Origin of the sequence: Pseudoalteromonas sp. SG44-1, from assembly GCF_014164315.1 — a bacterium.
Taxonomy (GTDB): Bacteria; Pseudomonadota; Gammaproteobacteria; order Enterobacterales; family Alteromonadaceae; genus Pseudoalteromonas; species Pseudoalteromonas rhizosphaerae.
Genome location: NZ_JACJEW010000036.1, coordinates 1 through 50,156, shown reverse-complemented (window position 1 = coordinate 50,156; position 50,156 = coordinate 1). Strand labels below are relative to the sequence as shown.

General features: G+C 40.9%; 40 protein-coding genes and 1 riboswitch. Of the genes, 20 read left to right on the top strand and 20 right to left on the bottom strand.

Annotated elements, in window-relative coordinates; genetic code table 11:
- Positions 1–42 precede the first annotated feature (42 nt).
- A complete protein-coding gene (locus H5187_RS16180; RefSeq protein WP_182798038.1) occupies positions 43–1,671 on the bottom strand; it encodes an endonuclease in 1,629 nt (542 codons plus the stop codon).
- Positions 1,672–2,078: 407 nt separating this feature from the next.
- Here H5187_RS16180 and H5187_RS16175 point away from each other — a divergent pair, with 407 nt between their 5' ends.
- From H5187_RS16175 to H5187_RS16155, 5 genes are all read left to right on the top strand, one after another.
- The gene (locus tag H5187_RS16175) at positions 2,079–3,887 is read left to right on the top strand and encodes an assimilatory sulfite reductase (NADPH) flavoprotein subunit (RefSeq protein WP_182798037.1); all 1,809 of its coding nucleotides are present in this window, start codon (positions 2,079–2,081) and stop codon (positions 3,885–3,887) included.
- 62 nt (positions 3,888–3,949) lie between these two features.
- Positions 3,950–5,647, top strand: a complete 1,698-nt coding sequence (gene cysI / locus H5187_RS16170) for an assimilatory sulfite reductase (NADPH) hemoprotein subunit (RefSeq protein WP_149980449.1) — start codon at positions 3,950–3,952, stop codon at positions 5,645–5,647.
- Positions 5,648–5,689: 42 nt separating this feature from the next.
- On the top strand, positions 5,690–6,430 hold the full coding sequence (locus H5187_RS16165) for a phosphoadenylyl-sulfate reductase (protein WP_182740371.1): 741 nt from the start codon (positions 5,690–5,692) through the stop codon (positions 6,428–6,430).
- A gap of 104 nt (positions 6,431–6,534) precedes the next feature.
- A complete protein-coding gene (locus tag H5187_RS16160; protein ID WP_182718972.1) occupies positions 6,535–7,272 on the top strand; it encodes a transporter substrate-binding domain-containing protein in 738 nt (245 codons plus the stop codon).
- Positions 7,273–7,317: 45 nt separating this feature from the next.
- The gene (locus H5187_RS16155) at positions 7,318–7,848 is read left to right on the top strand and encodes a DUF4124 domain-containing protein (protein WP_182798036.1); all 531 of its coding nucleotides are present in this window, start codon (positions 7,318–7,320) and stop codon (positions 7,846–7,848) included.
- Here the strand turns inward: H5187_RS16155 and H5187_RS16150 are convergent.
- The 5 genes from H5187_RS16150 to H5187_RS16130 all read right to left on the bottom strand — a co-directional run bounded on the left by H5187_RS16150 (position 7,845) and on the right by H5187_RS16130 (position 12,894).
- Complete coding sequence (locus H5187_RS16150) at positions 7,845–8,717, bottom strand: ABC transporter substrate-binding protein (protein WP_182718974.1); 873 nt, start codon at positions 8,715–8,717, stop codon at positions 7,845–7,847. The genes H5187_RS16155 and H5187_RS16150 overlap by 4 nt on opposite strands.
- On the bottom strand, positions 8,701–8,937 hold the full coding sequence (locus tag H5187_RS16145; RefSeq protein ID WP_149980454.1) for a hypothetical protein: 237 nt from the start codon (positions 8,935–8,937) through the stop codon (positions 8,701–8,703). The genes H5187_RS16150 and H5187_RS16145 overlap by 17 nt, the downstream gene beginning before the upstream one ends.
- A gap of 125 nt (positions 8,938–9,062) precedes the next feature.
- Entirely contained in the window at positions 9,063–11,810 is a 2,748-nt protein-coding gene (gene acnA, locus H5187_RS16140; protein WP_182798035.1) for an aconitate hydratase AcnA, read from the bottom strand.
- Positions 11,811–12,007: 197 nt separating this feature from the next.
- A complete protein-coding gene (locus H5187_RS16135) occupies positions 12,008–12,427 on the bottom strand; it encodes a hypothetical protein (RefSeq protein WP_149980456.1) in 420 nt (139 codons plus the stop codon).
- Between the two features lie 83 nt (positions 12,428–12,510).
- Positions 12,511–12,894 carry an RNA-binding S4 domain-containing protein gene (locus tag H5187_RS16130; protein ID WP_182740374.1) on the bottom strand — a complete coding sequence of 128 codons (384 nt, stop codon included), beginning with the start codon at positions 12,892–12,894 and terminating at the stop codon, positions 12,511–12,513.
- A 257-nt stretch (positions 12,895–13,151) separates the two neighbouring features.
- On the opposite strand from H5187_RS16130, the gene H5187_RS16125 reads away from it, so the two are divergent.
- Positions 13,152–13,439: a hypothetical protein gene (locus tag H5187_RS16125; RefSeq protein WP_182718976.1), complete on the top strand. Its 288-nt coding sequence runs from the start codon at positions 13,152–13,154 to the stop codon at positions 13,437–13,439.
- 56 nt (positions 13,440–13,495) lie between these two features.
- A complete protein-coding gene (locus H5187_RS16120; RefSeq protein WP_182798034.1) occupies positions 13,496–14,158 on the top strand; it encodes a hypothetical protein in 663 nt (220 codons plus the stop codon).
- Here H5187_RS16120 and H5187_RS16115 read toward each other — a convergent pair.
- The 5 genes from H5187_RS16115 to glnA form a co-directional block, all read right to left on the bottom strand.
- Positions 14,155–14,613, bottom strand: a complete 459-nt coding sequence (locus H5187_RS16115; protein ID WP_182718978.1) for a cyclic nucleotide-binding domain-containing protein — start codon at positions 14,611–14,613, stop codon at positions 14,155–14,157. The two genes, H5187_RS16120 and H5187_RS16115, sit on opposite strands and share 4 nt — an antisense overlap.
- Positions 14,614–14,641: 28 nt before the next feature.
- The gene (ntrC, locus tag H5187_RS16110; RefSeq protein ID WP_145237940.1) at positions 14,642–16,027 is read right to left on the bottom strand and encodes a nitrogen regulation protein NR(I); all 1,386 of its coding nucleotides are present in this window, start codon (positions 16,025–16,027) and stop codon (positions 14,642–14,644) included.
- 18 nt (positions 16,028–16,045) lie between these two features.
- Positions 16,046–17,116: a nitrogen regulation protein NR(II) gene (gene glnL / locus H5187_RS16105; protein WP_145237942.1), complete on the bottom strand. Its 1,071-nt coding sequence runs from the start codon at positions 17,114–17,116 to the stop codon at positions 16,046–16,048.
- 90 nt (positions 17,117–17,206) lie between these two features.
- Complete coding sequence (locus H5187_RS16100) at positions 17,207–17,719, bottom strand: DUF4124 domain-containing protein (protein ID WP_246175485.1); 513 nt, start codon at positions 17,717–17,719, stop codon at positions 17,207–17,209.
- A gap of 132 nt (positions 17,720–17,851) precedes the next feature.
- Positions 17,852–19,258, bottom strand: a complete 1,407-nt coding sequence (gene glnA, locus H5187_RS16095; RefSeq protein WP_182718979.1) for a glutamate--ammonia ligase — start codon at positions 19,256–19,258, stop codon at positions 17,852–17,854.
- Positions 19,259–19,776: 518 nt separating this feature from the next.
- Here glnA and typA point away from each other — a divergent pair.
- On the top strand, positions 19,777–21,600 hold the full coding sequence (gene typA, locus H5187_RS16090; RefSeq protein WP_182740376.1) for a translational GTPase TypA: 1,824 nt from the start codon (positions 19,777–19,779) through the stop codon (positions 21,598–21,600).
- Between the two features lie 446 nt (positions 21,601–22,046).
- Here the strand turns inward: typA and H5187_RS16085 are convergent, their stop codons facing one another.
- Positions 22,047–22,775 (bottom strand): CBM9 family sugar-binding protein, encoded by a 729-nt coding sequence (locus H5187_RS16085; protein ID WP_182718980.1) that lies wholly within the window; start codon positions 22,773–22,775, stop codon positions 22,047–22,049.
- Between the two features lie 194 nt (positions 22,776–22,969).
- On the opposite strand from H5187_RS16085, the gene H5187_RS16080 reads away from it, so the two are divergent.
- The gene (locus H5187_RS16080; protein ID WP_182740378.1) at positions 22,970–23,245 is read left to right on the top strand and encodes a hypothetical protein; all 276 of its coding nucleotides are present in this window, start codon (positions 22,970–22,972) and stop codon (positions 23,243–23,245) included.
- Here H5187_RS16080 and H5187_RS16075 read toward each other — a convergent pair.
- Together H5187_RS16075 and H5187_RS16070 are read right to left on the bottom strand one after the other, a co-directional pair.
- On the bottom strand, positions 23,240–24,331 hold the full coding sequence (locus tag H5187_RS16075) for an MBL fold metallo-hydrolase (protein ID WP_182798033.1): 1,092 nt from the start codon (positions 24,329–24,331) through the stop codon (positions 23,240–23,242). The two genes, H5187_RS16080 and H5187_RS16075, sit on opposite strands and share 6 nt — an antisense overlap.
- Positions 24,332–24,508: 177 nt before the next feature.
- On the bottom strand, positions 24,509–25,165 hold the full coding sequence (locus H5187_RS16070) for a DUF2959 domain-containing protein (protein WP_145237960.1): 657 nt from the start codon (positions 25,163–25,165) through the stop codon (positions 24,509–24,511).
- Between the two features lie 88 nt (positions 25,166–25,253).
- Between H5187_RS16070 and H5187_RS16065 the strand changes: the two genes are divergently transcribed.
- From H5187_RS16065 to dtd, 3 genes are read left to right on the top strand one after another with little or no spacing between them, the layout of a single operon-like run.
- Entirely contained in the window at positions 25,254–26,147 is an 894-nt protein-coding gene (locus H5187_RS16065) for a virulence factor BrkB family protein (RefSeq protein WP_145237963.1), read from the top strand.
- Between the two features lie 32 nt (positions 26,148–26,179).
- Positions 26,180–27,133 carry an alpha/beta fold hydrolase gene (locus H5187_RS16060; protein ID WP_182798032.1) on the top strand — a complete coding sequence of 318 codons (954 nt, stop codon included), beginning with the start codon at positions 26,180–26,182 and terminating at the stop codon, positions 27,131–27,133.
- A complete protein-coding gene (gene dtd / locus H5187_RS16055) occupies positions 27,121–27,558 on the top strand; it encodes a D-aminoacyl-tRNA deacylase (protein WP_182798031.1) in 438 nt (145 codons plus the stop codon). Before H5187_RS16060 ends, dtd begins: the two co-directional genes overlap by 13 nt.
- A 13-nt stretch (positions 27,559–27,571) precedes the next feature.
- On the opposite strand, the gene H5187_RS16050 is transcribed toward dtd, so the two are convergent.
- Positions 27,572–28,261 (bottom strand): spermidine synthase, encoded by a 690-nt coding sequence (locus H5187_RS16050; RefSeq protein WP_182718985.1) that lies wholly within the window; start codon positions 28,259–28,261, stop codon positions 27,572–27,574.
- Between the two features lie 217 nt (positions 28,262–28,478).
- Here H5187_RS16050 and H5187_RS16045 point away from each other — a divergent pair, with 217 nt between their 5' ends.
- Positions 28,479–29,372 (top strand): bifunctional GNAT family N-acetyltransferase/hotdog fold thioesterase, encoded by an 894-nt coding sequence (locus tag H5187_RS16045; RefSeq protein ID WP_145237973.1) that lies wholly within the window; start codon positions 28,479–28,481, stop codon positions 29,370–29,372.
- 52 nt (positions 29,373–29,424) lie between these two features.
- Here the strand turns inward: H5187_RS16045 and H5187_RS16040 are convergent, their stop codons facing one another.
- From H5187_RS16040 to dapA, 5 genes are all read right to left on the bottom strand, one after another.
- A complete protein-coding gene (locus H5187_RS16040; RefSeq protein ID WP_149980465.1) occupies positions 29,425–30,465 on the bottom strand; it encodes a phospholipase A in 1,041 nt (346 codons plus the stop codon).
- Positions 30,466–30,750: 285 nt separating this feature from the next.
- The gene (locus H5187_RS16035; protein WP_182718986.1) at positions 30,751–31,872 is read right to left on the bottom strand and encodes a succinylglutamate desuccinylase/aspartoacylase family protein; all 1,122 of its coding nucleotides are present in this window, start codon (positions 31,870–31,872) and stop codon (positions 30,751–30,753) included.
- A 5-nt stretch (positions 31,873–31,877) separates the two neighbouring features.
- The gene (locus tag H5187_RS16030) at positions 31,878–33,083 is read right to left on the bottom strand and encodes a PLP-dependent decarboxylase (protein WP_182798030.1); all 1,206 of its coding nucleotides are present in this window, start codon (positions 33,081–33,083) and stop codon (positions 31,878–31,880) included.
- The gene (locus H5187_RS16025; protein WP_145237985.1) at positions 33,083–33,823 is read right to left on the bottom strand and encodes a 2,3,4,5-tetrahydropyridine-2,6-dicarboxylate N-succinyltransferase; all 741 of its coding nucleotides are present in this window, start codon (positions 33,821–33,823) and stop codon (positions 33,083–33,085) included. Before H5187_RS16025 ends, H5187_RS16030 begins: the two co-directional genes overlap by 1 nt.
- Before the next feature lie 15 nt (positions 33,824–33,838).
- Positions 33,839–34,723: a 4-hydroxy-tetrahydrodipicolinate synthase gene (gene dapA, locus H5187_RS16020; RefSeq protein WP_182740385.1), complete on the bottom strand. Its 885-nt coding sequence runs from the start codon at positions 34,721–34,723 to the stop codon at positions 33,839–33,841.
- 132 nt (positions 34,724–34,855) lie between these two features.
- A riboswitch (Lysine riboswitch) is annotated at positions 34,856–35,049 on the bottom strand.
- A 190-nt stretch (positions 35,050–35,239) separates the two neighbouring features.
- On the opposite strand from dapA, the gene H5187_RS16015 reads away from it, so the two are divergent.
- The 7 genes from H5187_RS16015 (at position 35,240) to H5187_RS15985 (ending at position 50,039) form a co-directional block, all read left to right on the top strand.
- Positions 35,240–35,941 carry a DNA-3-methyladenine glycosylase I gene (locus H5187_RS16015; protein WP_182798029.1) on the top strand — a complete coding sequence of 234 codons (702 nt, stop codon included), beginning with the start codon at positions 35,240–35,242 and terminating at the stop codon, positions 35,939–35,941.
- Between the two features lie 8 nt (positions 35,942–35,949).
- Entirely contained in the window at positions 35,950–37,365 is a 1,416-nt protein-coding gene (locus H5187_RS16010; RefSeq protein ID WP_182798028.1) for a YdiU family protein, read from the top strand.
- A gap of 463 nt (positions 37,366–37,828) precedes the next feature.
- Entirely contained in the window at positions 37,829–38,893 is a 1,065-nt protein-coding gene (locus H5187_RS16005) for an OmpA family protein (RefSeq protein WP_149980472.1), read from the top strand.
- Positions 38,894–39,169: 276 nt separating this feature from the next.
- Positions 39,170–41,767, top strand: a complete 2,598-nt coding sequence (gene acnB / locus H5187_RS16000) for a bifunctional aconitate hydratase 2/2-methylisocitrate dehydratase (RefSeq protein WP_149980473.1) — start codon at positions 39,170–39,172, stop codon at positions 41,765–41,767.
- A 495-nt stretch (positions 41,768–42,262) separates the two neighbouring features.
- Positions 42,263–47,785 (top strand): leucine-rich repeat domain-containing protein, encoded by a 5,523-nt coding sequence (locus H5187_RS15995; protein WP_182798027.1) that lies wholly within the window; start codon positions 42,263–42,265, stop codon positions 47,783–47,785.
- Positions 47,786–48,164: 379 nt separating this feature from the next.
- Positions 48,165–48,797 (top strand): 2OG-Fe dioxygenase family protein, encoded by a 633-nt coding sequence (locus tag H5187_RS15990; protein ID WP_182794428.1) that lies wholly within the window; start codon positions 48,165–48,167, stop codon positions 48,795–48,797.
- Positions 48,798–48,806: 9 nt separating this feature from the next.
- Positions 48,807–50,039, top strand: a complete 1,233-nt coding sequence (locus H5187_RS15985) for a cysteine desulfurase-like protein (RefSeq protein ID WP_182768016.1) — start codon at positions 48,807–48,809, stop codon at positions 50,037–50,039.
- The last annotated feature ends 117 nt before the right edge of the window (positions 50,040–50,156 follow it).

Here is a 50,156-nt window from a genome sequence, read left to right as displayed (position 1 = left end):
CTGACCGCTGACCGCTGACCGCTGACCGCTGACCGCTGACCTTTACCAAATCATCTCAACAAATTCTGGATGATCGATATATGGATTGCGGTTGCCTTGATGCTCATAAGCGGCTTGGTTTCTATCTAGTTCAAGTTGACTGACTGGATCGTCGTTATGCCAATTAACCAACATAGTCACTACCCAATTCTCAAACACTTGGTTACTAGAGCCGTTAAGCACGGCATTACTAGCCGTGGTGTTGTTTTGCCAAGTACCAATGACGTTTTCGTAGCGGGTTGCCATATAGAAGTAGGCGCGAGCAAAGTCACCTTTAAACTCATCGATTGGCTCAAATACTGTGCCTGAGTAATTAATCGAGCTTGCTGCGCTGCCAAGTTTACTGCCATTGCTTGAGGTGAAACTGGCGCTGCCTACTTCGCCAAATGGGTAATTGCTACGTTTTGAATTAACATAACCATCGGTTGCAAAAATATGATGTACGTCTGAGTTCATAGGCTCATTTGTGCCGCCAAACCAACTTTTCGGAAATGAATGTTCGCGGTTATAACAATCAGCTTCACTATTGTAAGTGCCGCATTGATCACTTACAGCGACATAGTTATAGCTGTCTTGACCGGTGGGATTTTCTGAATAGCGATCGAGTATTGAATTGTCATTTTCAAAGTACTTATCCCGTGAAGCAAGATCGTAAAAACTCCAAATTGCAGAATAACCCTGTGAGTTGTGGTCTTTAACGATGTTATATAGTGCTGTTTTTAGAGCGTAGCCTGTTAAACCTTGAACGGTGACATAATAACCGCTTGGCTCTGTGGGGGGCGTTTCTGGGTTAGTATCATCGCCCAGTGTGAATGGCGTTGCTTCGCTAGTTTGAAAGCTACTGCCGCTTGCAAGAGGTGTTTGCTCAAATGTGAGCGCGTAACTACCGTTACCAAATGAACAGCAAATGCCATCACCATAACTATCAAAAATACTAAAGGTATAATCGCCATCTACTAAACAAGCTTGTTCAGTGTAACTGTTATTGCCGCTATAACTGCCACCAGATGCAACGGGTGTGCCTTGTGCATTAGTAATTTGCCAACTTGTCTCTTCGCCATAGTTATCTGTGGTGAGCGCTAAACTAACAGTGTTATCAGCACAACCGGTCGGTGTTGGTGTGCTGCCAGCAGCGTTTGGTGTGAAATTATCAACATAAACACTTTCACTGCCATCAAAACCGCTAACATCATAAAAGCGTAGGCCAACGCTAATGGTCGTGTTACTTGATGCTGTGTATGTATAGCTGATCTGTTGCCATTGATTTAAAAGTGCAGGGTTTGAGTAGCCTTGATAACCGTCGGCAATGAGACGCGCTTTAACACCGCCTTCAGTGTGGTAAACCCAGCTTGAGAATAAGTAGCTTTTGCCGGCCTCAACAGTAACTTCTTGCAGTAAATCAGTATTGCTTTGACTAGCGGTATTAACCACTACTTTTGCAGCAAGAGCTCCTGAATTCACTATGGTATTTGAAGCTGATAGTGTAATGCCTGAGTCAATCGTACTCCAGCCGTTTGGGCTATTACTTGACCAGTTTTCAAAGTCACCATTATTAATGCTGGCCATGCAGGGAAGTGCTGTAGCTAACATAGCACTGCTGAGTATGAGTTTTCTATATGCCCCGTGTGACATAGTGTTTCCTTATTGTATTTATAGTCGGCGCACAGAATGTGGCCAAATCCACTATAGCCTACTCAAGATTTGTTGCAAAAAAGTTAATTTGTATTTTGAAAAAAATGAAGTGAATAAATTTTTGTATGATATTTCTGATCGGCTAAGCGTGGTGCTGAAATCATCAGCGGTTATTTTTACCTTTTAATCTGTTTTTACTGGTTAATTTATAAATTAATAACTAAATGGAATAACAAAGCAGATTCTATTCTTTTTTTATTGGCGCGTACCCCGTTATTCTTCACACTCAGAGAAATCTTTAGGGGCTGAGTTATTTGCCTTAAAGGCGACACAAATTTTAGGCAAAGTGATTACTGTAATCAGTGATCATTTTGCAGATAACTTTCAGGGTTACGGGGAATTAATTCATGTTGTTAGGTCAACTCAATGCCGCGGCAAGTCCGCTATCGCAAGAGCAAGTACAAAAGCTGCAAGGTTTAGTGGCTGAGCTTAATCCAATTCAGCAAGCTTGGGTAAGTGGCTATCTTGCTGCGAATGCCAATACGGCGGCCTTAGGTGGTGTTGTAGGTGCTGCGCCAAGTGCTGGAGATGCAGCTGCATTGACCATTTTATATGGCTCACAAACCGGTAATTCAAAAGGTGTAGCGACTAAGCTCAAAGAGCAAGCGGAGTCTCGTGGTTTAGCTGTTAAGTTAGTTAGCATGGCTGATTACAAACCAACGGCCCTGAAAAAAGAAAAATTCTTAACTGTCGTTGTTTCTACTTACGGTGAAGGTGAGCCGCCGGAAGATGCCGAAACATTACATGAGTTTTTAGCAACCAAAAAAGCACCTAAGCTTGATGGCGTTAAAATTGCGGTTATAGGTTTAGGTGATTCAAGCTATGAGTTCTTCTGTCAAACAGCAAAAGACTTTGAACAGCGCTTAAATAAGCTCGGTGCAGAAACCATTTACCAGCGTGCTGATTTAGACGTTGATTACGATGATGAAGCCGCCAGCTGGATCAGCGGAGCACTTGATGCATTTGAACCTGATTTAAAAGCACAGCAAGGCGCAACAGGTGGGCAAGTGGTGTCATTTGGTACACCAGCAACAGCTGCCAGCCAATATACCAAGCAAAACCCATTTCCAGCAGAGCTTAGCCTAGTGCAAAAGATCACCGGTCGAGATTCAACCAAAGATGTGCGCCATGTTGAGATTTCACTGGAAGGGTCTGATATTACTTACACACCGGGTGACTCGCTGGGTGTGTACTTCTTAAATGATGAAGCACTGGTTGATGAAGTACTGACACTGACGCAAATTGATGCTGCAAGCCAAGTTAAAATCGCTGATGAAGAGCTAAGCATTCGTGATGCCTTAATTGAAAAGTTAGAGCTGACTCAATCATACCCAGGTTTTGTGGAAAAGTACGCGATAGCGACAGGCACACCTGAGTTATTAAAGCTGGTTGAAGATAAAGCGGCAATGCGTGAATACATCGAGCCTCGTCAAATCTATGATGTGATCCGCCAAAATCCAGCCAAGCTTGAAGCACAAACTTTAGTTGATTGCCTACGCAAACTACAAGCGCGTTTATATTCTATCGCTTCAAGCCAAGCTGAGGTTGAAGATGAAGTGCATTTAACCATTGGTCTAGTTGAATTTGAGGCATTCGGTAGTGAGCACTTAGGTGGTTGTTCGGGTTATTTAGCACGTCGTGCCGAAGAAGGCTGTAGAGTAAAAGTATATAGCGAGCATAACGATAACTTCCGTTTACCTGCTAACGACGAAACGCCAGTGATCATGGTCGGCCCTGGTACTGGTATTGCGCCGTTCCGTGCTTTCTTACAAGAACGTGATGCCCGCGAAGCATCCGGTAAAAACTGGTTATTCTTTGGTAACCCACACTTTACCCAAGATTTCTTATATCAAGTAGAAATTCAAGGTTACTTAAAATCAGGGCTACTAAGTAAAGTTGATGTGGCGTTTAGCCGTGACCAAGCAGAGAAGGTCTACGTGCAAGACAAGCTACGCCAAAACAGCAAAGACGTATTTGCATGGCTAGAAGCGGGCGCGCATTTATATATTTGTGGTGACGCTAATCGAATGGCAAAAGACGTGCACAATGCGTTGGTTGATATTATTAGCGAGAACACAGGTAAGAGCTATGAAGATGCAGATCAATACTTGAAAGATTTGCGCAGCGCTAACCGCTATCAGAAAGACGTGTACTAAGCGCACGTAGTTTATTTTATTAAAAGCTAACAGCCGTCACTGTAACAAATTTAGGATTAAACATGAGCGAACAAGATAAAAACGTAAAGCTTTCTGATAACGAGCGCTTGAAAAGAGAAAGTAACTTTTTACGTGGCACAATTGAACAAGACTTAAAAAATGAGATCACCGGTGGTTTCACTGCGGATAACTTTCAGTTAATTCGTTTCCACGGTATGTATCAGCAAGATGACCGTGATATTCGTGGTGAGCGTGCTAAGCAAAAGCTTGAGCCATTACACAACGTCATGTTACGTGCACGTATGCCTGGCGGTATCATCAAGCCAGAGCAATGGTTAGCAATTGATAAGTTCGCTGATGAAAAAACCAGCTACGGTAGTATTCGTTTAACAACTCGCCAAACGTTTCAGTTTCATGGTGTGTTAAAGCCAAATATAAAAGGCATGCACCAAATGTTGGATAGCGTGGGCATTGACTCTATCGCAACAGCGGGTGATGTAAACCGTAACGTACTATGCACTACTAATCCGGTTGAATCTGAGCTGCATCAAGAAGCGTATGAGTGGGCAGCGAAAATTTCTGAGCACTTGTTACCAAAAACTAAAGCGTATGCTGAAATTTGGCTAAACGGCGAAAAAAGCGAAACCACAGAAGAGCCAATTTTAGGTTCAACTTACTTACCACGTAAGTTTAAAACCACAGTGACTATTCCACCGAACAACGAAGTGGATGTGCATGCGAATGACTTAAACTTTGTCGCGATTGCTGATAACGGTAAATTAGTTGGTTTTAACGTGCTAGTAGGTGGTGGTCTTGCTATGACCCACGGTGATACTGCAACGTATCCACGTAAAGCCGATGATTTTGGTTTTATCGCACTCGAAGATACGCTAAAAATTGCTGAGCATGTGGTGTCTGTACAGCGCGACTGGGGTAATCGCTCAAACCGTAAAAATGCAAAAACTAAATACACCTTAGATCGTGTAGGTACTGATGTATTTAAAGCGGAAGTAGAGCAACGTGCAGGGGTTAAATTTGCACCAAGCCGCCCTTATGAGTTTACTCATCGTGGCGATCGCATTGGTTGGGTTGAAGGTATTGATGGTAAGCATCACTTAACCTTATTTATCCAAAGTGGTCGTATTTTAGATTTTCCGGGTAAACCACTGAAAACAGGTTGTCGTAAAATTGCTGAAATTCACCAAGGTGATTTTCGTATGACGGCAAATCAAAACTTGATCATTGCCGGTGTGCCTGCTGATCAAAAAGCAATAATTGAAAAAATAGCGCGTGAACACGGTTTGATTGATGACAAAGATTCAGAGCAGCGAAAAAACTCAATGGCCTGTGTTTCACTGCCGACTTGCCCTTTAGCGATGGCGGAAGCCGAGCGTTATTTACCAAGCTTAATTGAAAAAACTGAAGCGCTGCTTGCTAAACACGGTATTCCTGATGATAGTATTATCATGCGTGTTGTTGGTTGCCCGAATGGCTGTGGCCGCGCAATGTTGGCTGAAGCAGGGTTGGTGGGTAAAGGACCTGGCAAATATAACGTTTACTTAGGTGGCAATCTTGAAGGTACTCGTATTCCTAAGTTGTATTTAGAGAATGTCGGTGAAGACGTGTATTTAGAGGCCTTTGATAAATTAATAGGTCAATGGGCAAGTGAGCGTAACGACGGCGAATGTTTTGGTGATTTTGTGATCCGCAAAGGCATTGTTGCTGAAGTTAAAGTCTCAGTCACCGATTTCTACGCATAATTTAAAGCAAGCGTTCGCGCTTGCTAAGGTTTGGAATTTACTATGAGTGAATTTAAAAACATTTTACAGCTTGATAAAGAAAGCCAAGTAACACTGCTTGCTGATGCTAACGGCATATTAAAAGATATGAGCGCTGAACAGCGTGTAGCATGGGCACTGGAAAACTTGCCAGATACGCAGTTTTTATCATCAAGCTTTGGTATTCAAGCCGCGGTAATGTTGCATTTAGTAACGTCACAAAAAGCCGATATTCCAGTGGTGCTAACTGATACAGGTTATTTATTTCCAGAGACTTATCAGTTTATTGAGCAAATGACCGAACGCTTATCACTAAATTTGAAAGTGTATAAGTCGCAGTTAAGCCCAGCTTGGCAAGAAGCCAAGTTTGGTAAGTTATGGGAGCTAGGCGAAGCGGGTATTAAACAATATAACCAGCTTAATAAAGTTGAGCCAATGACTCGCGCATTAAAAGATATAAATGCAGGTACTTGGTTTAGCGGCTTGCGTCGTGACCAATCATCGACACGTGCTGACAAGCAAGTTGTTGAAATTAGCCGTGGCACGGTAAAGGTTTATCCAATCATTGAATGGTCAAATCGCGATGTTTATCAGTACCTGACTAAACATGACTTACCATACCACCCATTATGGGAGCAAGGTTATGTGTCAATGGGCGATGTGCATACTACGCGTAAACTAGAGCCAGGTATGACCGAAGAAGAGACCCGTTTTTTTGGTCTAAACCGCGAATGTGGCCTACACATTGATGGTGATGGGATCTAATCTTACGGTTATCATTAAATTCCTAAAGCGCAGCCTACTAGCTGTGCTTTATTTTTTTGACTACAGTATAAAGTAAGTAGCCATTAGCTTTGTGTGCATCATTGATGAATAGATACTTTGCTATCTTGTTTTTATTTTTTCCAAACCACTCTTTTGCTGACACCTTTCGTGTTGCGTTACCTGATGAGAATTATCCCCCATATCACATTATTGGAGGCGCTAAAAAAGGACTGTTGAATGAGTTAATAACCCAGTTTGCTGAGCAGCACTCCCTTACTATTGAGTATACATATGTCCCTGAAATGCGCTCGGAGAAAATGGTTTGTAATGGTGAGGTTGATGCGCGTATGGAATCTGAAAGTTGGCTCTTGACAGCCCATAAGTATTATTGGAGTCAAGAAATTGTGATGGTTGAAGATGTCATGGTGGTGACCCATGGTGCAAACCCCAGTGATTTTCAAGATGAAAAAGTGCTGCATAATGGTGTACTGCTAGGGCGCTTTGGTTATGTATATCCTGAATATGAGCCATTGGTGCGTGATCAAATCCTACATCGTGAGAACTTTTATTCGGATCTAGATGTATTACAGAGTCTTTATAATGATAACCATATTAGTAGACGTTTTACTATTATGTCGCGCGCGGTTTTTGATTGGTACGTCAATAAATACCCTAAATTCTCAGCTCTTGGTGTAAGTGCTTTTAATGTCGGTGAGGCGCCTTTGCAGCTACAATTTGCACATACTGAGCGTGGCAAGAAGCGGGCAAAAGAATTTAATGATTTTTTACAAAGCTTGAAAGATAATGGTGACCTAGCTAAAATCATAGCTCGCTATCAATGATAGTAAGAAAATAGAAAGAAAAAAATTTAACTCAAAGGATTGAAGATGAAGTATTTTGCGTACCTAGCGATTATGGTATTGCTGATCAGTGTCGCGGCATTATTTTACTTGCAACGACCCGATGGCCAAACGTGGTTAACCAGTGATGGTATTAGTAGTAAATCAAATCAGCTAACAGAGCAAATGGTTGAGTTATCAAGTGACACCTTTGCTATAGCTGCCAAATTGGTCAGTGAGACTAGTCAAAAAGTTGTTGAATCAATTACCGATGAAAGCTCAGTAGCAACGACCGTTATTTATAAATGGCAAGATCAGCAAGGGCAATGGCATTACTCCGATCAGCCTAATCCTAACGGTACAAGTGAAAAAGTAATTCTAGATCCGCGTGATATTACGGTAACTGCCGCAGAAGATACGTCTATTTTAAAAGGTACCTCAAAAACAACTAATATGTCTTTAATGCCAAACTCAAGCAGTGTTTATGATCCCGTGGTGATGAAAAAGCTGTTTGAAGATGCAGAGCAAGTGAAAGAGCAGTTAGAGCAACGTACTAAATCGTTAGATGAGACGCATTAATTTGCTTCAATAGCGTTGTTTTGCTGTGTTTTTTCGGGCTGTGTTACAAAAAATTGTTGCTTAATGATTGGCAGGTTATAAGCTTTTAACCAACGCTCAGTAGCTATCATTAGTTCTCCTGAAGCAACTAACCTTGTCAGGCCTTCATCAAAATTATCTCTGACAGACTTATCTTGAAAAACAATGTAAGAGCCTTGATAGTTTAAAATATCGCGATATATAAAACTTGTAGGGTCAAGTTGGGTGTTTGTTGATGTATGCCAGTAGAGCATTAAATAATCACCGATACGGACATCGATCTTATTGGTAAGTAACTGTTTATTTAGGGCTTGTTGATTTCCTACTTCACTATAGTGAGTGAATACCTGTGTCGCCATATTTTTATACTCAGCACCAAAGATATCGCTCGCCCCTATAAAACTACCGACTCTTAAATTTTTCAAATCGTTCAGCGTAGTTACTTTCTCGGTCCATGCAGAACGGAGCATGGTCACGCGGTTCATAAATCGCACACGATAACGAGAAGTAAAGGCGTGTGCAGCTGGTTGTGCCGTATAGTTGATCGCGATATCAGCGACTTTATTGTTGAAGTAGCGTTGAATAGCATCATTATTTAACGGCACCAACTGCGGGTTTTGATAGCCTTGTATCCGTAACACTTGAACCACAAGCTGATCGAAGTAACCATTACCGGTTACGTTATCTTGCATGAAATAAGGTGCAAAATTACCGGATGCAATAATCAGTTTTTCATTTGCACGTAATTGAGTGGGTAAGCAAAGCACTAAAAGTGCCGCTATTAATAAAGTTTTAGAGGTGTTAAATGGTTTGATTAATTGCAAGACCTTGCTGCTATACATGTTGGTCATGTACAGCCTCTATGTTCATTAAAACAATAGTGAGGTAAATTTTTGTAGGCAGAGAAAATAGCACCCCAATAGCAATAAAAGCGGCGCTGATAATAATGCCATGAATACTATTTTGTTCACCAAACAGATCAGACACTAATAAATAATGTCCAGTCACAATAAGGCATATGCCAAGGACAATAAATACTTTTAGTACTTTGATGATCTTTTGCTCGGTCATAGTATGCAGGCGTTAATGATAAGATGAATTAAGTGTAGTTAATAATGAGTAAGCTGACTTGTTTTACATCAAAAAATTAAGGGCTAAGCAAATTAATTTTGCAAAGCCCTAATATTATAGATTAATTAGCTAGTTAACATATTACGCAATACATACTGTAAAATGCCGCCATGTTTGTAGTAATCCCACTCTTTGGGGGTATCAATACGGACATCGGCACTAAAGCTTAGTTTTTTGCCTTCGCTATTGGTGGCAACGACACTAACTTCCTTGGTTTTATCGTAGAGACCTTCGATATCGAACTGCTCTTGACCTGTTAACCCCAGTGATTCATGGCTCTCACCTGCTTTAAATTGCAGTGGTAGCACGCCCATGCCAATTAGGTTCGAGCGATGAATACGTTCATAACTTTGCGCAATGACCGCTTTAATACCTAATAATAGCGAACCTTTCGCTGCCCAGTCTCGTGATGAACCCGTACCATACTCAGCACCGGCAAGCACAACGAGTGGCACGCCTTGCTGTTGATACGCCATTGCAGCATCGTAAATACTGGCAAGCTCATCATCAGGTTGAGTGCGCGTTACACCGCCTTCGGTGCCTGGTGCAAGCAAGTTTTTTAAGCGTACATTGGCAAATGTACCGCGCATCATTACTTCATGATTACCACGGCGAGAACCGTATGAGTTAAATTGCGATTTATCTACGCCATTTTCTTGTAAGTATTCGCCAGCAGGCGCGCTTGCTTTAATTGCACCAGCAGGGGATATATGATCAGTAGTGACGGAATCGCCAAGTTTTGCTAAACAGCGAGCACCCGTAATAGTAGGGATGCCTGGTGGTTCTGTCGTCATGCCATCAAAAAACGGCGCTTTTTTAATATACGTTGAGGCATCATCCCAGTCATAAAGTTTACCATCAGGAATTTTGATTTGTTGCCAGCGATCATCACCCTTATAAACATTACCGTAACTGGTAGCGAACATTTCTTTAGTGACGGTTTTTTTCACCAGTTCATTCACTTCGCTGACACTAGGCCAAATGTTTTTCAGGTAAATATCGTTACCATTAGCATCTTGCGCAAGTGGCTCGTTATAAACATCGATATCAGTACGACCTGCAATCGCATAGGCGACAACTAAAGGTGGTGAGGCTAAAAAGTTCATTTTCACATCTTGGTGAATACGTCCTTCAAAGTTACGGTTACCCGATAAAATAGAGCTTACTACTAATTTATGTTGTTGAATTGCCTCACTGATCTCATCGGCAAGCGGACCTGAGTTACCAATACAGGTAGTGCAGCCATAACCTACTAGGTTAAAGCCAAGTGCATCTAAATCATCCATCAGGCCTGCTTTTTTTAAGTAGTCAGTGACCACTTGTGAGCCAGGTGCCAGTGATGTTTTTACCCAAGGTTTTACGTTAATTCCTAACTGGCGAGCTTTTTGCGCGACTAAACCCGCGGCTAAAATCACACTTGGGTTAGAAGTGTTGGTACAGCTAGTAATGGCAGCAATTACACAAGCGCCATCTTTTAACTCAAATTCTTGCCCTTTAAAGTTAACCTTTGCTGCGCCCATAAATTGCGCTTCGTTGGTTGGCTCATCAGGATTAGTGACAGGGCCTTCACCTTCAATTCGTGATTGCTGTTCATCACTATCGTCGCGCTTAGCAAGACGTTCATCTTGAAAGGTTTTTAAATGATTGGCAATAACTTCGCCAGCTTGATCAAGGGCAATTCTGTCTTGTGGACGTTTCGGACCGGCAAGGCTTGGCACTACATCATTTAGGTTTAATTCGAGCTTGTCGGTGTAATTTGCTTCATCGCCATCGTTGCGCCATAAACCTTGATGTTTTGCGTAGTCTTCTATCAGTTTTAGCTGTGTTTCATCACGGTTGGTTAAACGAAGATAATTAATTGTTTCATCATCGATAGGGAAAATACCACAGGTAGCGCCGTATTCCGGTGCCATGTTGGCTATGGTTGCGCGGTCGGCTAGTGGTAAATCAGCAAGGCCATCGCCATAAAATTCTACAAATTTACCGACAACGCCATGCTTACGCAATATTTCAGTAACGGTCAGCACTAAATCGGTCGCTGTGGTGCCTTCAGGTAAGCGGCCACTGAGCTTCATGCCCACCACTTGCGGGATCAGCAAGCTAATTGGCTGGCCGAGCATTGCGGCTTCTGCTTCAATACCACCTACACCCCAGCCAAGCACGCCTAAGCCATTGATCATGGTAGTATGAGAATCAGTACCAACTAAGGTATCTGGGTAAGCAAATTTTTGCCCGTTGCGGTCTTCGTTAAAGACAACGCGAGCAAGGTATTCTAAATTCACTTGGTGAACGATCCCTGTTGCAGGCGGCACTACTTTTAAGTTATCAAAGGCTGTTTGCCCCCAACGTAAAAACTCATAGCGTTCTTTATTGCGTTCATATTCTAGCTTGGCATTTAAATCAAATGAGCCATCATTACCATAGCCATCTACTTGTACAGAGTGATCAATTACCAATTCGGCAGGAGAGAGTGGGTTTATTTTCGCAGGATCGCCACCGAGTTTTTCCATGGCGTCACGCATTGCGGCTAAATCAACGATTGCTGGTACGCCAGTAAAATCTTGCATCACCACGCGGGCGGGTGTAAATGCTACCTCAGCACTGGGCTTGGCTTGTGAATCCCAGTTTAGCAACGCTTCAATATCTTGTTTTTTAATATTTACGCCGTCTTCATTGCGCAGTAAGTTTTCGATTAGGATCTTGAGCGAGAACGGCAGTCGCTTGGCTTTATCGCCTAAACCTTGCAGTGAATGGATATGAAACTGCTCACCGTTGATAGTGAGTTGTTTTTGGGTGTCAAAACTATTGTTCATTATGTGCCCCTAAGTTAGATGAATATCCTTAAATGGTACTTAAGTGGTAAATGTAACCTCTCTTTGAATAATTAAAATGCAAAGTACATACCAGTGTGTTTTTGCACGATTTTTATACAAGTAATAGGGTATATATGATGCTGAAAATTTATATTTCAAGCGTCAGCAGTAAAACAATAGCAACTCAATAGCGTGTTTTACAGTAGCCAACCTTGCTGTTTGCCTTTGTGGCTTAGCAGTAGCAGGATAATTGCAATTACGACTACGAATATTGGCATAAACACCGCGCTGGCACCGAGTAATTCAATACTATTAATAACAATGAAATTATAAAATTGCTGGATAAAAATCCCAGCGAGTGAGAGCGCAAAAAGCACTCGAGCAAGGGCTTTTTTAAGTAATAATAAAATACAGCCTAATACCCCACCAAAAACCGCGGTAGCGAATGCAATAGTTGACCAAATTGGTGTGTTTGAATATGCAGCTTGTTGTTCTATAGGGAGTTTACTTATCATGTCTGGAGTCATGAGCATTTGCATAATGAATGCAATTACCCCTAGCAAGTTCCAAATAAGGGCTGCCCAAGCGACAGATTTTAACCAGTGCGGAGGAGTCATACATTACCTTTTAAACTATTATTTAAAAAGTTATTAAAGGCGACTACGGCTACTTTTACAAGTTGCACGTAGTCTAAATTGGATTAGCCGAATGAAATAGGGCGACGGCCTGTTTTTTCATCCACTTTTGGTTTTTTGGTCCGTTTACGCTTAGCTTTAGCAGGCGCGTTAGTAGCAGGCTCTGCACTTTGTTGTGGTTCAGGTTGCGTTGATGTAACAGCGCGCTCTGCTGGAATAGCACTTTCGCTTAATGTCAGTTGAAATTGCTCACCATCAAATTCAAGAATGTCGCCACTGTATAATTTTTTCCGCTTGATTGTACAAATTTCATGGTTAACGCCAACATAGCCTTCAGTGATAAGGTTTTTGGCTTGGCCGCCACCTTCGACTAAATCAAGAACTTTTAAGAGTTTGCATAGCTCAATTGGCTCTTCTTCTAATTCAATTTCAATATATTCGTCGTTCATGTTTGATCTCATTAAGGTAGGGCACAGCCTGTAGTATAAAGGCTGTGCGCGACTTTTGCATCAAGCTGCCAAAAGTATACAGGGCATTAAATAGAATTAACCTGAAACTTTTTTGAATTTTCTACCGTCTTTAAAAAAACGGTAGTAATTCAAGCGTAGTATCCGCGTCAGTAGCTGGCCTGTAATTTGCTATTCGTGTCGTATTCGATATTTAGTTGGTCATTTTATTACAAATGCCGCAGTACTGGAGATTTAAAATGGGTGTTAGATCAGCCATGAAAAAAGAGTTAATGGGCCTGGAGGGTTCAGGGTTTATGACCGCTGATGATGTAAGGTCTGAACTTAGCAAGATTGTAAAAAAAGCGCCTGATAGGTCAGATCGTGGTTTTTCTTTAATTTCACGTTTTAACGACAATCACAGCCAATTAAGTTGTGGTGAAAATAGTAAAGAAAAACTACTTGAGTTTCAACGTCACCGCTTGTTCAAGGATATTCTATATACCCGTAAAAGTGTGGATGCTTGGCTCAAAAGCCAGGTAAATTAACTTGCTATAAATAGTCACCCCAAATAGACTACAGATGTAATCTATTTGAGGTGACTATGAAATATGGCATTTTAATTGGCATGTTGTTATTACTAACTGCGTGCCAACAACCAACAATATATGTGTACACGCAAGCGTTAACAGAGCTAGAAAAACAACAGCTAACAATACGCTTACAGCAACAACCATTACCGTATCAGTTTATTCAATTACCAATCCCCAAAGAGTTTGCCGCTGCGACACTGTTAACTTCCGAAGATAAGTTACTTACAGCTGAAACCGAGCAGCTTGCTGATATTATGCAAGCAATGGGCTATCAGCCACAGATACACTATGTGTCGGCGGCAAATCATCATTATAGCGATGGCAATATTGGCTTTTACTTACGTGGTGAGCAAATAGAGCAAGGTTTTGAGATGCCGCAACAGCTGCATACTACTGGTTGCGTTGAAGACCGCTACAATAACCTTAAAGTCAGATTTTTTGATAACTTGGTTGAATTTACTTTACTAAACGGTGCCCGCGCTCAGTTAGTTTGGCAGCGTTATGAAAATTATTTAGTCATCAATTATAGAGATACTGCGCAGTCATACACGCATTCAACCCCTTTGGTTGCAACGCCTTTTGGTGAAAAACCCTCAGATACATTTCGCTATAACGCACACATTGCAGGGCCGCAATGGTTAAACTGTTCGCTACAGGTTGTGTATATGGATTAGCCGCGTGACTCGAGGTAATCGCTTAATTTAGCAATACGTCCACTCATCCCTTCGATAATGCGGTCTTTAATTTTTTCGCGGATCACATTTGGTAAACGTATTAGTGCTTCGCTGGTAATCGCCAGTACTATGGTATCGCTTTTAGCACGAGCACTGGTGCTGTGCTCGCGGTTATTTATAAACGCACCTTCACCAATAAATTCGCCGGGTTCAATGGTGCCTAAATCCATCAAATGACTATGTTTAAATACCACAATAGCGCCGCTGAGCACGATATACAGTTGTTTGTCGTTATCAAACTGTTTAAACACAAAGCGATCTTTATTGATTAAGTATAAGTGACTGAATGACTCCAGTAATACTTGGCGCTCATTGAGGCTGAACTCTCTAAAAAAACTCAGCCTATTAAGTATCTCCATCTGCTTTATTAATGGAATATGCTCGATTAACTTCAACTTATTTTCCTTCGTTTGAGCAGGGAAGTTAGTTGATATTGCGCTCTTTTAATTTACGGGTCAATGTATTGCGGCCCCAGCCTATTTTTACTGCGGCTTCTTGTTTATGTCCTGCACAGTTTGCCAATGCGGTTTTAATTAGGCGGGTTTCTAATTGCGCTTGTACATTAGGCCAGATGTTTTCTTTGCCTTGCTTAAGCTCTAGGTTAAGCCATTGTTGAAAGGCATCAAGCCAATCACCCTCTTGTTGAGTCTCGTCAATTGCTAAGATCTCTGGAGGTAAGTCTTGCTCACTCACAAGCTCGCCGGGAGCCATAACAGTAAGCCAGCGGCAGGTGTTCTCTAGTTGACGAACATTGCCAGGCCAGTTGAACAAGCGTAGTAAGTCGGTGGCTTTTGAGCTGAGAATTTTGCTTTCGACTTGTAAGTCTTTGGCGCTTTTATGTAAAAAATGCTGTGCTAAGCGTTCAATGTCTTCGGTACGTTCACGCAGTGCAGGTAGGCGCAGGCGCACAACATTTAAGCGATGAAATAAATCGTCTCTGAATTTGCCTTGTTTTACTAAGTCTTCAAGGTTTTGGTGAGTCGCGGCAATGATCCGGACATCAACTTTAATACTTTGATGGCCACCAACACGATAAAACTCACCATCAGCTAAAACACGCAGCAAACGGGTTTGTACATCCAGCGGCATATCACCAATCTCATCTAAGAATAGCGTACCGCCATTGGCTTGCTCAAAGCGACCTTTACGTACGCTATCAGCACCAGTAAAAGCGCCTTTTTCATGGCCAAATAGCTCTGATTCAACCAATTCTTTTGGAATAGCTGCCATGTTTAAGGCAATAAACTGGTTTTCTTTGCGTGGGCTGTGGTTATGTAAAGCACTGGCTACCAATTCTTTACCGGTACCAGATTCACCATTGATAAGTACGCTCATACTTGATGCTGACAGCTTACCTATTGCCCGAAATACTTCCTGCATGGCTGGCGCTTCGCCAATGATATGGGCACTTTTAGGTGGTGCGGGTTTACGTTTTACTTTTTTAGTTGAGTTAGCGCGACACGCGCTTTCTACTAACGCAACGGCTTCATTTAAATCAAATGGTTTGGCTAGGTATTCAAAAGCACCTTTTTGAAACGCATTTACCGCTGAATCTAAATCTGAATGCGCAGTCATGATGATCACTGGCAAGCCTGGGTTTTGTTCAGCGATCAGTTCTAATAATGCCATACCATCCATACCAGGCATACGTACATCAGACACCAGTACCGTAGGTTGGCTAAACTTTAATGCTGACAGCACGTCTTGTGCATTAGAAAAACTTTCAGCATTAAATCCTGCGCGAGTTAGTGCTTTTTCAAGTACAAAGCGAATAGATGCATCATCATCAACCAGCCAAACTGTTTTCATGCAAACTCCAAAAACCGATTAATCCGCAAAAGGCAGATATATATTAAACTCTGTATGACCTGGCCAGCTATCGCATTCTATATAGCCGTTGTGTTGATCGATCAAGGTTTGTGCAATCGAGAGACCTAAGCCAGAACCACCTTCTTTGTTGGTGATCATCGGGTAAAATAATGTCTCTTTGATGCTGGAATCGATACCTGGTCCGTCATCTGAAATTTGGATCAGCAGTGCCTTTTTAGGGGCTTTTCCGGGGCGACGTTGCTGGTGATTAATACGTGTTTTAATTTTTATCACGCCACCACCGACTAACGCTTGTTGTGCATTTCGAACGATGTTAAGTACTACTTGCTGAATTTTACCTTGGTCAATATAGACATCAGGTATACTTGGGTCGTAATCTTTCTCCAAGCTAATATTGGCGCAATTATCTAATGTACTTAGTTTAATTACAGACTCTAAGGTTTGATGAATATTACCGTATGACTTTTGTGGTAATTGATTCGGGCCCAGTAGCCTGTCAACAAGCTCTCGTAAGCGATCGGCTTGTTCAATAATTAATTCTGCACATTCATCCCGTTCTTGCTGATCAACCTCATACTGCAATAATTGCGCCGCTCCGCGAATTCCGCCTAAAGGATTTTTGATTTCATGAGCAAGCCCTCTAATTAGGTTACGTGCTGCTTGATATTGATGCATTTGATTAGAAGCTTGATCGTGGCGAATTTCATCATCAGTTTGGCGACACTCGAATAAAATAAAATACTCATTTTGTAACTTCACGCGACGCGAACTAATTGCCAGTTTGGCATGACGAGAATCAACAAAAACCACGTCAGCTCTGTGCTGGTGGCAATCTACACCATCTACCAAAGAGTATTGTGCAATGCGTTTAAGGTCAATGGAATGGTAATTAAAAAGACTGTCAAACGGTTGATTGAGGATACGTTTAGGGCCTAATCCTAACAGTTCACTGGCGCTATTATTAGCGTAAATAAGGGTGAATTGTTGATCAAGTAAGATCACTGCCGTTGACAGGTTTTGCCAAATGCTAGTTAGTAACTCAGGGTTAAAATTTTTATTATCGGGCATGATTGCACCATTTTAGTGCGTTGATGATTGTTAGCAGCTTAGCACAAATATTTTAAGTAAATTATGGTCTTTGATAGAAATACATGGTTTTTATAAAGACGATGCTCTATGCATATAAAATGTGCTCACTGGACTAACAGAGACAACAGAGCCTTGTGGGTCAAATAGCTTCAGTTGCAATGTGTGTTCGCCACGGTTTACCTCGCGCAGAGCAAAAGTACTGATATTGCTAGGTTCTGCGTACGGTGCGCCATCAACTAGTAGTTGAATTTTAAAACCATTCTCAAAGCGTGGTGTTATACGGCTAGTTACATACACTGAACCGGTATTTTCACGAACAGTGCCTTGATCGGCAGGGGAAGAAATAACCGCTTTATAGCTTTTCACAGCCGCTGGTTGCTGTTCATCTAAAATGCTTGTATCAACAGTCGGCATCGACAAACTTTGATTGGTGAGCTTGATTTCTTGCGCACCTGGTTTAGGAGTATCTGAAAATACTGATACGCCATTTTTATCTTTCCAAGAATAAATTTTCTTATCGCCAGAATAGCCATAAAAGCTGATTAAAATCAGAGTTACTAGTAATAAAAGCGTCTTTTTCACCTTGTCACCTTGCATTTTTTGCACTAATTAAACTTTAGTGGAGAATGGGAAAATTAGCCATAAAAAAAGCCCGCAGAACGGGCCTTGAGAACACACATATATTATCTATAAGATAATTTTTCTACAGCCTAATTAACAGCTGTAGTACATTTCGAACTCAACAGGGTGAGTCGTCATGTTAAGCTTTTCAACTTCTTTAGACTTAAGCGCAATGTAAGCATCGATTAAATCGTTAGTGAATACACCACCTTGATTTAAGAACTCACGGTCAGCATCTAGAGACGCAAGCGCTTCTTGTAGTGAAGTTGCAACTGTTGGGATTTCTGCTGCTTCTTCTGCTGGTAAGTCGTATAAATCTTTATCCATTGCATCGCCAGGGTGGATCTTGTTTTTGATACCATCAAGGCCAGCCATAAGCATTGCAGCGAAAGCAAGGTATGGGTTAGCTGTTGGATCTGGGAAGCGTACTTCGATACGACGACCTTTTTCTGATGGAACCACTGGGATACGGATTGATGCAGAACGGTTACGTGCAGAATATGCAAGCATTACTGGCGCTTCAAACCCTGGTACTAAACGTTTGTACGAGTTAGTAGACGCATTTGCAAAAGCATTGATTGCTTTAGCATGCTTGATAATACCACCGATGTAGTAAAGCGCTTCTTCAGAAAGACCGCCGTACTTGTCGCCTGCGAATAAGTTAACACCGTCTTTAGCTAAAGACTGGTGACAGTGCATACCAGAACCATTGTCACCAACTATTGGCTTAGGCATGAAGGTAGCTGTTTTGCCATATAAATGAGCCATGTTATGGATAACATATTTCATTTCTTGGATTTCATCCGCTTTTAATACCATAGTGTTAAAGCGAGTTGCGATTTCGTTTTGACCAGCTGTAGCCACTTCGTGGTGATGCGCTTCTACAACTTGACCTAGCTCTTCAAGAACTAAACACGTCGCTGAACGCCAATCTTGGAAATCATCAACTGGAGCAACAGGGAAATAACCACCTTTCACGCCTGGACGATGGCCAGTGTTGCCGCCTTCGTAGCTTTTATCTGAGTTCCAAGCTGCTTGCTTAGAATCAATTTTGTACATTGAACCTGACATATCAGTTTTGTATTTGATGTCATCAAATACGAAGAACTCTGGCTCAGGACCAAATAGCACGGTATCAGCAATACCAGTAGAACGCATGTACTCTTCAGCGCGCTTAGCAACTGAACGAGGATCACGCTCATAACCTTGTAATGTGCCAGGTTCAACAACATCACAACGTAAAATTAAAGTAGCTTCTTCTGTGAAAGGGTCTAATTTAGCAGACTCAGCAACAGGTAGTAATACCATGTCTGATTCGTTAATGCCTTTCCAACCAGCAATTGAAGAACCGTCAAACATTTTGCCGTCTTCAAAGAAATCTTCATCTACTTGGTGATGAGGAATAGAAACATGTTGCTCTTTACCTTTGGTATCAGTAAAGCGTAAATCAACGAACTTAACGTCATTTTCTTTAATAAAATCTAAAACCGATTGTGACATGTGTCCTCCAACTGTTGGGTTTTATTTTGCTGCATAATTGCTTTTGCTTTTATAGTAAGCGGCTTTTATGCCATTTTTATAGTGCATTGTTTTTTAAGGTTAAAAAATAAGTTCTACATCCAGCTGTTATATGTTTTGCACCATATTGGATCGGCTTGTGATCATTTTGGTGCGTCAGTGTGGTCACTTCTCTTTGCGCTAAATTGTATAGATTATAAACACCAACATAAAGCTAACTTACTCACCAAATACTGCCAAATTATGACAATAATAGCTAGGAATGAGCAAAATAGTGACAAATTGAAAAATTAAATTAATTAAAATGTCATATATAAAACAGATACTTATTAGAAGTATGAAGAAAGTTGTGAAATATATATTGGATAAACTTTCATCCATGTCATTAATGAGGGATAATATGCGCCCTTTTAAATCCTATGCTGGGACATCTCGTGAAAACGCAGGTGAGTGCGTAGATCTTGCAGGATCATTGAGAATTAATTTCTCTGAGTAAAAATATGAGCATCGAAAAGTTAAGAAATATAGCGATTATCGCGCACGTTGACCACGGTAAAACAACATTGGTTGACAAACTACTTGAGCAATCAGGTACATTAGAAACACGCGGCGGTAACGAAGAGCGCGTGATGGACTCAAACGACATTGAGAAAGAACGTGGTATTACCATTTTGGCTAAAAACACAGCCATTTCATGGAATGACTACCATATCAATATCGTAGACACCCCTGGACACGCCGACTTTGGCGGTGAAGTTGAACGCGTACTTTCGATGGCTGACTCAGTATTACTACTTGTTGATGCTCAAGAAGGTCCAATGCCACAAACGCGTTTCGTTACGCAAAAAGCATTCGCGCAAGGCTTAAAGCCAATCGTTGTTATCAATAAAATTGATAAGCCAGGTGCACGTCCTGATTGGGTTATGGATCAAATCTTTGATTTATTCGACAACCTAGGCGCAACTGACGAACAGTTAGACTTTAAAGTTATCTATGCATCAGCAATCAACGGCTGGGCAACATTAGATTTAGACGAGCCATCAGAGAACATGGAACCTATGTTCAAGATGATCGTTGACGAAGTATCACCACCGGATGCAGATCCTGAAGGTGACTTCCAAATGCAGATTTCGCAACTTGATTACAACTCATATGTTGGTGTAATCGGTGTTGGCCGTATCAAGCGTGGTTCTGTTGCAGTAAACCAACAAGTTACTATCATCAGTGCTGATGGCACTAAACGTAACGGTAAAATCGGTTCTGTACAAAGCTACCTAGGTCTTGAGCGTATCGAAACTGAACGTGGTTATGCTGGTAACATCGTAACTGTTACTGGTATCGGCGAACTTAAGATTTCAGACACTGTTTGTTGTCCTACTAATGTTGAAGCATTACCACCACTAAGTGTTGATGAGCCAACAGTAACAATGACGTTCTCTGTTAATAACTCTCCTTTCTGTGGTAAAGAAGGTAAGTTTGTAACATCACGTAATATTCGTGAACGTTTAGACAAAGAATTAGTACACAACGTAGCACTTCGTGTTGAAGATACTGCAAACCCAGATAGCTTCCGTGTTTCTGGCCGTGGTGAATTACACTTAGGTATCTTAATCGAGAACATGCGTCGTGAAGGTTACGAGCTAGCGGTTTCTCGTCCTGAAGTAATCTTACGTACTGTTGATGGCGTTCTTGAAGAACCGTATGAAACAGTAACGATTGACTGTCAAGAAGAGCACCAAGGTTCTATCATGGAGCAAATCGGTCTTCGTAAAGGCGAGCTTACTGACATGGCACCAGATGGTAAAGGTCGTATGCGTATGGACTTTATGATCCCAAGCCGTGGCTTAATCGGTTTCCAAACTGATTTCATGACGCTTACATCAGGTTCAGGCCTTATGTACCATACTTTCGATCACTACGGTCCGCACAAAGGTGGCGAGCTAGGTGTTCGTAAGAACGGCGTAATGATTGCAAATGCAACAGGTAAAGCACTAACTAACGCATTGTTTAACTTACAAGAGCGCGGCCGTTTATTCATCGGTCACGGTATTGAAGTTTACGAAGGTATGGTTATCGGTATTCATAGCCGTGATAACGACCTTACAGTTAACGCGCTTAAAGGTAAGCAACTTACTAACGTTCGTGCATCTGGTACAGATGAAGCACAAACATTAACACCAGCACTTAACTATTCACTTGAGCAAGCGCTTGAGTTCATTGCTGATGATGAGTTAGTAGAAGTAACGCCATTAAACATCCGTATTCGTAAACGTCATTTAACTGAAAATGAGCGTAAACGTGCGGGTCGTGCGCCTAAATCATAATCTATTAATTTAGAACAATGATTTTAAAAGCCGCTGTATTACAAAATACAGCGGCTTTTTTGTGGTTATTAGTTAGCGAGAGTAAAGTTTGTGAGGGGAAGAGCTGTAAGCTATAAGCGGTCAGCTGTCAGATTAGAACAGCGTAGTTGGCTAGATTGGTGTTTGTATAGCTATTAGGTAAAAACCGCTAGATTTTATAAACCATGCAACATAACCTCTTTCCTCTAAAAGTGCAGCGCCTCTTATCCTCTTTGTGAATAACTGACTTAAAGATTTTTTGCACAAGGAGAAGAAAATGAGCAGTAAAAGAGGAAGGGCTTTTAAAGTAGCTGATAATGCAAAGCCCCTGTTTTTGTTAGCGGGGTATTTTTTCGTTGGGTTTCGCTGCGCTCAACCCAACCTTGCTTAACTTGATAACTTTACTCTAGTTGACTCGCCAACTCCTATCACTTTTTCGGTAATAACGTAATCTTTCCAAATACGCTGGCGTCGATATAGCCTAGGTTGCGGCTGCCATTTACGGGTTGTACTTCATGCGAACCCATAAAGTGCTCACGAATTTTACTGCCGTCGTTATCGCAGTAGGCGAGCATAAAGCCGATTACTTGTTTTGCCGTTAACTTAAGCGGGGTGTTTGGCGCGCCTTCTTGGAAATCATTCGGGTAGAGCTTAATGGCTACTTCCCATGTGATGTTATATGGGGCGGTACTGTTTCGTTGCCAGTGGCTGATTAAATGATCTGTGTATAAATGGGGTTTTTTATCAGCTCCGAAATCGGCAGCTTGGTTATCAAGACCAATGTGATAGGCAAACGCAGTATGATTGAACTGATGGTTACCGCCAGATGCGTCGCTATCAATAAACACTTCTAAGGCATCATCGTCCCAGTACTTATCGGTAGGATCTGGATGGGTATCAATTAGTACATCATCCACAATATCGGCTTGTAAATACAGGTAGTTTTCATCCCAAAGTAACTTGTAGCGGCCTATAAAGTCTTTATCTGAGTCAGGCAAGGTGCCATCCATAAGAAAAGGCATAGGCTGCCATTTTGCTTGGTCCCATGCGCTTTCAGATACACCGTCAATAGTAATTGGTGTTGCTGTATGCTCTACATCGATAGCCATAGCGGCGTTGCTCATTAATAGGCTTAAGGTAAGCGCGGCTGTTTTCATCTAATTCTCAAAGTTTCTTATTTTGTTTATGGCTTAATAGTGACTGAAACAAAAATTGAAAACAACAGACATAATGTTCAGGTATAAAATTACTGGTAGTAATGGATCGTAAGTGAGTACAGTTTTTTACATTGTTGAGTGTAATTAACAGCTAAAGTAATGGCACTACTAGAATTAATATAAAAGGAATAATTGTGGCTAACGTATTGTTGTTGATTGTGGCTATGTTGTTATCTGGCTGTACTTCGTCGCAAGTAATGAGCTCAGGTTGTGACTTTGTTGTTGGTAGTGCGCAAAGTCAGCAACGGCAAGTGCAGAACCACTCGCTTGATAGCTCAGAGACACACCAAACAGCGAATATAATTAATGGTTTTTTTAGTATGTTACTTGGGCCAATACATCGCTCTCTCGGTGATGATGAATGTAAGGCGGAAGAGCAATCGTATCAGTACCCAAGTATTGTTTTATAGTGCGACACTTTGCCCTTCATTTAAAATATACAGCGGGATTTGTGACTTCATCTCATCATACATATGCAATAAGCGCAGCAATGCAGAATGGCTGCTGTGATCGCCCATCTTCCAACTTGAGTTGCCATAGCCCCAAGGTATCATAACTTTACAATTAAGCTGCTGTGCAGCTGTTAAGGCATCCTCAGGAGTAGTATGTACATAACGATACCAGTTGCCATTCTCTTCGTGGTAATAAGAGGCAATCGGCATTAAGCACACATCGATAGCGCCATATTTTTTCTGTATATCGTTAAAGTGTTTTGAATAGCCTGTGTCGCCTGCAAAAAATAAAGTGCTGCCATTTTGCTCAAGTAACCAGCCATTCCATAAATCTTTATCGTTATCTTCGTAAATAAAGGGCACTAACACACGACTGCTAAAATGATGCGCAGGTAGCGCATGAATGGTTAAATTATCAATTTTAGTTTTTGCATACCACGCCATTTCGCTAATATTAAAACCACCGGTAGGAAAGTTATCTGCCATACCAAGTGGTGTTAAGTAGCGAGGTTTATTACCTATGCTTTCAATGTCTGCTTTATTGAAGTGATCGTAATGGATATGAGAATAAATTACTGCGTCTAGATTGTTAAGTTCGCTTTCGCTAAGCCAGTCCCCAGGCTTACGATAAAACCCAGATGCAAGCCGAAAAGCTAAATCAACAGGGGAGTCAAATTGCTCTTTTACTGGGTCAAATACAACTTGCTGGCCGTTAGGAGTGTTGATCATAAACCCGGCGTGACCGAGCCAGCGAACTGTGTAGCCGGTATTTAGTTGTGGTGCTAGTTGCGCGCCTTGATAGAGGCAGTTTTCACCCGGAGTTTCACATATCAAGTTAGCATTACTTGGGTAACAATCACTTTCGCAGCTAATCGGATAGGTTTTTTTCCCTGGATAGAGGTTGTGGTAGCGCCCAGCCTGTTCACCCTCTTGATGAAGTGGCACAACAGTATCAGCGCCTGCAATTCTTTGCACATGATTGGCAGTGCTACACGCAGCTAATAAACTTGATGCGATAATTAAACTAACTGCACGTATTTTCATTGTTTAATGTTTTTATAATTCTAATTAGGTAGAATTGTAGCAAAAATAGCCGATGAAAAAACACTTAAAAAGTAACAAGATATAACAACAAAAAAGCCTACATAAATGTAGGCTTTGATTACTCTGCGACTAGCAAACTAGCGCTCTTGATAAGTGACAGGCAAACTCACAGCTGATTTAGCCTGCTTTACTCATTTGCTCAATAAATTTATTTGAATCAGCAATCGACTTGTTCATGTCATCCATTAACACTTTGATGTCGCGCTTAAGATTAGTGAATTCACCTTGAATGGCTGATACAGCTTGTGCATTAAGGTTATGCTTCAAGTATAAAACATTGTCATGCAGTGATGACAGTACCGGCTCCATCTTGCTTTCAGCATTACGCATAGAGCGTAATAGTTTATCAAAGTCACGTTTGGTTGCGGTGAGCTTTTTATTACTTTCACGTTTAAGTGAGGCGTTAGAATACTGTTCTAATTCATCGCTCCATTCTTCAAACAATGCTTCAGCTACATCTTCAACTTTGTTGATGTTATTTGTAACGTCATTAGCAGCCGCAAGGCTAGATTCGTAGTCATCATTGAGTTGGTCATAGGCTGCTTGTACATCTCCACCATCAAAGTTAATCAATGTTGTTAAACGCTCAAGTGCAGATTGGAATTCCTCTTGAGACTCTTCTTGAGACTCTTTAGTTGCTTCTACGCGGTCCACTAAAATGTCACGCTTATGCACCCCAACTGATTCCATAGCCGAGTAATATGCAGATTGGCAGCCAGATAAAGCCAGTGATAAGGCCAATATTGGTGCGCTGAGTAAAGTCAGTTTTTTCATCGAGATCCCTTTTTAAATCCGTTAGTGCTGTAAATTATGTGGTGGATTGCTATGATAATCAAAACTATTTTAGCAGAAAGTTAACTTTATGAATGAAAAGGTCGCACATTATAAACAGCAGTTGAGGGTACTTATACGTCAGCAGCCAACGTGGTGGATGCAGTATATTAATCGCTGTATTGACGACCAAATTACTGTAAATGCTGGTTATTTAGCCTATGTAACCTTACTTTCATTGGTTCCTTTAATTGCAGTTGGCGTGGCTATTTTCTCGGCTTTTCCTGGCTTTGAAGATACCCGTATTGCTATTGAAAACTTTTTATTTACTAACTTTGTGCCCACCTCATCAGATGTAATTAAAGAGCATATAACGTCTTTTGCAGGTAATGCGAATCAAATGACTGCTGTAGGTATTGGTTTTCTTGCAGCGATAGCATTGCTACTGATCCGTAATGTTGATGCGACACTGAATCGAATTTGGCGGATTAAAACCAAGCGACCAATGATGATTTCTTTCGCGGTATATTGGATGGTGTTGAGTTTAGGGCCATTGTTATTAGGCGCAAGTATTGGTGTTACTTCATATATTGTGTCGTTAGTATCATTTGCCGATCAGGGTATTCCGGGCTTTAGTGGCTTTTTATTAAAATTACTGCCTTATTTAATTTCTATGGCTGGCTTTATTATGCTCTATACTTTAGTGCCTAATACTCGCGTATCTTTTAAAGCTGCAGTACCAGGTGCTTTATTTGCAGCCTTGTTGTTTGAATTAACTAAAAAGGGTTTTGCACTTTATATCAGTCACTTTCCTTCATACGAAGTGATTTATGGTGCGGTGGCAACTATTCCAATTTTGTTTGTGTGGGTGTATTTGTCGTGGGTGGTTGTGTTACTCGGTGCAGAGTTTACAGTATGTATTGGCCCTAAAAATATCGAAGATACACCCGATATTATCCTTGATGAGGGCGATGCTAATAAGTAATTCACTGCATCGCTGATAGGAGAATCGGCATTATGCAGTTATATCCAAATATTACCCCATACCATGATTTTCATTTGAGTGTGGGAAGTGGGCACCAAATTCATGTACAAGAGTTCGGTGATCCAGCTGGCTTGCCGGTGGTAATTTGCCATGGCGGGCCCGGCGTAGGTTTACATGCTGATAATTGCCGTTTCTTTGATCCTACCCGTTATCGTATTATTTTATATAGCCAACGCGGCTGCGGGCAATCAACGCCTCATTTAACTAGCGCTAATACAACCACAGAACTGGTCGCTGACCTTGATTATTTACGCACTTACTTAGGACTAGAAAAGTGGGTGTTAAGCGGTGGTTCGTGGGGAGCAACTCTGTGTTTGCTGTATGCCATCGAACACACTCAACATGTACATGGGTTAATTTTACGAGGCACGTTTTTAGCTACTTCAGCCGATTTTCAGTGGCTATATAGTCGTCATGGTGCTGCTGCACATTTTTATCCTGAATTATATGCGCGTTTTTCTCAGGAGTTACCTGATGTTGCCAGCATTTTTGCGTTTTATCGGCGGCAATTAAATGATGATAATCAAATTAATGCAAATCACTTTGCTAAATTATGGTGCCAATGGGAAAACGTATTAAGCCATGGTAAACAGCAACATCAATGGGGGTTAAGTTCACCTCAACTAGGTCTGAATATGGCGCGTTTAATGGTTCACTACTTCACAGCTGATTGTTTTATTGCGGATAACTTTATTAGTGAACACTATAAAAAAATTAGCAAAATTCCCACGTGGTTCATTCATGGTCGCCATGATTTGGTCTGTCGATTCAATGCGGTTCAGCAATTAGCTGAGCAACTTAATGCCCAATTACTGATCTTAGATGGCGTTGGGCATGGTGTTGATAGTAATGTATATTTAGCGGCAGTGCGGCGTGCAGCCGATCTTATGTGTATCAAATTATCGAGGAATAGATGCAAGGATTAATTCAGCGCGTAAAACACGCAAAAGTTGAAGTGGATGGTCAGGTGGTTGGGCAAATTGAGCTGGGGCTTTTATTGTTGCTTGGAGTTGAAAAGCATGATGATCAACAAAGCACTGATAAGCTGCTACATAAAGTTAGCAATTACCGCGTATTTAGCGATGAAAACGACAAAATGAATTTAAGCCTGCAAGATATTCAAGGTGAGTTATTGGTGGTATCGCAATTTACTCTGGCGGCAGATACTAAAAAAGGCATGCGGCCAAGTTTTTCATCAGCAGCCACACCTGCACAAGCTAATGAGCTATACGAATACTTTGTTAGCCAAGCTAGAGTTATGGGGTTAAGCGTAGCTACAGGGCAATTTGCTGCGGATATGCAAGTCAGTTTATGTAATGATGGGCCGGTGACATTTAATTTAACAGTGTAGTTAAGGCTAGCAGTTATTTTCTGATCACCACGATGTTGTTGGCATAACCTGGAATTTTTTCGATGCCAGGTATTTTACCAAAAGTGGTGATCAGCAAATGTTCTAACTGCTTTAATTGTGATTCATGACCAGATAAAAAATTAATAAATAAATAGCCATTTTTAGTTAAAGCACAGCGCAGTTTTTCATAAAAGCGGTGTTTGTATAAAAATAACGGCGCATCTAATTGGCTAAATAGGTCAAGAATGATCCAATCGTATTGTGGGCCATGCTCTAATACAGCTTCAGCATCAAAACAGCGTAAATTCGATGCATGCTCACCACCAAAAAAACGCTTATAGCAATGAATGATATTCGGATTTTTCTCTACAGAAAGTAGCTGACTATCAGGGTAGGTGTGTTGTAAGTAATTGCGGATAGCGCCGCCACCTAAGCCCAGTTCAAGTACGGCGTTTGGTGCCGGGAGTGGTTGCCATAATTGCGCTAAATATTGCAAATGCGGAAACAGCAAATGGCTTGGGCTGCTTTTCTCGACCACTGACTGTAGTGTTTCGTTGATCAATAACCAACGTAACTGCTTATGTTGGCGTACCTGAATGCAATCGGCGCCATATTTGTGCCAATAGAGTAGTTGCCCGATACGGTGACAATCTTCGATAAAGCTGTGTTTTACTGCCCCGTTGTCTTCAAAAAAATGTTCCATAGTTACATCAGCATAGACGAGTCAATCTAAAGTGCCAATATGTCTATCAAGTTTTACAGGTAAAGCAGTTATTTTGCGTTGCTCACCAAAGTCGTATTCCAAGTTTTTACCAGATGGAGTATGGTAGTTTGCAAATAATAACTGACCGCATTTTTAGTTAGATAAACGCATCTTGAATTAGCAAGCGTTTGCGGCCTTGGTAGCAACAGGAGTGATTATGTTTCAGGTGACAACACCACAAAGTAGCGAAGATTGGCAAGCGTATTATCAATTACGTTGGCAAGTATTGCGCGCGCCTTGGAATGAACCGCGTGGTTCTGAGCAGGATGATTTAGAGCAAGATGCTGAGCATCGCTTTATTAAAAATAAAGAGGGGGCAGTGTTAGGTGTTGCACGACTGCATTTTAATAATCAACAACAAGCGCAAGTCCGTTATATGGCCGTTGCACAAGGTAACCGTAATCAACACATTGGTAGCCGTTTATTGCATGAGCTCGAGAAAATAGCCTGGACTCAAGACGCCGATGAGTTAGTTTTATTCGCTCGTGAACGAGCATTAGAATTTTACAAACGTCATGGTTATGAATTAAAAGAAAAGGCTCACTTAGCTTACGATGATGTACAACACTGGAAAATGGTGAAACAAAAACCGTCTGAGCCAGGCTGGTTCCGCCATCCCAATTGGACCCAAGTTCTGCAAAATACCTGGCGCGAATCTATTCCGATCAGCGATGCTATGGGCATTAAAGTTGAAAGTTACACTGATTGGCAATTTACCACCAGTGCAGATTTAAATGCGAACTTAAACTTGCATAACACTATGTTTGCTGGCTCTATTTATAGTTTAGCGACGTTAACCGGCTGGGGCGCGACTTATTTAGCACTCAAAGAAGCCGGGCTTGAAGGTAATATTGTGTTAGCTGATGCTAATATTAAATATTTAAAACCGCTTAATAACGACCCACGTGGCAGCGTTGATTTAAGCGGCTGTAAGGGTAAATTAGCCGAGTTAGAGTCAGAAGGTAAAGCGAGCTATGTAGTGCCAGTGGAAATCTACGATGGTGAGTTACTGGTTGCTGAGTTTGAAGGTACATTTAGAATTATTAAGTAGTTAGAATTCAGAGCAAACAAAAGATAAGGCCAAGCAATTGCTTGGCCTTTTTTTATAGTAAATCAGTTAATAATATACCCACGCCAATACGTTCTATGTCAGCGTTATAATCAATTAAACTTTCACCGTAGCCGTTGAAGTATTGGGCGTAACCTCGAACTCGGCCCCATAATGGGAATGACCAATCAAGCTGAATTGCACCGCGGTTATCTGAATTTAAATTATTGCGGGTCATAAAACTAAATTCATGATCATTAAGTCGATATGCACCGCTAAATTCAAAGTAACCCATGTATTTGTAAATATCAGGGTTATCATCACCTCTTGGATCTAATGGCGTTTCCTTCTCGCTTTCTGAAATACGGTACCAAGGTTTAAAGCTAAACACATAGCCATCGTTTTCCCACAAAAAGTTTGCATAAATACGGTTCCATGAGCGCGAATCAGGCTGACTATTACCGTTAGATTGATGCGAAATACCAAGGACTACTGCCATTTCGTCGCCCCATGGAACGTGCTTCTTATCTAAATAATTAACCCAAAAAATTTCAGGCTCATAGTTGGTCTCACGAAATGGTGAGGAACTTTCTTTGTTATAAAGCTGCCAATATGACTGTAATGTAAAGGCAAAAAATATAGCCTGGTCTTCATCAGAAAAATCATCGAAAATAGGTACCTTAATTGAAAGCTGATATTTTGCTTCTAAGTTATCGAGTGGTTCATCTTGTTTTTCACCGGTTAGTTCGTCATACGCTTCAAACGAGCTATTGTTTGGGTGGGATACATAAGAAACAGGTAAAATGTAGTTACGTTTGTGTGGAGTAATAACATTACGGTTTTCTTTACTTACTTCTTCGCGTGCTTGGCGCTTATCGAGTGCGGTAAGTTGTTTGCTTTCATCAAGTGATGAGCATTTTTCACGCAGCTGTGCTAGCGTCATCTCGCCAGCCCCGCCAATTGCCTCATTTAAAATACATTGCTTTACTAGCTCGACATCATCATCTTGCTCGTTGGTTTTTGCTGTTGATTCTGATTGTGCGAATGCAGAGCTTGATAATAGTGCAGTAAATAGGATCCCATAGTGCCAAGTCATTATTATTCCTTTGATAAAATCAAATAGAGAGTAGCTATTGTGTTTTTCGTAAATGAGAATAGGCTAATTTCAGTATCATAAAACGACTAAGATACCTATCCCATACATTTATCCAGCATTTACTTTAACTGAATATCAGTGAATTGTTACTGAACTTAGTTGATTGTGGCGCTTTTTGCCCATAAATACAAAGAAAAAGCGGCCGAAGCCGCTTGTTCAATGCACTTTTTCCAATTGGATAGTCGTGCTCTCACGCAATGAGAAGGGTTGAGCTTGATATAAAAATTAAAGCTCAAATACGTTAGTAAAGAATTTATATAGTTCGGTGCCTTGGTTTACGCTTGCTGAAGCAAAATGCAAAATCGCGATGGCGTCACAATCAAGTGTTAGGGTTTGTAATGGTTGCTCTGCTAGGTAGCGCTCCATTCGCAATACTCTAGCAATCGGCTCGCCAGCTTTGATATGGCCGCCAAGTGGCGCTATATACTCAACCATGCCGCCCATAGGTGCATAGTAAGCAAGGTAATCATTTAAATCACAGCCGTAGCGCTTCATTACTTTTGGCTGATAGGGGGCATCAACGAATACCTGCTTATGATTTAGGTAACTTAAAATACTATTAGCATCATCAAGGGCCGCAGTTAAATCTATCTTTTCTTGGCTGCCGAGTTCGACCGTAAAAGCTTCAACTTGAACATTAAATTCACGCCCTTGTTGAGCTAATGCCTCGGTTAATTGCCACCATGGGCAAAAACTTGCTTCATCCATTGCTCCTGCAAAATCATTAGGGATGATTAATACATGAGGAATATTAAAGTAGTTGGCACTGGCCTTGGCATAATCTGGGCAATATAAATGCTGACTCGAAATGGGGCCTGTGTGTAAGTCGAGCACGATATCAGCTTGGTGTGCCAACTTTTGCAAGTTAAGTGCAATGCGTTTGCCTGTAGTTAGGCGATAAGCTGGACCGCTTAGTTGTTGGTCTACTTCATCAATCAGTGCGGCTTTAAACTCACTTTTTAAGGTTTGCTCATCGGCATCACTGTATTGCTCAGCAAATTGGCTCGCGAGCTTACTATTGCAGTGATACATGCGGTTCCAGTTGGTGCCGGTGATTGGATCAAAACGACCAAGGGTGAATTCGCCCGATTTTTGATTGCAACCAATTGGGTTCGCGTAAGGCACCAGGGTGATATCGCCTTTGAGTTCAAGATGCTTAAGCTGCTCAAGTAATTGGTAAATAACCGCATTGCCTTGTACTTCTGCACCGTGCATATTAGCTTGCACATACACACTTGGCCCAGTGCCATCGCCTTTTAAACGATAGACAGGAATTGTGAGCGGTAGGCCGTTGGCAACTTCACCAACTACTATGTTTTCTTGGCTTATAGCTTTAGTCGTACTCATCTCAATTACCTTAAGTAGTAGTTGGCATCTTCAGCTGTGCGAATACAGTTAAGCTCGCCATTTTGTAATGTGTATTCAGCGGCTAGCTCATGACATAAAAAATACGGCATACTTTCGGTAAAGCCGTACGCGCCACATTGGCTAAACACCAGCCAGTCTTGCTCATTTAAATCACTAGGTAATTGGTGTTCACCTAAGCAATCAAGTGCTGTACATAATGGCCCATATAAGCTCATAGTTTGGTATGCAGCAGTTGAGTCTCGTAATAATCGTGCCGGGAAATCTTGGCTGGTGACTGCAGGGCGCAATAAATGATTAATACCGCCGCTTAAGATCACTTGTTGTTGGGCATAGTTAAGTTTTCGCTCAACGACAGGTGTTGCGTAATGACCGCATTCGCCCACAGCATAACGGCCAAGCTCCATCCAGAGTTCTTGTACGCCTGCGGCATTCTTAATGTCAGCTAATGCATCAATGAGCGCATCCCAACTTAAGGTTGGTGCATCAAGAGTGTAAGGAATACCTAAACCACCGCCTAAGTCGAGTACTTTTAAGTGAATACCTAAATCGTTGGCAAGCTTTGTTAACGGCGTAATCATTTGTGTCCACAGCTCAGCGAGTTTGTCGCTGCTAAGCATGTTGCCCCACTGAAAAATATGCAGACCGTCAAAATTAAGCGCTGGGTAGTCGCTAGTATTTAGCGCTTGCCATTCATCGCAACCTAAACCAAATGGAGTAAGGCTATCGCCACCAAGTGGGTTTTTTTCCCCTTCAGGCCAGCGTAATTGCACTCGCAGTAATACCTGTAACTGACAGTTTTGTAAGCTTGCTTGCTCGTTAAGCCAGCGTACTTGATTAAGGCTTTCGGCAACAAAGGTACGTACGCCGCGCGCAATAAAGTGTTTAATTTGTTTTGGGCTTTTGGCAGGCCCTGTATTGAGCACGCGCTCGCTGTTAATACCTTGAGCAAGTACTTGCTCAAGTTCGCCCTTGCTTGCCACATCAAAGTTAAAACCCGCGTTATCTAAGCTTTGAATGACTTTAGATAATGGGTTAGCTTTTACGGCATACCACAGTTTTACCTCAGTTTGCGTCACTAACCGCGTTAAGTGTGCGTTTAATGTATCAAGGTCGTAAATAAAAAAGGGTGTATCAAGCGCAGTTGATAGCTCATCAATGGCGGTTTTAACTGGCGTGCTCAAAAAGCTCATTAACGTAAAACCTCTTCAAGCAGCAATGATGCATCACTTTGTTCATCACGGTATTTTACAATTAATGCACACGACATACTTAATCCTTGCTCGCGAGCCCAAGTATTAGAAGCTGGGCGAGAACCTGGAATAACAATCGCGTATTCAGGAATAGGCTCGCCTTTAGCCAGCTGGCGCTCATTAACACAGTCATAAACAGGAATAGTTGCTGATAAGCGTACACCTGGTGCGAGCACCGCGCCTTTTTTCACTACTACGCCTTCAACAATCACGCAACCTGCACCGATGAATGCATCGTCTTCTACCACCACCGGGCTTGCACCAATAGGTTCAAGTACACCGCCTAGTTGTACTGCAGCGCTTAAATGTACATTTTTACCTACTTGCGCACACGACCCCACTAACGCGTGGCTATCAACCATAGTGCCTTCGTCGATAAAGGCACCAATGTTTACATATGCTGGTGGCATAATAATCGTGCCCTTAGCAACGTGTGCGCCACGGCGAACGCTTGAGCCACCAGGTACCATACGCACTCCAGCATCGGCTGCAAAACCTTGTGGTGCTAAATTGTGTTTATCAACAAAGCCACCTGGAAATTCGGTATTAGTGCCATTTTTAAACGCTTCTAAAATACCTTGTTTTACCAGAACGTTAGCATGCCATTGGCCGTTGTCGTCTTGTGTTGCTGCGCGCACAGCGCCCGATTCTAAATTATTTAGTAGTTCTAACCAGCTCATTATAAAAACCTGTATTTAATGCCAAGATAAAATGGTGTTGTTTGCGTTGTTAATACAATCAGTTTGCGTTAACTCAAGATGCGTCAAAGGTGGACGTAAGTACGGGCTGTTAATTCGCCCTTGTAAATGCATCAATACTTTGACGGGGATAGGGTTTGCGACAGCAAACAAGCTTTGAATGGCTTGTGACCAGTCGGCAAATAAATTGGGGTGTTGACCGCTGAGACTTCGTTTTACAAACTCATGGGTTTGCACAGGCCATGCATTAGCAGCCACAGAGACTAAACCTTTTGCGCCAGCCTGGGCAAAGTAAGGCATCAGTGCATCGTCACCGCTAAAAATAGCTAAATTAGGTGCGACTTTTCTAAAACCTTCAAATTTAGTAATGTCGCCACTGGCTTCTTTGAGTGCCCACAAGTTTTTATGGTCTTTCAAGTTGCTAATTACGGCCGATGGAATATCAACAGCACTGCGCCCTGGTACGTTATAAAGCATGCAAGGATGTTTACTGGTATTAAGTAAGCTTTCAAACCAATGTGTTTGGCCTACCACGCCGGGCTTAGCGTATAGGGGAGTGCCCAGTAAATAGCTATGAATGGGTAACTGATTACAGTATTCAACCCAGGCAATTTGTTGCTTTAGATTTATACCGCCTACTGCAACCATCAGCGGTACTGTTGGCGTTAATTGGCACACGTGTTCAACAATCGCTTGTTGCTCTTTGAGTGTTAGTGCGAGGCCTTCGCCGGTGCTACCAAGTAATAAAATACCATTGTCAGCCACTTGCTGCTGTGCAACTAACTGATCAAGAGTGGCATAGTCGACTTCACCAGCGTCAGTAAATGGCGTGACGAGTGCCGTCCACAAAGGGTAGTCATTTAAATTGAAGTTATTGATCATCTCTCACGAACTTATAAGTGATTCGAGGAGTTAATAAGCTTTTATGATTGGAGCCACATTAACGTCGTTCGAACTAATAATTCGAAGAGCGAATGGGCTTAATATAATAGGGCGCTATGGCCTTATTACGCTAAGACCAGAAGCTCTCCACCAAATATTTTAACAGCCAAGCTGTTATTGGTGACAGTCGCTGGGATTCAACCCAGTCGCCCGAAGTAAAACTTCACAAAAAGTGTTACTTCTCGGCGTTAATTCCCCTCACGTATGATCACTGGAGTGTGTGCTCCTCACATACGTTACCTGAATAACGCACCTCTTCTAGCCCATGGTGTAAGTTTTATCGTTTAAAACTCAAACCTTTAATAGGGGTAATGCGAAAGATTAAAGCATTTTAGCCGTCTAGGTGTCAAGGCTGGATATTTTTAAGTTTATTTTTAGCTGCAATGTGCTCCTGACATTTTTTTACAACGTAAATAGCGTTACAGTAAGCGTAATAACAAGCAGTGGTAGTGAGTAATGGAAAAATTTCAAGATATATATCAACGAGCGGCACAGCGAAAAGGTAGCGAAGTAATGTTACAGCAATTACTTGTTGCCCCTCAAAATGCAAAGCAATTAACTGCTTTACCTGATGATGCATGGCTTGAAGAGTTTACCCGCAAAATTTTTCAAAGTGGTTTTTATTGGTCAGTGATCAACAATAAATGGCCAGGTTTTCGGGAAGTATTTTGGGATTTTAGTGTGGCTAAATTATTAATGATGCCGCCAGATATGCTTGAGCAAAAAGCCACCGATGAGCGAATCGTTCGTAACTTTAAAAAAGTGCAAACGATCCCAGAAAATGCGTATATGATCCATGAAGTGGCAAGTGAACATGGCAGTTTTAGTCAGTTTATTGCAGATTGGCCGAGCGACGATATTATTGGTTTGTGGGGGTATTTAAAAAAGCATGGGGCGCGTTTAGGTGGTAACACCGGCCCTTATGCATTGCGAACCTTAGGGAAAGATACTTTTTTATTATCGCGTGATGTAGAAAGTTATCTCCGTGCTCATAAAATAATTGATGGCGGTTTACAAACTAAAAAGTCACTTGCCAACGCTCAACATTTTTTTAATGAATTGCAGCAACAAAGCGGATTAAGCCTACAAGAGCTCAGTCTGTTAGTTGCATACAGCGTGGGCGATAATCGCGTTGGTATACAAACAACCCAAGCTTAAGGAATACTATGAAATTAGTTGCTCGTTACACCCAGATTGCTGATGATTTTGCTGTGGCTGATCAGCCAAGTGCTGTTATTGCTCCAAACTTACTGCTGTGGAACGATACGTTAGCTAGGCAGCTTAATATTGAGGTTGTCACATCAGAACGTGCGGTAATTTTTTCTGGTAATCTTAATAACAGCGATGTTGCTGCTGTGGCATTAGGTTACTCAGGGCATCAATTTGGACATTTTTCACCGCGTTTAGGTGATGGGCGAGCACATTTATTAGGGGCTGTCACTGATCAGCAGCAACAGCTTTGGGACATTCAACTCAAAGGTTCTGGTGCTACGCCATTTTCACGTGGAGGTGATGGCCGTTGTGCAATCGGTCCTGCGGTACGTGAATATATAATGAGTGAGGCAATGCATGGGCTTGGCATACCGACGACACGTTGTTTGGCAGTTGTTGCCAGTGGTGAAACAGTTTACCGTCAACCACCACAACAAGGAGCCATTGTTACCCGCGTTGCTAGTAGTCATATACGTGTCGGTTCGTTTCAGTATTTAGCTGCGCAAGGTGACGTTACTGGTTTAAAAGCCTTAGCTGATTTAGCTATTGAGCGTCATTATCCTGAGATAAAGTCTACGGGCTCTGCGCGTTATTTGGCATTTTTAAGTGCGGTAATTGAAAAGCAAGTTAGCCTGATTGTTAGCTGGATGCGCGTTGGTTTTATTCATGGAGTAATGAATACTGATAATACGCTCGTCAGTGGTGAGACCATCGATTATGGCCCTTGTGCAATGATGAATCAGTTTGATTTTGATACTGTATTTAGTTCTATTGATCGCCAAGGTCGCTATGCTTTTGGCAATCAACCTAATATTGCTAATTGGAATTGTGCACGTTTAGCTGAAAGTTTAATTCCTTTAATTAGCGATGACGAAGAGCAGGCTGTTGAGCTATTAAGCCCATTAATAAATGGTTTTGCTGAGCAGTTTCATCAAGCCTTTACACAGATGTGGGCGAAAAAACTGGGCTTTGATGGTCATCAAGATGGCGATGCTGAATTAGTATCCGAGTTATTAACTTTACTGAAAACCCATCAGCTTGATTACACCAATACTTTTGACTCCTTAACAGAATCATTGCAAGGTCAGACTGCCATTCCGAGTGACTTGGCTGGTTGGTCTATTAAGTGGTTAGCCAGAACAAATACGCAAAGCTATCAGCTGATGCGCCAAGCCAACCCACGCTTGATCCCGCGTAATCATATTGTTGAAAGCATAATACAGCAGTATGAAAGTACTGGTGAAAGCAGCATGTTAGATGAATATTTAACGGCCTTGAGGTCGCCTTACCAATTGTTGGCAAGCCCTGCATTTTGGTACTCCCCGCCTGTTGATGGGGATACTAATTACCAAACATTCTGCGGAACATAATAACGCAGTGCTGATTGTTAGGCGTATTGTTCGTAAATTGAGCGACGATTAATGAATTGATGTGACTTATACATCCAGATCTTTAGTTAAAAGCTGTTATTTATTAATAATTATAAGAAATAAATATGCTTAACTACTTGTTGATTTAAAATTAACCAATATAATGCACTCATTAGCTTAAGCATTTAAATTATTAAAGCCAAAGATATTAGAAACGTTGTGGCTGAAATTGCAGTGATAGCAATTACAATGCTGACAATCGATAGATGTGCAAGTTAGGTAAAGTTTTTTATCTGAACTATAATGTAGGGCGCTTTATTTTAATAAATAGTTAAATTGCAAAATATGCATTTAAATATTTTCGTTAAGTAATGATTAACTAAAGATACGGTACTCTATGGTTAAACTTATTGAGCTAGGGTCTCTTAGCTACAATTTTAATTGTGAAAATGGGAAGGAAACAATGAAATTAAAATCACTTACTATTGCTTTAGCACTAGCTGCAACTAGCGCTTCAAGTTTCGCTGCTGAAAAAGAAGGTTTCTTTATCGGTGCTTTTGGCGATTATTACGATGCTTCATGGGAAAATGTCCGTGGAAGCGCAGGTACTAACGTTGATGATTCAACTGGTTGGGGTGCAGAAATTGGTTATCGTTTTAACGATTACTGGAGTGCACGTCTAGAATATGCTGATATGGATTTTGACATTTCAAATGCAAATCCTGCCATGAACGCAACAAGCATGGACGGCGACCGTTTAGGTATTGATGGTCTTTATCACATCAACGGCGGCCCTTTCTATGGTATTTTCGGTCTTAAGAAAATCGATATTACAGAAAACCTAACTTTTGCTAATCTAGGTGCTGGTTACCAACATTATTTCACTGATAATTTCGCATTTAATGCTGAAACATCTATTTATCAAGGTCTTGACCGTGGTTACACAGATGTAGGTGCTAAACTTGGTCTTAGCTATTTATTTGGCAAGCAAAGTTCAGCTGCTGAGCCAGTTAAAGCTGCTCCAGCTCCAGCTACAGTAGTACCTGTAGCAGTTGCCCCGGTAGATAGCGATGGTGATAACATCCCTGATGCAGATGACCAATGTGCAAACACACCAATGACAGATGCTGTTGATGGTACAGGTTGTACTTTATATGAAGACCGTGAAGTAACTAAAAGCTTGTTAGTAACATTCCCTAACAACGCCTCAAAAGTTGCTGGTAAATATGACAGCGGTATTGACCAAGTTGCTAGCTTCTTAAAAGAGCATACAGACACAACAGTATTACTTGAAGGTCATTCTTCAGCTGTTGGTAAAGCTGAGTATAACAAGTGGTTATCGAAAAAGCGTGCTGATGCAGTTGCTGCTAAGCTAATTGCTGATGGCATTGCTGAAGATCGTATTACTACTGTTGGTCTAGGCGAAGAGCGTCTTAAAAATACAGACAACACACCTGCTGCACACGCGGAAAACCGTCGTGTAGAAGCACACCTTAAGTCAATTGAGCGCGTGAAAGTTAAGCGTTAATAGCATTTGATTTATTAAAAACCCAGCAAGATGCTGGGTTTTTTTATGCCTAAAAAATAGCAATAATTCGCAGTTAATTAACATTCATGTGAATGGTTTTTTCCTAATTGGTTATTCACAGTATTTATAATGAGTATAGAATTTTGCTTGATTGCACGGATTTTCATCTATATTTAAAAGCTTTATAATTAATCGTCAGAATACTATAAGTATTGAGTAATTTTTCGCGAGAATGTGTATTACTGAATACTTTCACGTCACCAAGAGGGCAATATTGTGCTAGAAGATTATCGTAAACACGTAGAAGAACGTGCCGCGTTAGGTATCGTACCAGCGCCATTGGATGCTCAGCAAACGGCTGATCTTATCGAGCTAGTTAAAACACCACCTGCAGGTGAAGAAGAGTTTATTTTAGACTTATTAGTAAATCGCGTGCCGCCAGGTGTGGATGACGCAGCTTACATCAAAGCTGGCTTTTTAGCCGCAGTTGCTAAAGGTGAGGCAACTTCACCACTAATTTCAAAAGAAAAAGCAGCTGAACTATTAGGCACAATGCTTGGCGGTTACAACATCGCCCCCATGATTGAGCTACTTGACGAAGAAGCGCTTGCGCCAATCGTTGTTAAAGGTCTTGCAAATACGTTATTAATGTTTGATGCATTTTATGACGTTGAAGAAAAAGCAAAAGCGGGTAATGAATACGCTAAGCAAATTATTGAATCTTGGGCTGCTGCAGAATGGTTTACCAATAAACCTGCGGTTGCTGAAAAAATCTCAGTTACGGTATTCAAAGTAACAGGCGAAACAAATACTGATGATTTATCACCAGCGCCAGACGCCTGGTCACGTCCTGATATTCCATTGCATGCTTTAGCAATGCTAAAAATTGAACGTGACGGTATTACACCTGATAAAGCTGGTGAAGTTGGTCCAATTACACAACTTGAAGAACTAAAAACGAAAGGCTTACCACTTGCCTACGTAGGTGATGTTGTTGGTACTGGCTCTTCTCGTAAGTCAGCAACTAACTCTGTACTTTGGTTTATGGGCGATGATATCCCGTTTGTACCAAACAAGCGTGTTGGCGGTGTATGTTTAGGTAATAAAATTGCGCCAATCTTCTTCAACACAATGGAAGATTCAGGCGCATTACCAATCGAATTAAATGTTGATGAACTTAACATGGGTGAGCAAATCGATATCTTCCCTTACGAAGGTGTTGTTAAGCGTCATGGTACTGATGAAATTATTTCTACTTTTGAACTTAAATCTGAGGTAATTTTAGATGAAGTTCGTGCTGGTGGTCGTATCCCACTAATCATTGGTCGTGGTTTAACTGACAAAGCGCGTACATCTCTTGGCTTGGGTGCAACAGATGTATTTAAAGTACCAACAGCAACAGAAGTTTCTGATAAAGGCTTCACACTAGCGCAAAAAATGGTTGGTAAAGCATGTAACGTTGCTGGTATTCGCCCAGGTCAATACTGTGAGCCTAAAATGACAACTGTTGGTTCGCAAGATACAACCGGTCCTATGACGCGTGATGAACTTAAAGATTTAGCCTGTTTAGGTTTCTCTGCAGATTTAACAATGCAGTCTTTCTGTCATACATCAGCTTACCCTAAACCTATTGATGTAAATACTCACCATACGCTTCCTGATTTCATCATGAACCGTGGCGGTGTTTCACTTCGCCCAGGTGACGGTATTATCCACTCATGGTTAAACCGCATGTTATTACCAGATACCGTCGGTACTGGTGGTGATTCACATACACGTTTCCCATTAGGTATTTCATTCCCAGCTGGGTCGGGTGCAGTAGCATTCGCAGCAGCAACTGGTGTAATGCCACTTGATATGCCTGAATCAATTTTAGTCCGTTTTAAAGGCGAAATGCAGCCTGGTATCACATTACGTGACCTAGTACATGCAATCCCTTACTACGGTATTAAGCAAGGCTTATTAACCGTTGAGAAAAAAGGAAAAATTAACGAATTCTCTGGTCGTGTACTAGAAATTGAAGGCGTTGAGCACCTAACTGTTGAGCAAGCATTTGAATTATCTGATGCATCTGCAGAGCGTTCGGCGGCAGGTTGTACTGTTAAGTTATCTAAAGAATCTATTTCTGAATACCTAGAATCAAACATTGTGATGCTGAAGTGGATGATCTCTGAAGGTTACGGTGATGTACGTACGATTGAACGTCGTGTTACAGCAATGCAAGAGTGGTTAGCTAACCCAGAACTTATGGAAGCTGATAAAGACGCTGAGTACGCTCATATAGTTGATATCGATTTAGCCGAAATTAAAGAGCCAGTTCTTTGTGCACCAAATGATCCAGATGATGCGCGTCTTCTTTCTGATGTTGCAGGCGAGAAAATTGATGAAGTATTCATCGGCTCTTGTATGACTAACATTGGTCACTTCCGTGCTGCTGGTAAGTTGCTTGATGGCTTTAAAGGTCAATTACCGACTCAGCTTTGGGTTGCTCCACCAACTAAGATGGATAAAGACCAACTTACAGAAGAAGGTTATTACGGTATTTTTGGTCGTGTTGGCGCACGTATCGAAACTCCAGGTTGTTCACTATGTATGGGTAACCAAGCACGTGTTGCAGATCAAGCAACAGTTGTGTCTACCTCTACACGTAATTTCCCGAACCGTTTAGGTAATGGCGCAAACGTATTTTTAGCTTCATCTGAACTTGCTGCAATCGCTGCAATTTTAGGTAGGTTACCAACATCTGCTGAGTATCAAGAATATGCTGCGAAGATCAATGCAACAGCATCAGATACATACCGTTACTTGAACTTCCATCGCATGCCTGCTTACACTAAAAAAGCAGACAACGTGATTATTCAACAAGCTGTTTAAAAGTCTACTTGTTGCAAAAAAACCCACAATATGTGGGTTTTTGTTAAGCCTTTGTTCATTTTCACTTGACGAAAAGTTTTCTTAGTCTAGAATCTTACCAATAAAAAATTAACATATGTTATTAGTTGCCATGGAAAAGGCGATAACTTCCTTCATGCTATTAAAATAATCAATCAGCAATGAAAGGCACCATCGTAAACTCCTTAGCTAATTTCAATTTCATTTACCACATCAAATTACGCAGCATCAATATCTTTAGTGTACGAAAGAATAATTAGCCTATGAGAATCAGGGGATTGGGAGATTTAATAACTTGAGAATGATGATTCGAGCTTGAGGCTTCTGAGGTGTAATTCTTAAAGTATAAATATAAAAAGTTATAAGAACCGAAAACAAAATTTTAAAGCCACATTAAGCTAAGGCTTTTTTAAATTATTAAAGGGAAATGATTTAAACACAGCTCCCTCAATAGCATCCATTTAAAAGGGGAATAAAATGGGTTTTTTTGAAATAAAGCTACGCATAGGCTTACTAGCCAGTGCACTATTTTTAACTGGCTGTGGAGGCGGAGGTGATGATAGCGGTAGTACAACGCCAAAACCTGTTGACCCAGTTAACCAAGGCCCAATAGTTACACTAACGGCTGCAGATGAACAAATAGAACAAGAAACATTCACTCTTAAAGCGACAGCAAATGATACTGATGGTGAAATTTCGTCATATAGTTGGAGCCACGATGCGAGCTTTGACTTTATCAGTGATGGTCTTTCCAGTGCTGAAGTGAGCTTTACTTCCCCCGATATCAGTGAAGACATTACGGTTAATTTTACTGTAACGGTTACTGATAATGATGGTGCTTCAGCATCATCCTCTCAAGCGGTGCTCATCAAGCGTAAAGTATCCAATGTAACCATAACAGGGCTTGTTACTGATGAGCCAATTGCAAATGCTGAACTTGAAATTGTTGTTGGTGGTGAATCGTTCCAGGTTCAAGCAAATGATAGTGGTCGTTATACAGCGGTTTTAAATATCGATGAGTCATCAACTAAAAAGTTGGTAAGAGTAAAAGCGAAAGGACTAGATGCCTTAAACCCAGGTGTTGAGTTTGTATCGCAGCTAAGTTCAGTTGAAAAGCTTTTAGCACAAGCGGGCGAGGATAATACGCTTGATAGTAATGATAATTTTGGTGTCAATATCACTAATGTTACCACTGCTGAATTTGCACTTTTAACACGTGATGGTACAGAGCCTGCGAGTGAAGAAGAGCTTAATAGCGCACTGTTAAATGTTGATGCGGATGAGAAGATTCAGCTAGCAACACTTATTAAGATTGTTGTTGATAATCCAGATTATCAATTACCTGAAGGTATTAATAGCACGCTGGAGCTTGTTGCGAATGAACAAGTCGCGAAGCAGTTTGAAGAAGAAGTGATAGAGAAAGATCCTGAAATCATCGAAAAAACCAAAAAAGAAATTAAAGAAGATGATGCTCTAGTAACCGGCGCAACAGGTACGCTCGAGGGTAATTATATTATTAACTCACCTCGTTATCATACCAATACAGCATTCCACCTTAGCTTAAGGGCTGATGGAAGCGGGCAGTTTAGCTCTAATACCAGTAGTGCGATCTCTTGGGCTGAAAATGCAGGCGTTTATACATTAGACTTTGCTGAAAAAGTTACGATTTATCAAAATTCAGATGCAGAAAGTTCAGAGTCTGTAGTTTTAACTGGATTCAGCTTTACTGTATTGGCTGAAAACGATGTGTTTAGAACCATCGAAGTGACGCGTTCAACAGAGCGAACGGTTGTTAATAGCAACAGCGGTTCAGTTACAATGACGACTGAAGATGATGAAACATATACGACGAATCTAATATATAAAAATAAAACCATTTCATTATTAGCTGAACAGCTGGTAGGTGAGTGGGCACTTCATGTACAAGATAATGACTTTTATACTAGCTACGATCCCAACCTACCTGAAACTCTGCAATTTTATGCTGACGGTACAGGCGTTGTTGATAGTAGCGAAGCGTTTACTTGGCAGCTAAATAGCCATAGCTTAATTGTTAACTATGATGACGGCGGCGAAACAGGGCAGCTAGAGCTTTGGTTTACAAAAGCATTAAGTGGCGGCTATCAATTAGTTGGTCTTGATACGAGCTTTGATAAGCCGAGTGACACCCTAACGGGGCTATTAATCAAAAAACAAGCGGTATCGACTACGAATGATGATTTAATTGGTCGTTGGCATGGCTTTATCGGCACATCTCAATCGTATGATTTAAATATTTTTAGCGATGGCACAATGATGATCGGCCTAGGCATCACTGATTGGCAGGGGCATTTAAATGATGGTCAGTTTACACGTAAGCGTTTTATTTATAACAATGAAATTGTTACGTCATGTGAAGGCTTTGGTGCAAGTTGCTACCTTGAAAGTGAAATGATTCATGAGTTCATCAGTATTGTTGGTAACCTGTATTACATTAAGCGCACTCTAAATTACTATTTACCAAATGGTGAGATTAGGTCTCAAAGCGGTGCAATATTAGTTTATGAATACAGCAAAGACTTAACCTACAGCGCATTCACCGAAGAGCTATTAGAGAATTACACAGAGTTTTATTCAGCAGATGGACAAACAGATAGAATTTATACTGAATATGACGAAAACGGTAACGTAATATACGTTGTTGAATTAGAGGGGCAGACTTACACCGGCGCAACCTTTAATGACGGTGTATTAAGTTATGACCGAAATGGTGAAACGTGGCATCTTGAGCTTGTTTCATCAGATACCGGCAGCATTGTAGCTTGCCATTATCAAGATGGTGGCACGTGTAATGCTGCGTCACAAATTACTTACTTACCAAAGCGCCCTAAAGTTACCCTTAGCGCTAACTCAAGTGGCAATGGTGAAATTTCACCCGCATCACAAGCGTCATTTTTGTATCAAAAAGTTGGGTTTGAAATCATTCCTGACGACGGTTTCGTTTTAGACGTAATTGAAGGCTGCGATGGCTATATTGAAGGTAATCACTACATTGCATTTGCAAGTAACACTGATTGTGAAATTACAGCAACCTTTAAAGAGCAACAGCAAACAGTTGGTAGCTTCATTATTGGTAATCAAGATCTGTATTATGCAAGTGCTTATACTGTAGATCTTAATGAAGATAATACCGGCTATTTAACCTACAACGGTAAAGTTGATATTACTTGGCAAGAGGATAAGCAAGGTGTGATTGAAATCACCCCACAGCAAGCGTTTATTCTTAATGAATATCAAAATATAGAATACCCAGAGGGTTTTCCACTTGAAGTTAATTTTAAAGATATTGCTACAAGCCTGAGATTAAAACCATTACCAGAGAAAGGAATTAACTGGTATGAGTTAGATCGAGTAATCGAACAATATAAAGATGATGTGTTAGTTGATGAATACACAACTTCTTATGAAGTGAGTAAAACATCACTCGATCAACGTTTAGCTATTACAACCGATGATATCGCAGGACAATGGTCAGTTGACTTGGTCGGGGAAAAGACTGTTAATAAAGTAAATTTTAATCTTGATGGGTCTGGTGTATCTCATAATATAAGTGACTTATCCGAAGAGAATTTCACTTGGCAAATAGTTGATAACTCTATAGCGCTTTTCTTTCCTGAAGATAACGGAACTGAATCATTTTATATCACTAAAGGTTTAAATGTTGGTTACCAGCTTGTTACTCAAGGTATTTTTGACGGTGAGCATTATACAGATTCAGGCATCATGGTGCGTCGTAATGAACAACCAATTAGTGCAGATAACTTTGCTGGTCGTCACCAGTTTAGAGATGGTCATGACCTAGACACCCATTGGGGGGAAATACAAGTTTATGATGATGGAGAGGTTTTCTTTACTTTTGACACAAGCTCTTTTCAAGGAGGGTTTGAAGGTGGACATTTAAAACGTGATCGATATTCTGAATACGTTGATGGCATCTATCAGAGAGTTGATTGGTGCGATGTTTCTTTAGATACATGCACACTTGAGGGGGAGTTTATATATACCCTAGTCGCTGTTGATGGTCAGCGTTATTTTATAGAACGGACGCTTGGCGGTGCCGTAAATGGTGGAGACACTACAGCACATTTATATATACATGATTACACACCTTCAACAGATGTCGCTCAGTTTGAAGAACATAACTTAGTTTTTAGCCTTTATCAAAATGATAGTAATGGTATTGCTCGCTGGGCTGTTACCTATGGTTACTATGATGAAGTGCTAAATAAGCAACACTATATTTTTCAGATTGACGACACTGAACCTGTATATGTTGAGCTAGTTGATGGAAAGTTAGAGTTAACCCTCGACGGTCAAGATACTGTTATTGAATTAATTGATAACAACCGCCGTAATGTTACTTTCTGTAAGTACTTAAAAGGTAATAGCTGCTTAGAGCAAGATAAAGTTTACTTATCGTTTGATTTACCTATGCATACAATCACAGTTAATGGTGATGGTAATGGCTCATTAGCTGTAGGAGATGATAGTAATGTTGCTCATGGCTCAAATTGGTCGACATCTATTGAGCCAAATTCAGGTTATGAGCTTAATAGTATTTCAGGTTGTGACGGCTATGAAGATGGCAGTGATTATAGAATCCCTTATGTGAAAGAAAGTTGTCAAATTGATGTAACGTTTAAAGAGCTTATTCCGTTATCTACCCAAGCGAATATTACAGATCCTGCGCTTGCAATGTGTGTTGATAATTCAGGTGAAACAAGCTTAGAGAGTGTGATTGAATTAAATTGCCTGTGGAACAACTATGGTGAGATTACGTCTTTAGCCGGTCTAGAGGCCTTGCCTAATTTACAGATTCTTGAACTCTCAGACTTAAACTTGGGTCCCCATCTTGATTTATCTGCTTTTGAGCAATTAACAGAGTTTTCTAATGGTTATAACTATGGTTCTGAGCAGCAAACAAAAATAGAATCTATTCAATTTTACGACTCTAGTCTAATTACTCGCCTAGAGTTGAGTGGACAAAATCTTTCAGATATTGACTTATCTGCATATACCTCACTGCAGTATTTAACTTTGCATGATATGCCATTGACTCAGATTGATTTATCTAATCAAACACAATTAGTGCATTTAGACTTACAAGGCATAGAGTTAAATCAGCTAGACCTAATCTTTAACACTCAGTTAGAGTACTTAGCAATTAATAGTGGTAGCTTAACTGAACTCAATATTGGGCATTTAACAGAGCTAAGAAATGCGTTTTTATGGGGGCAAACGGGGGTAACAGAGCTTGATGTCACCAATTTAACGAAATTAACTCGCCTTGATATTGGTAAAATGGGGGTTTCAGTGCTTAACCTAACAAATCTCGTTAATTTAGAAAGCCTTAGCATTTCGTATACCTCAATAAATAATCTAGATTTTTCAGCTTTACAAAGCTTGACTTCATTAAGTATCGAAGGTATTGAGCAATCACTTGTGCCATGGTCACAGGTCTATCACATATCAAGTTTAACGATAGGTGGAGCTAATTATACAAGTTTTGATTTTTCGTCTTTTACTAATTTATCAAGACTAGGAATATATCAATCAGGTATTAGTGACTTATCGTCAATTGCTAATCCTGAGCTAATTTTATCACTGGATTTGTTTGGTAATTATCAGCTTGAACAGCTAAATATAAGTGAGATGACGTCTTTATACTGGCTGCAGGTGAATAACTCTCCAATTACGACTCTAGATTTTAGTAATAATAGCAATTTAACAGACGTCTATTCTAGACAGAATGCATTAGAGACTATTAGTGGAATAGAAGCTATTGCTGATAAATCAGCAAGGTTGGACTTTGATTATAATCCGCTAAGCAGTGGTACTGTTAGTTATTTAGATGATTTACGTGATAACCAAGGTTATTACAATATTTCGTATTCAGTAAACTACAGTGTTACTGTGAACGTTACTGGCAACGGTAGTGTTAGTGAATCTAACTTTCTATAATCAGATGGTGAAAGCCGCGGGATAAATTTATACCACTGATAGTGGTTATGAAGTTGTAAGCGTAACAGGCTGTGATGGTACTTGGGACTCAACTGACTATTATGAGGTAGGTCCAATCACAGAGTCGTGCGAAGTAAATGTTGAGTTTGTAGAAACAACACCTTAAGTTTATTGAATACTTTTTGTAGTTGATAAAACGACCACGCCACGTGGTCGTTTTTATTTTTAAATTAAAAATTCAATAAAACCCACATTTGGATCTTAATTTTATACTTTTAAACTCCTTTTATTAAATAAAGACGCAAAAAATCCTCTCTACTTGCATTAAAATCCCCTTCAATATTTATGAGTTAGTCTCTTATTTTTTAGGTGATATTTTATGACAGCATTAAACAACCAGAACCTATTACAACTTCGCTTTGTAAACCAAGCTCATATTGAGGCTGTTAAGCCATCGTTTGCTAATCTTCCGGCTAACCCGTATGCCGACGGTGCGTTTCGTAAACGCCGCTATTCAGTAATTAAAGTGCAAAATGATGAACTTGTTTTACAAGCCACAAAAGCATTTGTACAAGATGATTCAATCAATACTTTCCAAGGTAATGTTGAGCGCACTTACGAAAATTTAGAGCCGAGTTTATTGGCAAGCGAAGGGATGAAAAGTATCGTCAATGAGTTTCGTGCCATTACCGGTATTAGCGAACAGCGTGATATTGAAATTCATCAATTTCGTATGCTTGCTATTGAAAGTGATACGCCGCCTGCGCCAGAAGGTATTCATCAAGATGGCTTTGATCACGTTTGTATTTGTGGTGTATCTCACGAAAACTTAGAAGGTGGTGAGTTGTTGGTGTATGAAAATAAGCAAGCTGAGCCTTGTTTTAAAATGGAAATTAAAGACGGTATGTTTGCATTAATCAACGACCGTGAAGTATGGCACAACGCCACGCCGATGAATAAGATTGATGCAAGTAAAGACGGTTACCTAGATTGTTTCGTACTAACGGCTTAAGGAATGATAATGAATTTAACTAAACTTCGTCGTCAGTTTCCGGCACTTATGCAACAAGTTGCGGGTAAATCGCCAATATTTTTAGATGGCCCGGGTGGTTCGCAAGTACCACAATCAGTGCTTAGTGCAATGTCAGCTTACTTAGGTTATTACAACTCTAACTTAGGCGGCGCGTTTTTTTCAAGCGATAAAACCGTTGAGTTAATGGCCAATGCGCGTCAAGCAGCTGCTGATTTACTTAATTCCCCATCGCGCGATCAAATTGTATTCGGTGCGAATATGACTAGCCTTACTTTTAGCTTTAGCCGTGCGATTTCTCGTGATTGGCAAGCGGGTGATGAGATTATCGTGACTAATGCAGATCACTTCTCAAATGTATCCTCTTGGCAGCAGGCTGCAGAAGATAAAGGCGCAAAGGTTAATACTGTATTGATTAACGAAGCTGATTGCAGCTTAGATTTAGCGCATTTTACAAGCTTACTGAGTACTAAAACCAAATTAGTAGCCGTTACTTATGCATCAAACACTACCGGCTCTATAAACGACATTAAACGCATTGTTGAAATGGCTCATAGCGTAGGTGCTTTGGTGTATGTGGATGCTGTGCATTATGCGCCACATGAGCTGATTGATGTTCAAGCACTTGATTGTGATTTTTTGGCCTGCTCTGCGTATAAGTTTTTCGGCCCACATTTAGGTATGGTCTACGGTAAGCGTGAGCACCTTGAAGAGTTTCGACCATACAAAGTCGAGCCTGCCAAAGATGTTATTCCTGGGCGCTGGGAAACCGGCACGCAAAGCTTTGAAGCACTCGCAGGTTTAATTGCTGCTGTTGACTACATTGCAGATATTAGTGAGCTTGATGGTAGCTATTCACGCCGCGATAAATTAGCTTCTGCTTTTGCAAAAACTAAACAGCATGAAATGGCGTTAAGTGAGTACTTCCTTACTCGACTAGTTAACTATCCTAAGATCAAACTATTTGGTATTGATGATTTAGATCGTTTAGCTGAACGTACCCCAACTTTTGCTTTAACCTTTGCAGGGCTTGAGCCACGTCAGGTGTCTGAGTTTTTAGGTAAGCAACATATATGTGTGTGGGATGGTAACTTCTACGCTCAGGGCTTATGCAAGCAATTGGGTGTATTGGATACTGGCGGCGTTGTACGCATTGGTTGCATGCATTACAACACCATCGAAGAGCTAGATAAGTTATTTGATTTGTTTGATGAACTGATTTAAAGCTATAAGTCATAAGCTGTAAGTTTTAAGCGACCAGAGCGCTTGGTAAGCCTTGACATAAAATCTGAATTGAGTAGATTTTTGGCTTACCGCTTACCGCTTACCGCTTACCGCTTA

What these genes read in the sequence shown, in the direction of transcription:
- H5187_RS16180 (WP_182798038.1), bottom strand. Translation starts at nt 1,671, where the DNA reads ATGTCACACGGGGCATATAGAAAACTCATACTCAGCAGTGCTATGTTA.
- H5187_RS16175 (WP_182798037.1), top strand. Translation starts at nt 2,079, where the DNA reads ATGTTGTTAGGTCAACTCAATGCCGCGGCAAGTCCGCTATCGCAAGAG.
- cysI (WP_149980449.1), top strand. Translation starts at nt 3,950, where the DNA reads ATGAGCGAACAAGATAAAAACGTAAAGCTTTCTGATAACGAGCGCTTG.
- H5187_RS16165 (WP_182740371.1), top strand. Translation starts at nt 5,690, where the DNA reads ATGAGTGAATTTAAAAACATTTTACAGCTTGATAAAGAAAGCCAAGTA.
- H5187_RS16160 (WP_182718972.1), top strand. Translation starts at nt 6,535, where the DNA reads ATGAATAGATACTTTGCTATCTTGTTTTTATTTTTTCCAAACCACTCT.
- H5187_RS16155 (WP_182798036.1), top strand. Translation starts at nt 7,318, where the DNA reads ATGAAGTATTTTGCGTACCTAGCGATTATGGTATTGCTGATCAGTGTC.
- H5187_RS16150 (WP_182718974.1), bottom strand. Translation starts at nt 8,717, where the DNA reads ATGACCAACATGTATAGCAGCAAGGTCTTGCAATTAATCAAACCATTT.
- H5187_RS16145 (WP_149980454.1), bottom strand. Translation starts at nt 8,937, where the DNA reads ATGACCGAGCAAAAGATCATCAAAGTACTAAAAGTATTTATTGTCCTT.
- acnA (WP_182798035.1), bottom strand. Translation starts at nt 11,810, where the DNA reads ATGAACAATAGTTTTGACACCCAAAAACAACTCACTATCAACGGTGAG.
- H5187_RS16135 (WP_149980456.1), bottom strand. Translation starts at nt 12,427, where the DNA reads ATGACTCCTCCGCACTGGTTAAAATCTGTCGCTTGGGCAGCCCTTATT.
- H5187_RS16130 (WP_182740374.1), bottom strand. Translation starts at nt 12,894, where the DNA reads ATGAACGACGAATATATTGAAATTGAATTAGAAGAAGAGCCAATTGAG.
- H5187_RS16125 (WP_182718976.1), top strand. Translation starts at nt 13,152, where the DNA reads ATGGGTGTTAGATCAGCCATGAAAAAAGAGTTAATGGGCCTGGAGGGT.
- H5187_RS16120 (WP_182798034.1), top strand. Translation starts at nt 13,496, where the DNA reads ATGAAATATGGCATTTTAATTGGCATGTTGTTATTACTAACTGCGTGC.
- ntrC (WP_145237940.1), bottom strand. Translation starts at nt 16,027, where the DNA reads ATGAAAACAGTTTGGCTGGTTGATGATGATGCATCTATTCGCTTTGTA.
- glnL (WP_145237942.1), bottom strand. Translation starts at nt 17,116, where the DNA reads ATGCCCGATAATAAAAATTTTAACCCTGAGTTACTAACTAGCATTTGG.
- glnA (WP_182718979.1), bottom strand. Translation starts at nt 19,258, where the DNA reads ATGTCACAATCGGTTTTAGATTTTATTAAAGAAAATGACGTTAAGTTC.
- typA (WP_182740376.1), top strand. Translation starts at nt 19,777, where the DNA reads ATGAGCATCGAAAAGTTAAGAAATATAGCGATTATCGCGCACGTTGAC.
- H5187_RS16085 (WP_182718980.1), bottom strand. Translation starts at nt 22,775, where the DNA reads ATGAAAACAGCCGCGCTTACCTTAAGCCTATTAATGAGCAACGCCGCT.
- H5187_RS16075 (WP_182798033.1), bottom strand. Translation starts at nt 24,331, where the DNA reads ATGAAAATACGTGCAGTTAGTTTAATTATCGCATCAAGTTTATTAGCT.
- H5187_RS16070 (WP_145237960.1), bottom strand. Translation starts at nt 25,165, where the DNA reads ATGAAAAAACTGACTTTACTCAGCGCACCAATATTGGCCTTATCACTG.
- H5187_RS16065 (WP_145237963.1), top strand. Translation starts at nt 25,254, where the DNA reads ATGAATGAAAAGGTCGCACATTATAAACAGCAGTTGAGGGTACTTATA.
- H5187_RS16060 (WP_182798032.1), top strand. Translation starts at nt 26,180, where the DNA reads ATGCAGTTATATCCAAATATTACCCCATACCATGATTTTCATTTGAGT.
- dtd (WP_182798031.1), top strand. Translation starts at nt 27,121, where the DNA reads ATGCAAGGATTAATTCAGCGCGTAAAACACGCAAAAGTTGAAGTGGAT.
- H5187_RS16050 (WP_182718985.1), bottom strand. Translation starts at nt 28,261, where the DNA reads ATGGAACATTTTTTTGAAGACAACGGGGCAGTAAAACACAGCTTTATC.
- H5187_RS16045 (WP_145237973.1), top strand. Translation starts at nt 28,479, where the DNA reads ATGTTTCAGGTGACAACACCACAAAGTAGCGAAGATTGGCAAGCGTAT.
- H5187_RS16040 (WP_149980465.1), bottom strand. Translation starts at nt 30,465, where the DNA reads ATGACTTGGCACTATGGGATCCTATTTACTGCACTATTATCAAGCTCT.
- H5187_RS16035 (WP_182718986.1), bottom strand. Translation starts at nt 31,872, where the DNA reads ATGAGTACGACTAAAGCTATAAGCCAAGAAAACATAGTAGTTGGTGAA.
- H5187_RS16030 (WP_182798030.1), bottom strand. Translation starts at nt 33,083, where the DNA reads ATGAGCTTTTTGAGCACGCCAGTTAAAACCGCCATTGATGAGCTATCA.
- H5187_RS16025 (WP_145237985.1), bottom strand. Translation starts at nt 33,823, where the DNA reads ATGAGCTGGTTAGAACTACTAAATAATTTAGAATCGGGCGCTGTGCGC.
- dapA (WP_182740385.1), bottom strand. Translation starts at nt 34,723, where the DNA reads ATGATCAATAACTTCAATTTAAATGACTACCCTTTGTGGACGGCACTC.
- H5187_RS16015 (WP_182798029.1), top strand. Translation starts at nt 35,240, where the DNA reads ATGGAAAAATTTCAAGATATATATCAACGAGCGGCACAGCGAAAAGGT.
- H5187_RS16010 (WP_182798028.1), top strand. Translation starts at nt 35,950, where the DNA reads ATGAAATTAGTTGCTCGTTACACCCAGATTGCTGATGATTTTGCTGTG.
- H5187_RS16005 (WP_149980472.1), top strand. Translation starts at nt 37,829, where the DNA reads ATGAAATTAAAATCACTTACTATTGCTTTAGCACTAGCTGCAACTAGC.
- H5187_RS15995 (WP_182798027.1), top strand. Translation starts at nt 42,263, where the DNA reads ATGGGTTTTTTTGAAATAAAGCTACGCATAGGCTTACTAGCCAGTGCA.
- H5187_RS15990 (WP_182794428.1), top strand. Translation starts at nt 48,165, where the DNA reads ATGACAGCATTAAACAACCAGAACCTATTACAACTTCGCTTTGTAAAC.
- H5187_RS15985 (WP_182768016.1), top strand. Translation starts at nt 48,807, where the DNA reads ATGAATTTAACTAAACTTCGTCGTCAGTTTCCGGCACTTATGCAACAA.